General features: G+C 62.2%; 64 protein-coding genes, 5 tRNA genes and 3 pseudogenes (1 of these 72 only partly in view). 37 read left to right on the top strand and 35 right to left on the bottom strand.

The genetic code is table 11. The features are described from left to right. Positions 1-256: 256 nt before the first annotated feature. Together C6A77_RS06210 and C6A77_RS06205 are read left to right on the top strand one after the other, a co-directional pair. Positions 257-1345 carry an asparaginase gene (locus C6A77_RS06210; RefSeq protein WP_114168611.1) on the top strand — a complete coding sequence of 363 codons (1089 nt, stop codon included), beginning with the start codon at positions 257-259 and terminating at the stop codon, positions 1343-1345. An 84-nt stretch (positions 1346-1429) separates the two neighbouring features. Next, positions 1430-1672, top strand: coding sequence for a DUF1654 domain-containing protein (locus tag C6A77_RS06205; RefSeq protein WP_114168609.1), 243 nt, complete (start codon positions 1430-1432; stop codon positions 1670-1672). Between the two features lie 25 nt (positions 1673-1697). Here the strand turns inward: C6A77_RS06205 and C6A77_RS06200 are convergent, their stop codons facing one another. The 4 genes from C6A77_RS06200 to C6A77_RS06185 all read right to left on the bottom strand — a co-directional run bounded on the left by C6A77_RS06200 (position 1698) and on the right by C6A77_RS06185 (position 3236). Then, complete coding sequence (locus tag C6A77_RS06200; RefSeq protein WP_114168551.1) at positions 1698-2123, bottom strand: GTP pyrophosphokinase; 426 nt, start codon at positions 2121-2123, stop codon at positions 1698-1700. Positions 2124-2227: 104 nt separating this feature from the next. Continuing rightward, positions 2228-2797 (bottom strand): SPOR domain-containing protein, encoded by a 570-nt coding sequence (locus tag C6A77_RS06195; RefSeq protein WP_114168549.1) that lies wholly within the window; start codon positions 2795-2797, stop codon positions 2228-2230. A gap of 130 nt (positions 2798-2927) precedes the next feature. Continuing rightward, positions 2928-3004, bottom strand: a tRNA-Val gene (locus C6A77_RS06190). Between the two features lie 155 nt (positions 3005-3159). After that, positions 3160-3236, bottom strand: a tRNA-Val gene (locus C6A77_RS06185). A 203-nt stretch (positions 3237-3439) separates the two neighbouring features. Here C6A77_RS06185 and C6A77_RS06180 point away from each other — a divergent pair. After that, on the top strand, positions 3440-4723 hold the full coding sequence (locus C6A77_RS06180) for an FAD-binding oxidoreductase (protein WP_114168546.1): 1284 nt from the start codon (positions 3440-3442) through the stop codon (positions 4721-4723). A gap of 120 nt (positions 4724-4843) precedes the next feature. Here the strand turns inward: C6A77_RS06180 and C6A77_RS06175 are convergent, their stop codons facing one another. After that, on the bottom strand, positions 4844-5578 hold the full coding sequence (locus C6A77_RS06175) for a peptidase C39 family protein (protein WP_114168544.1): 735 nt from the start codon (positions 5576-5578) through the stop codon (positions 4844-4846). Positions 5579-5744: 166 nt separating this feature from the next. Between C6A77_RS06175 and C6A77_RS25680 the strand changes: the two genes are divergently transcribed. Further along, a complete protein-coding gene (locus C6A77_RS25680; RefSeq protein ID WP_164497654.1) occupies positions 5745-5921 on the top strand; it encodes a hypothetical protein in 177 nt (58 codons plus the stop codon). A 53-nt stretch (positions 5922-5974) separates the two neighbouring features. On the opposite strand, the gene C6A77_RS06170 is transcribed toward C6A77_RS25680, so the two are convergent. Then, positions 5975-6727 carry a TerC family protein gene (locus C6A77_RS06170; protein WP_114168542.1) on the bottom strand — a complete coding sequence of 251 codons (753 nt, stop codon included), beginning with the start codon at positions 6725-6727 and terminating at the stop codon, positions 5975-5977. 29 nt (positions 6728-6756) lie between these two features. Further along, positions 6757-6996 carry a hypothetical protein gene (locus tag C6A77_RS06165; RefSeq protein WP_114168540.1) on the bottom strand — a complete coding sequence of 80 codons (240 nt, stop codon included), beginning with the start codon at positions 6994-6996 and terminating at the stop codon, positions 6757-6759. Between the two features lie 137 nt (positions 6997-7133). Here C6A77_RS06165 and nhaR point away from each other — a divergent pair, with 137 nt between their 5' ends. The 3 genes from nhaR (at position 7134) to C6A77_RS06145 (ending at position 10157) form a co-directional block, all read left to right on the top strand. Next, positions 7134-8027: a transcriptional activator NhaR gene (gene nhaR / locus C6A77_RS06160; protein WP_114168538.1), complete on the top strand. Its 894-nt coding sequence runs from the start codon at positions 7134-7136 to the stop codon at positions 8025-8027. Between the two features lie 165 nt (positions 8028-8192). Further along, positions 8193-9404 (top strand): serine/threonine transporter SstT, encoded by a 1212-nt coding sequence (sstT, locus tag C6A77_RS06150; RefSeq protein ID WP_114168534.1) that lies wholly within the window; start codon positions 8193-8195, stop codon positions 9402-9404. A 105-nt stretch (positions 9405-9509) separates the two neighbouring features. Next, positions 9510-10157 carry a DUF480 domain-containing protein gene (locus C6A77_RS06145; RefSeq protein ID WP_114168532.1) on the top strand — a complete coding sequence of 216 codons (648 nt, stop codon included), beginning with the start codon at positions 9510-9512 and terminating at the stop codon, positions 10155-10157. A gap of 4 nt (positions 10158-10161) precedes the next feature. On the opposite strand, the gene C6A77_RS06140 is transcribed toward C6A77_RS06145, so the two are convergent. The 8 genes from C6A77_RS06140 to C6A77_RS06100 form a co-directional block, all read right to left on the bottom strand. After that, positions 10162-10350, bottom strand: coding sequence for a hypothetical protein (locus tag C6A77_RS06140; protein WP_114168530.1), 189 nt, complete (start codon positions 10348-10350; stop codon positions 10162-10164). Positions 10351-10517: 167 nt separating this feature from the next. Then, entirely contained in the window at positions 10518-12080 is a 1563-nt protein-coding gene (gene ahpF / locus C6A77_RS06135) for an alkyl hydroperoxide reductase subunit F (protein ID WP_114168529.1), read from the bottom strand. A 125-nt stretch (positions 12081-12205) separates the two neighbouring features. Next, complete coding sequence (gene ahpC / locus C6A77_RS06130; RefSeq protein ID WP_054884952.1) at positions 12206-12769, bottom strand: alkyl hydroperoxide reductase subunit C; 564 nt, start codon at positions 12767-12769, stop codon at positions 12206-12208. A gap of 268 nt (positions 12770-13037) precedes the next feature. Beyond that, positions 13038-14393 carry a glutathione-disulfide reductase gene (gene gorA, locus C6A77_RS06125; protein ID WP_114168527.1) on the bottom strand — a complete coding sequence of 452 codons (1356 nt, stop codon included), beginning with the start codon at positions 14391-14393 and terminating at the stop codon, positions 13038-13040. A 188-nt stretch (positions 14394-14581) separates the two neighbouring features. Beyond that, a complete protein-coding gene (gene galU, locus C6A77_RS06115) occupies positions 14582-15421 on the bottom strand; it encodes a UTP--glucose-1-phosphate uridylyltransferase GalU (RefSeq protein ID WP_085590936.1) in 840 nt (279 codons plus the stop codon). A gap of 294 nt (positions 15422-15715) precedes the next feature. Further along, complete coding sequence (locus tag C6A77_RS06110; protein ID WP_114168525.1) at positions 15716-16630, bottom strand: c-type cytochrome; 915 nt, start codon at positions 16628-16630, stop codon at positions 15716-15718. After that, a complete protein-coding gene (locus tag C6A77_RS06105) occupies positions 16627-17277 on the bottom strand; it encodes a c-type cytochrome (RefSeq protein WP_114168523.1) in 651 nt (216 codons plus the stop codon). Before C6A77_RS06105 ends, C6A77_RS06110 begins: the two co-directional genes overlap by 4 nt. A gap of 77 nt (positions 17278-17354) precedes the next feature. Then, positions 17355-17714 carry a hypothetical protein gene (locus C6A77_RS06100; protein ID WP_114168521.1) on the bottom strand — a complete coding sequence of 120 codons (360 nt, stop codon included), beginning with the start codon at positions 17712-17714 and terminating at the stop codon, positions 17355-17357. A 160-nt stretch (positions 17715-17874) separates the two neighbouring features. On the opposite strand from C6A77_RS06100, the gene C6A77_RS06095 reads away from it, so the two are divergent. The 8 genes from C6A77_RS06095 to csrA all read left to right on the top strand — a co-directional run bounded on the left by C6A77_RS06095 (position 17875) and on the right by csrA (position 23743). After that, positions 17875-18177 (top strand): DUF1883 domain-containing protein, encoded by a 303-nt coding sequence (locus C6A77_RS06095; protein ID WP_027916110.1) that lies wholly within the window; start codon positions 17875-17877, stop codon positions 18175-18177. 7 nt (positions 18178-18184) lie between these two features. Beyond that, the gene (locus tag C6A77_RS25675) at positions 18185-18355 is read left to right on the top strand and encodes a hypothetical protein (protein WP_164497653.1); all 171 of its coding nucleotides are present in this window, start codon (positions 18185-18187) and stop codon (positions 18353-18355) included. 48 nt (positions 18356-18403) lie between these two features. After that, positions 18404-19492 carry a nitronate monooxygenase family protein gene (locus C6A77_RS06090; protein WP_114168519.1) on the top strand — a complete coding sequence of 363 codons (1089 nt, stop codon included), beginning with the start codon at positions 18404-18406 and terminating at the stop codon, positions 19490-19492. Positions 19493-19680: 188 nt separating this feature from the next. Further along, a complete protein-coding gene (gene modA / locus C6A77_RS06085; protein ID WP_114168517.1) occupies positions 19681-20439 on the top strand; it encodes a molybdate ABC transporter substrate-binding protein in 759 nt (252 codons plus the stop codon). Next, positions 20439-21119 (top strand): molybdate ABC transporter permease subunit, encoded by a 681-nt coding sequence (gene modB / locus C6A77_RS06080; protein ID WP_114168515.1) that lies wholly within the window; start codon positions 20439-20441, stop codon positions 21117-21119. Before modA ends, modB begins: the two co-directional genes overlap by 1 nt. Position 21120: 1 nt before the next feature. Next, entirely contained in the window at positions 21121-22212 is a 1092-nt protein-coding gene (gene modC, locus C6A77_RS06075) for a molybdenum ABC transporter ATP-binding protein (protein ID WP_114168513.1), read from the top strand. A gap of 57 nt (positions 22213-22269) precedes the next feature. Beyond that, positions 22270-23292 carry a DNA topoisomerase IB gene (locus tag C6A77_RS06070; RefSeq protein ID WP_114168511.1) on the top strand — a complete coding sequence of 341 codons (1023 nt, stop codon included), beginning with the start codon at positions 22270-22272 and terminating at the stop codon, positions 23290-23292. A gap of 253 nt (positions 23293-23545) precedes the next feature. Beyond that, positions 23546-23743, top strand: coding sequence for a carbon storage regulator CsrA (gene csrA, locus C6A77_RS06065; RefSeq protein ID WP_004375914.1), 198 nt, complete (start codon positions 23546-23548; stop codon positions 23741-23743). Positions 23744-23764: 21 nt separating this feature from the next. On the opposite strand, the gene C6A77_RS06060 is transcribed toward csrA, so the two are convergent. The 4 genes and pseudogenes from C6A77_RS06060 to C6A77_RS06045 all read right to left on the bottom strand — a co-directional run bounded on the left by C6A77_RS06060 (position 23765) and on the right by C6A77_RS06045 (position 27103). Continuing rightward, the gene (locus C6A77_RS06060) at positions 23765-24118 is read right to left on the bottom strand and encodes a response regulator (RefSeq protein WP_114168509.1); all 354 of its coding nucleotides are present in this window, start codon (positions 24116-24118) and stop codon (positions 23765-23767) included. 12 nt (positions 24119-24130) lie between these two features. After that, a complete protein-coding gene (locus C6A77_RS06055) occupies positions 24131-25576 on the bottom strand; it encodes an ATPase domain-containing protein (RefSeq protein WP_114168506.1) in 1446 nt (481 codons plus the stop codon). A gap of 6 nt (positions 25577-25582) precedes the next feature. Further along, positions 25583-26743, bottom strand: coding sequence for a PAS domain-containing sensor histidine kinase (locus tag C6A77_RS06050; protein ID WP_114168504.1), 1161 nt, complete (start codon positions 26741-26743; stop codon positions 25583-25585). Positions 26744-26826: 83 nt separating this feature from the next. Next, a pseudogene (locus C6A77_RS06045) lies at positions 26827-27103 on the bottom strand (hypothetical protein). Positions 27104-27296: 193 nt separating this feature from the next. Here C6A77_RS06045 and C6A77_RS06040 point away from each other — a divergent pair. Together C6A77_RS06040 and C6A77_RS06035 are read left to right on the top strand one after the other, a co-directional pair. Then, positions 27297-27381: transfer RNA gene (locus C6A77_RS06040), tRNA-Leu, on the top strand. A 103-nt stretch (positions 27382-27484) separates the two neighbouring features. Beyond that, positions 27485-27898, top strand: a complete 414-nt coding sequence (locus C6A77_RS06035; protein WP_114168502.1) for a DoxX family protein — start codon at positions 27485-27487, stop codon at positions 27896-27898. 1 nt (position 27899) lies between these two features. Here C6A77_RS06035 and C6A77_RS06030 read toward each other — a convergent pair whose 3' ends face one another. Continuing rightward, entirely contained in the window at positions 27900-28097 is a 198-nt protein-coding gene (locus C6A77_RS06030) for a hypothetical protein (RefSeq protein ID WP_114168500.1), read from the bottom strand. Positions 28098-28359: 262 nt separating this feature from the next. On the opposite strand from C6A77_RS06030, the gene C6A77_RS06025 reads away from it, so the two are divergent. From C6A77_RS06025 to C6A77_RS06005, 5 genes and pseudogenes are all read left to right on the top strand, one after another. Then, entirely contained in the window at positions 28360-29034 is a 675-nt protein-coding gene (locus C6A77_RS06025; RefSeq protein ID WP_114168498.1) for a polysaccharide lyase family 7 protein, read from the top strand. Between the two features lie 233 nt (positions 29035-29267). Further along, complete coding sequence (adhP, locus tag C6A77_RS06020) at positions 29268-30278, top strand: alcohol dehydrogenase AdhP (RefSeq protein WP_114168496.1); 1011 nt, start codon at positions 29268-29270, stop codon at positions 30276-30278. Positions 30279-30446: 168 nt separating this feature from the next. Then, positions 30447-30674, top strand: coding sequence for a hypothetical protein (locus C6A77_RS06015; protein ID WP_114168605.1), 228 nt, complete (start codon positions 30447-30449; stop codon positions 30672-30674). Next, positions 30671-30907, top strand: coding sequence for a hypothetical protein (locus C6A77_RS06010; protein ID WP_114168494.1), 237 nt, complete (start codon positions 30671-30673; stop codon positions 30905-30907). The genes C6A77_RS06015 and C6A77_RS06010 overlap by 4 nt, the downstream gene beginning before the upstream one ends. Positions 30908-30931: 24 nt before the next feature. Beyond that, a pseudogene (locus C6A77_RS06005) lies at positions 30932-31075 on the top strand (DUF159 family protein); the annotation flags it as partial. 51 nt (positions 31076-31126) lie between these two features. Here C6A77_RS06005 and C6A77_RS06000 read toward each other — a convergent pair. From C6A77_RS06000 to C6A77_RS25785, 3 genes are all read right to left on the bottom strand, one after another. Then, the gene (locus C6A77_RS06000; protein ID WP_114168492.1) at positions 31127-31819 is read right to left on the bottom strand and encodes a YetF domain-containing protein; all 693 of its coding nucleotides are present in this window, start codon (positions 31817-31819) and stop codon (positions 31127-31129) included. Between the two features lie 98 nt (positions 31820-31917). Continuing rightward, positions 31918-32307 (bottom strand): NUDIX domain-containing protein, encoded by a 390-nt coding sequence (locus tag C6A77_RS05995; RefSeq protein ID WP_114168603.1) that lies wholly within the window; start codon positions 32305-32307, stop codon positions 31918-31920. Between the two features lie 47 nt (positions 32308-32354). Continuing rightward, entirely contained in the window at positions 32355-32597 is a 243-nt protein-coding gene (locus C6A77_RS25785; protein ID WP_178082376.1) for a hypothetical protein, read from the bottom strand. 139 nt (positions 32598-32736) lie between these two features. On the opposite strand from C6A77_RS25785, the pseudogene C6A77_RS25910 reads away from it, so the two are divergent. Then, positions 32737-32965, top strand: a pseudogene (locus C6A77_RS25910) (SOS response-associated peptidase family protein); the annotation flags it as partial. A gap of 107 nt (positions 32966-33072) precedes the next feature. Here the strand turns inward: C6A77_RS25910 and C6A77_RS05980 are convergent. Both C6A77_RS05980 and sohB read right to left on the bottom strand, forming a co-directional pair. After that, positions 33073-33146, bottom strand: a tRNA-Cys gene (locus C6A77_RS05980). Between the two features lie 154 nt (positions 33147-33300). Further along, positions 33301-34326, bottom strand: a complete 1026-nt coding sequence (gene sohB / locus C6A77_RS05975; RefSeq protein ID WP_114168490.1) for a protease SohB — start codon at positions 34324-34326, stop codon at positions 33301-33303. A 197-nt stretch (positions 34327-34523) separates the two neighbouring features. Between sohB and C6A77_RS05970 the strand changes: the two genes are divergently transcribed. The 4 genes from C6A77_RS05970 to C6A77_RS05955 all read left to right on the top strand — a co-directional run bounded on the left by C6A77_RS05970 (position 34524) and on the right by C6A77_RS05955 (position 37683). After that, entirely contained in the window at positions 34524-35234 is a 711-nt protein-coding gene (locus tag C6A77_RS05970) for a histidine phosphatase family protein (protein ID WP_114168488.1), read from the top strand. A gap of 56 nt (positions 35235-35290) precedes the next feature. Further along, entirely contained in the window at positions 35291-35608 is a 318-nt protein-coding gene (locus C6A77_RS05965) for an SCP2 sterol-binding domain-containing protein (RefSeq protein ID WP_003257405.1), read from the top strand. Positions 35609-35811: 203 nt separating this feature from the next. Continuing rightward, positions 35812-36879, top strand: a complete 1068-nt coding sequence (locus C6A77_RS05960; RefSeq protein ID WP_114168486.1) for a phosphotransferase family protein — start codon at positions 35812-35814, stop codon at positions 36877-36879. Positions 36880-36915: 36 nt separating this feature from the next. After that, a complete protein-coding gene (locus C6A77_RS05955; RefSeq protein WP_114168484.1) occupies positions 36916-37683 on the top strand; it encodes an SDR family oxidoreductase in 768 nt (255 codons plus the stop codon). A gap of 83 nt (positions 37684-37766) precedes the next feature. On the opposite strand, the gene C6A77_RS05950 is transcribed toward C6A77_RS05955, so the two are convergent. Continuing rightward, positions 37767-38117 (bottom strand): hypothetical protein, encoded by a 351-nt coding sequence (locus C6A77_RS05950; RefSeq protein ID WP_114168482.1) that lies wholly within the window; start codon positions 38115-38117, stop codon positions 37767-37769. A gap of 115 nt (positions 38118-38232) precedes the next feature. On the opposite strand from C6A77_RS05950, the gene C6A77_RS05945 reads away from it, so the two are divergent. The 5 genes from C6A77_RS05945 (at position 38233) to C6A77_RS05925 (ending at position 42804) form a co-directional block, all read left to right on the top strand. Beyond that, on the top strand, positions 38233-38523 hold the full coding sequence (locus tag C6A77_RS05945; RefSeq protein WP_114168480.1) for an RcnB family protein: 291 nt from the start codon (positions 38233-38235) through the stop codon (positions 38521-38523). Positions 38524-38661: 138 nt separating this feature from the next. Continuing rightward, the gene (locus C6A77_RS05940) at positions 38662-38853 is read left to right on the top strand and encodes a hypothetical protein (RefSeq protein WP_114168478.1); all 192 of its coding nucleotides are present in this window, start codon (positions 38662-38664) and stop codon (positions 38851-38853) included. A 74-nt stretch (positions 38854-38927) separates the two neighbouring features. Then, entirely contained in the window at positions 38928-39311 is a 384-nt protein-coding gene (locus C6A77_RS05935; protein ID WP_114168475.1) for a glycine zipper domain-containing protein, read from the top strand. Positions 39312-39446: 135 nt separating this feature from the next. Next, positions 39447-41276 carry an SLC13 family permease gene (locus tag C6A77_RS05930; protein WP_114168473.1) on the top strand — a complete coding sequence of 610 codons (1830 nt, stop codon included), beginning with the start codon at positions 39447-39449 and terminating at the stop codon, positions 41274-41276. 103 nt (positions 41277-41379) lie between these two features. Further along, a complete protein-coding gene (locus tag C6A77_RS05925; RefSeq protein ID WP_114168601.1) occupies positions 41380-42804 on the top strand; it encodes a GGDEF domain-containing protein in 1425 nt (474 codons plus the stop codon). 1 nt (position 42805) lies between these two features. On the opposite strand, the gene C6A77_RS05920 is transcribed toward C6A77_RS05925, so the two are convergent. Beyond that, positions 42806-43567 carry a TSUP family transporter gene (locus tag C6A77_RS05920; protein WP_114168471.1) on the bottom strand — a complete coding sequence of 254 codons (762 nt, stop codon included), beginning with the start codon at positions 43565-43567 and terminating at the stop codon, positions 42806-42808. Positions 43568-43665: 98 nt separating this feature from the next. Between C6A77_RS05920 and C6A77_RS05915 the strand changes: the two genes are divergently transcribed. Both C6A77_RS05915 and C6A77_RS05910 read left to right on the top strand, forming a co-directional pair. After that, positions 43666-44571, top strand: a complete 906-nt coding sequence (locus C6A77_RS05915) for a LysR family transcriptional regulator (RefSeq protein WP_114168469.1) — start codon at positions 43666-43668, stop codon at positions 44569-44571. A 736-nt stretch (positions 44572-45307) separates the two neighbouring features. Then, entirely contained in the window at positions 45308-45493 is a 186-nt protein-coding gene (locus tag C6A77_RS05910; RefSeq protein ID WP_114168467.1) for a hypothetical protein, read from the top strand. A 185-nt stretch (positions 45494-45678) separates the two neighbouring features. On the opposite strand, the gene C6A77_RS25475 is transcribed toward C6A77_RS05910, so the two are convergent. The 3 genes from C6A77_RS25475 to C6A77_RS05895 all read right to left on the bottom strand — a co-directional run bounded on the left by C6A77_RS25475 (position 45679) and on the right by C6A77_RS05895 (position 46396). Further along, positions 45679-45761: transfer RNA gene (locus C6A77_RS25475), tRNA-Ser, on the bottom strand. A gap of 78 nt (positions 45762-45839) precedes the next feature. Further along, positions 45840-46106, bottom strand: coding sequence for a hypothetical protein (locus tag C6A77_RS05900; protein ID WP_241507393.1), 267 nt, complete (start codon positions 46104-46106; stop codon positions 45840-45842). Next, positions 46103-46396 (bottom strand): hypothetical protein, encoded by a 294-nt coding sequence (locus C6A77_RS05895; protein ID WP_114168599.1) that lies wholly within the window; start codon positions 46394-46396, stop codon positions 46103-46105. Before C6A77_RS05895 ends, C6A77_RS05900 begins: the two co-directional genes overlap by 4 nt. Positions 46397-46503: 107 nt before the next feature. Between C6A77_RS05895 and C6A77_RS05890 the strand changes: the two genes are divergently transcribed. Beyond that, a complete protein-coding gene (locus C6A77_RS05890) occupies positions 46504-47169 on the top strand; it encodes an SOS response-associated peptidase family protein (RefSeq protein ID WP_114168461.1) in 666 nt (221 codons plus the stop codon). Here the strand turns inward: C6A77_RS05890 and C6A77_RS05885 are convergent. Then, a complete protein-coding gene (locus tag C6A77_RS05885) occupies positions 47163-47387 on the bottom strand; it encodes a hypothetical protein (RefSeq protein WP_114168459.1) in 225 nt (74 codons plus the stop codon). The genes C6A77_RS05890 and C6A77_RS05885 overlap by 7 nt on opposite strands. 89 nt (positions 47388-47476) lie before the next feature. Here C6A77_RS05885 and C6A77_RS25270 point away from each other — a divergent pair, with 89 nt between their 5' ends. Continuing rightward, the gene (locus C6A77_RS25270; RefSeq protein WP_133295866.1) at positions 47477-48310 is read left to right on the top strand and encodes a hypothetical protein; all 834 of its coding nucleotides are present in this window, start codon (positions 47477-47479) and stop codon (positions 48308-48310) included. Here the strand turns inward: C6A77_RS25270 and C6A77_RS05875 are convergent. After that, the gene (locus C6A77_RS05875) at positions 48290-48808 is read right to left on the bottom strand and encodes a DUF2514 family protein (protein WP_114168455.1); all 519 of its coding nucleotides are present in this window, start codon (positions 48806-48808) and stop codon (positions 48290-48292) included. The two genes, C6A77_RS25270 and C6A77_RS05875, sit on opposite strands and share 21 nt — an antisense overlap. Continuing rightward, a complete protein-coding gene (locus C6A77_RS05870; RefSeq protein ID WP_114168453.1) occupies positions 48805-49293 on the bottom strand; it encodes a glycoside hydrolase family 104 protein in 489 nt (162 codons plus the stop codon). Before C6A77_RS05870 ends, C6A77_RS05875 begins: the two co-directional genes overlap by 4 nt. A gap of 96 nt (positions 49294-49389) precedes the next feature. Between C6A77_RS05870 and C6A77_RS25495 the strand changes: the two genes are divergently transcribed. Beyond that, the gene (locus C6A77_RS25495) at positions 49390-49563 is read left to right on the top strand and encodes a hypothetical protein (protein WP_161959650.1); all 174 of its coding nucleotides are present in this window, start codon (positions 49390-49392) and stop codon (positions 49561-49563) included. Between the two features lie 39 nt (positions 49564-49602). Here the strand turns inward: C6A77_RS25495 and C6A77_RS05865 are convergent, their stop codons facing one another. Together C6A77_RS05865 and C6A77_RS05860 are read right to left on the bottom strand one after the other, a co-directional pair. Further along, positions 49603-51912 carry a hypothetical protein gene (locus C6A77_RS05865; RefSeq protein WP_114168451.1) on the bottom strand — a complete coding sequence of 770 codons (2310 nt, stop codon included), beginning with the start codon at positions 51910-51912 and terminating at the stop codon, positions 49603-49605. Between the two features lie 37 nt (positions 51913-51949). Continuing rightward, positions 51950-52331 carry the end of a host specificity factor TipJ family phage tail protein gene (locus C6A77_RS05860; RefSeq protein WP_114168449.1) on the bottom strand. The gene runs 2672 nt beyond the window's last position, so only the last 382 of its 3054 coding nucleotides appear in the window; its start codon lies off the right edge, out of view — the gene reads right to left on this strand; its stop codon occupies positions 51950-51952.

Raw genomic sequence — 52331 nt, 5'->3', positions numbered from 1 at the left:
CCGAACACCTTTTCCTACGCTTGTTCGGAATCTCGAATGGAATACTTGCCCCTTGCGGGAACGACCTTGCGCCGTGATGGCGATACGCAGCGGTTTCGGAAGCTGTGCAGGGGCCCGGCCCTGAGGCTGCTGCGCAGCCCTTTCGCGACGCAAGGGCGCTCCTGCAACCGCCGCCCGTGCAAGCTTGGTACGAAACATGCCTGAATGCCTGCGCGACTCGATAACCATCTCACTAGGAAGAGAGAGAACAATAATGATGAACGCCGCACTGAAAACCTTCGCCCCCAGCGCACTCGCCCTGCTGCTGATCCTGCCCACCAGCGTTTCGGCCAAGGAAGCCGAAACCCAGCAGAAACTGGCCAACGTGGTCATTCTTGCCACCGGTGGCACCATTGCCGGTGCTGGCGCCAGCGCCGCCAACAGCGCCACCTACCAGGCCGCCAAAGTGGGGGTCGACAAGCTGATCGCCGGCGTGCCGGAACTGGCCGACCTGGCCAACGTTCGTGGCGAGCAGGTGATGCAGATCGCCTCGGAAAGCATCTCCAACGACGACCTGCTCAAGCTCGGCAAACGCGTTGCCGAACTGGCCGAAAGCAACGACGTCGATGGCATCGTCATCACCCACGGCACCGACACCCTGGAAGAAACCGCCTACTTCCTCAACCTGGTGGAAAAGACCGACAAGCCAATCGTGGTGGTCGGTTCGATGCGCCCGGGCACCGCCATGTCGGCTGACGGCATGCTCAACCTGTACAACGCCGTGGCCGTGGCCAGCGACAAGCAGTCGCGCGGCAAAGGCGTGCTGGTGACCATGAACGACGAAATCCAGTCCGGCCGCGATGTCAGCAAATCGGTCAACATCAAGACCGAAGCGTTCAAGAGCGCCTGGGGCCCGATGGGCATGGTGGTGGAAGGCAAATCTTACTGGTTCCGCCTGCCGGCCAAGCGCCACACGGTCAACTCCGAGTTCGACATCAAGCAGATCAGCAGCCTGCCGCAAGTGGACGTTGCCTATGGTTATGGCAATGTCACCGACACCGCCTACAAGGCCCTGGCCCAGAACGGCGCCAAGGCGCTGATCCATGCCGGTACCGGCAACGGCTCGGTGTCGTCGCGGGTCGTGCCGGCGCTGCAGGAGCTGCGCAAGAACGGCGTACAGATCATCCGCTCGTCGCACGTGAATCAGGGCGGTTTCGTGCTGCGCAACGCCGAACAGCCGGATGACAAGAACGACTGGGTCGTCGCCCACGACCTGAACCCGCAAAAAGCGCGGATTCTGGCAATGGTCGCCATGACCAAGACCCAGGACAGCAAGGAGCTGCAGCGGATCTTCTGGGAATACTGATCGCGCCCGGCTTTTCGGGGTGGTGTTGCGAAAATGCCCACAGTGAAATACTGTATGTGCGTACAGCACAACAAGGAAATCCCTGTGTCCAGCACCGCCTCCGCCACCCCGAGCAGCTATGCCCAACTGGGTATGCGCATCCAGAAGATCATCAACAGCCCTACCGCCCAGCGCAGCCGCGCAGCGCTGATCTTCCGCCTGGACCAGGAAACCCCGGAAGACTGGGAAACCCTGCTCGAGGAAATCGCCGAAAACGACAACGTCACCCTCGCCCACCGCGACGATGGCGGCGTGCAGATTTTCTGGACGGTGCCGAAGGACGACTGACCTTGCACAGGGCCTGCGGCCGAGCTCAGGCCAGTGCCTGCAGGTAAGCGCTGGCTTCGCGGTAGCGCGTCAGCCGCGCGAGGTCGGCAGGGCTTGGGCATGGAATACGGGAAAGGTCGCTGTTGTCGGCCAGATCGGCCAGTTTGACGGTGCGCGCCAGCGGGTCGTCGCCCAGGCGCACCACGAAGTCCTGGTAGGCTTCGCCCTCACGGCGGCTGAGCGCCAGCAAGGCGGCAAGAATCTTCAGCGCGAAGCCCTCGCGTGCCAGGTCGGACAGGGTCAGCGGCGTGTCTTCGATCACATCGTGAAGCACCGCGACAATCCGTTGTTCAGGTGTGGAAACCCGCATCATCACGCGTAGCGGGTGAAGGATATAGGCCGCCCCACCCCTGTCGTATTGCCCTTCATGCGCCCTGGCGGCCACGGCAATGGCCCGCTCCAGTGTAGACATGAGGCCCTCCCCGTTCAGCTTCCTCTTGCCAAGCATAGCCAAAACTGGGCGCACATTGTCTAGCGCAACGTGCTTGCGGGGTCTAGCGCAACGTGCCGGCGGGGTTAGCGAGCCGCGCCGTGCTGGATGACCACCGAATCGGTACCCAGCTTGGCCATGACCTCGGCCTTGCGGGCTTCGGCTTCTTCGCGGGTCGGGAACGGCCCCATCAGCACCACCGGCTTGCCGTCGCGGTACTCCACCGAGGACGGGATGCCCTTTTCGATCAGGCGGGCAGTCATGTCGCTGAGCGCGCCCATGTTGGCGCCCTGGATCACTTCCACATCCCAGCCTTGCGGGGCAGGCTGGCCGGCCAGGGCTTCGGCCCGGCGCTGCAGCTCGGCGCCACCGCACAGTTCGCGGATACGCAGGTTGTTGCCGTTGTCATCGACGATGATTTCGTATTGGCCATCGCGCTTGATCGCCACGTAGCTGCGGTAGGCCTCGTACTGGCCGGCATCGTCCTTGCCGCGGACCTGGCCGCAGAGAGTACCGTGGGTGTCGATCCGCACGTTGCCGAACTTGGCGGTCTTGGGGTTGTGCAGGTGTTCAGCCACCTGCTTGTGCACGCCTTCGACCTCGTTCTCACAGCCCGCCAGGGCGAGCACTGCCATTACCACAGCCAGTTTGCGCACGCGTGTACCTCCAGATTCGAAGGGGCGGATTCTAGCATGCCGGGCCATGCCCGAAGCGCGACCAAACGTTACACGCTGCTTCGCGCGCACAGCAAAAAGGGCGATCATTGCTGATCGCCCTTTTTCGATTTGGTAGGCACAATTGGACTCGAACCAACGACCCCCACCATGTCAAGGTGGTGCTCTAACCAACTGAGCTATGTGCCTGTCGTGTGGTGCGCATATTAGAGATCGAATGCGCGCCTGTAAAGCGTTTTTTCAGAAAAATCAAAAACTTTCAGGCTTTTGCCGCGCAGCCCTCGGGGCGCAGGAAAGCCCAATGAAAAAAGGAGTGACCCTTACGGATCACCCCTTTTTCGATTTGGTAGGCACAATTGGACTCGAACCAACGACCCCCACCATGTCAAGGTGGTGCTCTAACCAACTGAGCTATGTGCCTGTCGTGTGGTGCGCATTCTACGCATTCCAAAAACCCTGTCAACACTTTTTTTCGCGCTAAGCTACTGAATCTAAAACTGTTTATAGAAAGACGAGCGGATAGGGTCCGGGTAAAGGATTTTCAACGGACGACTAGCGGGTGTTTATTATTATTGATAGCATCGGTACATTCGTTAAAAATATAAAACACGAGGTTCCTGCAGCATGGCTAACACCCCCTACCCCCAGTCCTACTACGCCGCCTCGGCCAACCCGGTGCCGCCACGTCCGGCGCTGCAGGGTGAGGTGGAAACCGATGTATGCGTCATCGGTGCCGGCTACACCGGCCTGTCCAGCGCGTTGTTCCTGCTGGAAAACGGCTTCAAGGTGAGCATCGTCGAAGCGGCCAAGGTCGGCTTCGGCGCGTCGGGCCGCAACGGTGGCCAGATCGTCAACAGCTACAGCCGCGACATCGACGTCATCGAACGCACCGTCGGCCCCCAGCAGGCACAACTGCTGGGCCACATGGCCTTCGAAGGCGGGCGCATCATTCGTGAGCGCGTGGCCAAGTACAACATCCAGTGCGACCTGAAGGACGGCGGCGTGTTCGCCGCCCTGACCAGCAAGCAGATGGGCCACCTGGAATCGCAAAAGCGCCTGTGGGAACGCTTTGGCCACAATCAGCTGGAGCTGATGGACCAGAAGCGCATCCGCGAAGTGGTCGCTTGCGACAACTATGTGGGCGGTATGCTGGACATGAGCGGCGGGCACATCCACCCGCTGAACCTGGCCCTGGGCGAAGCCGCTGCGGTCGAGTCGCTGGGCGGCATCATCTATGAGCAGACCCCGGCGGTACGTATCGAGCGTGGCGCCAACCCGGTGGTGCACACCCCGCAGGGCAAGGTCCGCGCCAAGTTCATCATCGTCGCGGGCAACGCCTACCTGGGCAACCTGGTGCCGGAACTGGCCAGCAAGTCCATGCCATGCGGCACCCAGGTGATCACCACCGAGCCACTGGGCGACGAACTGGCGCGCACCCTGCTGCCGCAGGACTACTGCGTCGAAGACTGCAATTACCTGCTCGACTACTACCGCCTGACCAGTGACAAGCGCCTGATCTTCGGTGGTGGCGTGGTGTATGGCGCGCGTGACCCGGCCAACATCGAGGCGATCATCCGCCCGAAGATGCTCAAGGCCTTCCCGCAACTGAAGAACGTGAAGATCGACTACGCCTGGACCGGCAACTTCCTGCTGACCCTGTCGCGCCTGCCGCAGGTTGGCCGTATCGGTGACAACATCTACTACTCCCAGGGCTGCTCGGGTCACGGCGTGACCTACACCCACCTGGCGGGCAAGGTGCTGGCCGAAGCCATGCGTGGCCAGGCCGAGCGTTTCGACGCCTTCGCCGGCCTGCCGCACTACCCGTTCCCGGGTGGGCAAATGCTGCGCGTGCCGTTCAGCGCCCTTGGCGCCTGGTATTACAGCCTGCGTGATCGCCTGGGCTTCTGATGTAGGCAGGCCTGGCCCTTTCGCGGGTAAACCCGCTCCCACAGGGATATCACTGGACCTGAGGGCAGCGGGTTTCCTGTGGGAGCGGGTTTACCCGCGAAAGGGCCGGCACAGGCCAAGTTACTTGTTCAGGCTACTAACAGCCTGCTTCGCCGCAATTTCCTGCCCCGCCTTGGCCAGCTCATCTGCCGCCTGCAACCAGCGCTGTCGGTCCACCTGCGCCGGCAACTGCCGCGGTGGCTGCACCAGCACTGCCCAACTGCCCTGCCCGGCCCACGCCGAGGCAAAGCTGTCGAATGCCATCAACTGCCGCCGGTGCATGCCCGAGCGCAACAGCACCCGCTGCTTGTAACGATCATAGCCAATCAGCACGGCATAGCGGGGCTCGCCCCACCAGGCCGTCCCGTCCTCGTAACGCAGCAGCACCGGGTTGCCCGCCGCCACCTGGGTCAGCAGCGCGTCCAGCTGCTTGTCCAGCGGGTACACCACCATGCCGTAATCGCGTGCCACACGCGGAATAGCCGTGCCCAGCGCGTCAGCCCCCTCAGGCAGGTTCAGCGGCTTGTCCAGCAGCCCCGGCGTGATCGGTGCGCCCTGCTGCGACAACACCGCAGCCAAGGCCATGGCGCCGCTGTGGTTGGCGTTACCACGGTAGAACGGCACGCTGCTGATCTCGACCCGCTGCGGCAGGCCATTGAGGCTGGCGGGCGGCGCACTGGCACAGCCGGCCAGGCTGGCGGCGACCAGGCAGGCGGCCAGCAAACGACGGGGGGCGGTGATTAAGGATGGTTGCGGCATGGACACTCGCTTGTTCCAACGCCAGGCAGGCAGCGCCTGGCTCTGGCCACCGATCATAGGTCCGACAGCGGCGCGGGTATAGTCCGACAGCGGCTTGGAGCGAATCGGCCTTGGCGATAGACCTTTGTTCGATGGAACGTCACAGGCAAAGCGCTAGACTAAAGCAGTGTCTGGAAGGCCAACGCTGACCAATCGAGCGCTGGCCGTAGAGATGGAGGCACAGATGAGCCTTACCCTGGCAATTCTCATGCTGATAAGCATGTGGCTGAGCGTCGCAGCCGCCATGCTATGGGGTGTACTGCGTATCGTGCGGCGCCATTCCCACCACCACCTGCCACCGCAGGCCGCTGCCAAACCCCAGCCCGGGCACCGGGCGCGGCGGCATGCAGGGGTGCACTGAGCGAGATTTTCAGCGAGACCGCGAACGGGGCGCAGAGCGCCCCGCTTTTCCTGTCAGCCTTCAGCCGCCTCACGCTTCAACCGTGCCCGACGGGCCAGGATGTTGAGGATCTCGATCGCCGTCGAGAACGCCATGGCTGCATACACATAACCCTTCGGTACGTGGGCGCCAAAGCCTTCGGCAATCAGGGTCATGCCGATCATGATCAGGAAGCCCAGGGCCAGCATCACCACGGTGGGGTTGTCGTTGATGAAGTTGGCCAGCGGGTCGGCGGCGACCATCATCACGATGACTGCAGTGATCACGGCAATGATCATGATCGGCAGGTGCTCGGTCATGCCCACGGCGGTGATGATGCTGTCGACCGAGAAGACGATGTCCAGCAGCAGGATCTGGAAGATCGCCGCAGCAAAGCCCAGGGTCACGGTAGAAGAAACCTTGGCTTCTTCCTTGGCGCCGTGCGGGTCGACGTTTTCGTGAATTTCCTTGGTCGCCTTCCACAGCAGGAACAGGCCACCGGCAATCAGGATCACATCCTTCCACGAGAAGGCGTTGCCGAACACTTCGAATACCGGGTCGGTCAGCTGGACGATCCAGGCCACCGTGCTGAGCAAGGCCAGGCGCATCACCAGGGCCATGCTGATACCGATACGGCGCGCCTTGGAGCGGTACTCCAGCGGCAGCTTGTTGGTCAGGATGGAGATGAAGATCAGGTTGTCGATGCCCAGTACAACTTCCATGGCCACCAGCGTAGCCAAGGCAACCCAGGCGGTAGGGCTAGCGGCGAGTTCCAGCAAATATTCCATTGTTCAAGTCCTGCAGCGGCGGTTGGGGGTCAGATTTCCTGGGTGTCTTCTTTCTTGGCGGCTTCCTCGGGCTTGCGCCCTTCGCTGCCGATGGCCTCGCTCAACGCCTGCTGGGCGGCCTTGTTGGTGTCGTCGATGGCCTGCTTTGCCGTTTGCGCGGCCTGGTCGAGCATCTGCTGGGCAGATTTTTCAGCCTGCTCGCAACCGGCCAGGGTGAACAGGGCCAGCGCCAGTACCAGCGGCGTGCCGATGGATTTGAGTTGCAGCATGGGTTCCTCGCTTGTCGATATTCCGACGGCGCCTCCGGGCGCCTGATGGAGAGGCATTCTAAAGAGCGTAATACATCAGGAAAATTCGAATTTTCAGCGGTTATACTTCGGTTTTTACGAATCCGGAAAGCGCAGCGATGCTCAACTATCGGCAATTGCACTACTTTTGGGCGGTGGCCAAGACCGGCAGCATCGCCCGCGCCAGCGAACAGCTGAACCTGACCCCGCAAACCATCAGCGGGCAGATCAGCCTGTTCGAGCAGACCTACGGCCTGGAACTGTTCCAGCGCGTGGGGCGGCAACTGGAGCTGACCGAAACCGGGCGCCAGACGCTGATCTACGCCGAGCAGATGTTCCAGCTGGGCGGCGAGCTGGAAGCCATGCTGCGGGCCGGCCCGCAGGAGCAGATCCTGTTCCGTGTGGGCGTGGCCGATGTGGTGCCCAAGTCGATTGTCTATCGCCTGCTGGCACCGACCATGGAGCTGGACGATGTACTGCGCATCAACTGCCGCGAAGACAAGCTAGAACGGCTGCTGGCTGACCTGGCGATTCAGCGCCTGGACCTGGTGATTTCCGACAGCCCCATGCCCAGCCACCTCGACATCAAGGGCTACAGCCAGAAACTGGGCGAGTGCGGGCTGAGCTTTTTCGCTACCCCGGCGCTGGCACAGCGGCATGCCGGCCCCTTCCCGGGCTGCTTGCAGGATGCGCCGTTGCTGATCCCCGGGCAGGAAACCGTGGTCCGCAGCCGCCTGCTGCGCTGGCTCGGTGAACAGCAGGTGCACCCGCGGATCGTCGGCGAGTTCGACGACAGTGCCTTGATGCAGGCGTTCGGGCAGTCGGGCAGCGGCATCTTCGTCGCGCCCAGCGTGATCGCCGAAGAGGTGTGCCGCCAGTATGGTGTGCAGCTGATCGGGCAGACCGAAGCCGTGCATGAATCGTTCTATGCCATTTCGGTGGAGCGCAAGGTCAAGCACCCGGGGATCATGGCGATTACCGAAGGGGCGCGGCGGGAGTTGTTTCATTGGTAGCCGTGGCGGCTCATTCGCGGGTGAACCCGCTCCCACGGGGTTATCACAGGCCCAAGCACTACACCTTACCTGTGGGAGCGGGTTTACCCGCGAAGAGGCCGGAACAGCCCTCCGTGGCACTATGATAAAGTCTCGCCCTTTCCCGATTCCGAGACCCCGCTGCACATGACCCCCGTCCTCCGCTTCCTCAACCGCACCAGCCTGGTGACGCAGATCGTCATCGGCCTGCTCGCCGGCATCGCCCTGGCCCTGCTTGCACCTGCCATCGCCCGCGACATGGCCTTTCTTGGCAAGGTCTTCGTCAGCGCCCTGAAGGCGGTGGCGCCTGTGCTGGTGTTCATCCTGGTCATGGCCTCGATCGCCAACCACCGCCACGGCCAGGAAACCCACATTCGGCCGATCCTCTGGCTGTACCTGCTGGGTACCTTCGGTGCTGCGGTAGTCGCCGTGGTCGCCAGCATGCTGTTCCCGTCGAACCTGGCGCTGAGCACCGGCGAGGCCACGCTGAGCGCCCCGGGCGGCATCACCGAGGTCCTGCAAAACCTGCTGCTGAGCGCGGTCGACAACCCGATCAATGCGCTGCTCAGCGCCAACTTCATCGGTGTGCTGACCTGGGCCATCGGCCTTGGCGTGGCCCTGCGCCATGCCGGCGAAACCACCCGCACCGTGGTCGAGGACCTGTCCAATGGGGTAACCCTGATCGTGCGTGTGGTCATCCGCTTCGCCCCGCTGGGTATCTTCGGCCTGGTCAGCGCCACCCTGGCCCAGTCGGGCCTGGATGCCCTGCTCGGCTACCTGCACCTGCTGGCGGTGCTGATCGGCTGCATGCTGTTCGTGGCGCTGGTGATGAACCCGCTGATCGTGTACTGGAAAACCCGCCGCAACCCCTACCCGCTGACCCTGCTGTGCCTGCGCGAAAGCGGCATTACCGCGTTCTTCACACGCAGCTCGGCGGCCAACATTCCGGTCAACCTGGCCCTGTCGGAGCGCCTCGGCCTGCATGAAGACACCTATTCGGTGTCGATCCCGCTGGGGGCGACCATCAACATGGCCGGTGCCGCCATCACCATCACCGTGCTGACCCTGGCGGCGGTGCATACCTTGGGCATCCCGGTAGACCTGCCGACGGCTGTGCTGCTCAGCGTGGTGGCGGCCATTTGTGCCTGCGGCGCTTCGGGTGTGGCCGGTGGTTCGCTGCTGCTGATTCCGCTGGCGTGCAGCCTGTTTGGCATCCCCAGCGAAATTGCCATGCAGGTGGTGGCGGTGGGCTTCATCATCGGCGTGCTGCAGGACTCGGCCGAGACGGCGCTGAATTCTTCGACCGACGTGCTGTTTACTGCAGCGGCGTGCCTGGCCGAGGAGCGGCGCGGAGCTTGAGGGCGCCGGGGCCGCGCTGCGGCCCCTTCGCCGGCAAGCCAGTGATTGCTTAAGCCTGGCGCTTTACCTAGGCTAGTGTCCTTTTCCCAGCAATGAGACAGGGCCATGTCAGAACACGAAACCGCAGGTGAAGGCCGCTTCAACAGCATCGAGGTGCGCATTCTCGGGGCGTTGATCGAAAAGCAGGCCACCAGCCCGGAAAGCTACCCGCTGACCCTCAATGCCCTGGTCCTGGCCTGCAATCAGAAAACCAGCCGCGAGCCGGTGATGAACCTGACCCAGGGCCAGGTCGGCCAGGCGCTGCGTGCCCTCGAGGGGCAGGACATGGCCCGCTTGCAGATGGGTAGCCGTGCCGACCGCTGGGAGCACCGGGTCGACAAGGCGCTGGAACTGGTGCCGGCGCAGCTGGTGCTGATGGGCCTGATGTTCCTGCGCGGCCCGCAAACCCTCAATGAATTGCTGACCCGCAGCAACCGCCTGCACGACTTCGACGACACCGAACAGATCCAGCACCAGCTGGAGCGCCTGATCTCGCGCGGCCTGGCCTTGCACCTGCCGCGCCAGCCCGGCCAGCGCGAAGACCGCTACACCCATGCCCTGGGCGACCCGGCGGAAATCGAGGCGATCCTGGCGGCACGCCAGCACGAAGGGGGTGCACGCAGCAGCGGCGGCACGGTCTCGGAGGAACGCCTCGAAGCGCTCGAAGCGCGGATCGCGGCACTGGAAGCACGCCTGGCCGAACTGGAAGGCTGAGGCGTCACGGCTCGGGGTCGGGGAAGTTGCGGCAGCTCTTGCGCTCGGCCAGTTCCCGCTCACTGGGGCGCTGGTCGACGAACACGGTGCGGCCGTCGGCGTAGATTTCCAGGTAGCCCCAGTGCAGGTCCTGCTCTGTCTGCCCGGGCGTTGGCGGGAGTAGCCACCAGGGTTCGCGGCTGATCAGGGTCATGGCTGTGATTCCTGAGGGGTGTGCAGTAATCATAGACACCCTCAAGCGCTGCTTTGCTTGCGCCGGCCCTTTCGCGGCTAAAGCCGCTCCCACAGGATTGCACAGCTGTTGAAAACTGTGACTATCTCTGTGGGAGCGGCTTTAGCCGCGAAGAGGCCGGTACGGGCTTACGCCGGGGCCGAAGTCCGGATCAGGTGATCGAAGGCCGCCAGCGAAGCCTTGGCACCCTCACCCACCGCAATCACGATCTGCTTGTACGGCACGGTGGTCACGTCACCCGCTGCAAACACGCCAGGGATGCTGGTCTGGCCCTTGGCATCGACGATGATCTCGCCACGCGGCGACAGCTCGACAGTGCCTTTCAGCCAGTCGGTGTTCGGCAGCAGGCCGATCTGCACGAAGATGCCCTCCAGCGCTACTTCATGCTGCTGGTCGCTGGTGCGGTCCTTGTAACGCAGCCCGGTCACCTTCTCGCCATTGCCCAGCACCTCGGTGGTCAGCGCGCTGGTGATCACCTTCACGTTCGGCAGGCTGTGCAACTTGCGCTGCAATACCGCATCGGCACGCAGTTGGCTGTCGAACTCGATCAGCGTCACCTGGGCGACGATGCCGGCGAGGTCGATGGCCGCTTCCACGCCCGAATTACCGCCGCCAATCACTGCCACGCGCTTGCCCTTGAACAGCGGGCCGTCACAGTGCGGGCAGTAGGCCACGCCACGGGCACGGTATTCCTGCTCGCCCGGCACGTTCATTTCGCGCCACCGGGCACCGGTCGCGAGGATCACGGTCTTGGCCTTGAGCGAGGCGCCGCCGGCCAGACGGACTTCGTGCAGGCCGCCATCGGTGGCCGGGATCAGCGCTTCACCGCGCTGCAGGTTCATGATGTCGACATCGTACTGCTTGACGTGCTCTTCCAGCGCCGTGGCCAGCTTCGGCCCTTCGGTTTCCTGCACCGAGATGAAGTTCTCGATGGCCAGGGTATCGAGCACCTGGCCGCCGAAACGCTCGGCCGCAATGCCGGTTCGGATGCCTTTGCGCGCTGCGTAGATGGCAGCAGCTGCGCCTGCGGGGCCGCCACCGACGACCAGCACATCGAAGGCGTCCTTGGCGTTGATCTTCTCCGCCTGGCGGGCGCCGGCGTTGCTGTCGATCTTGCCGAGGATTTCTTCCAGGCCCATGCGGCCCTGGCCGAACAATTCGCCGTTCAGGTAGATGCTCGGCACCGCCATGATCTTGCGCGACTCGACTTCATCCTGGAACAACGCACCGTCGATGGCCACGTGGCGCACGTTGGGGTTGAGCACCGCCATCAGGTTCAGCGCCTGGACCACGTCCGGGCAGTTCTGGCACGACAGCGAGAAATAGGTTTCGAAGGTGAACTGGCCTTCCAGCGCCTGGATCTGCTCGATCACTTCGGCACTGGCCTTGGACGGGTGGCCGCCGACTTGCAGCAGCGCCAGCACCAGCGAGGTGAATTCGTGGCCCATGGGGATGCCGGCGAAGCGCAGGTTTATGTCGGCTCCCGGGCGGTTCAGCGAGAACGAGGGGCGACGGGCGTCGGCACCGTCCGCGCTGAAGGTAATCAGGTTCGACAGGCCGGCAATTTCCACCAGCAGGTCGTGCAATTCGCGGGACTTCGCGCCGTCGTCGAGGGAGGCAACGATCTCGATCGGCTGGGTGACCCGCTCCAGGTAGGTTTTCAGTTGCGATTTAAGCGTGGCGTCCAACATACGGGCGATTCCTTTTTCAAAACTCGGATACAAAAACGCCCAGGCGAGGTCGCCCGGGCGCTTTTACGGGGCGGTAGGTACTTCAGCTTTGGCGGCTGCTTACCGCCCACGGCTTGCACATCGGCTTAGATCTTGCCGACCAGGTCCAGCGATGGCGCCAGGGTGGCCTCGCCTTCTTTCCACTTGGCCGGGCAGACTTCGCCTGGGTGAGCGGCAACGTACTGGGCAGCTTTGACCTTGCGCAGCAGTTCGGCAGCATCGCGGCCTACACCACCGTCGTTCAGTTCGACGATCTTGATCTGGCCTTCCGGGTTGATCACGAAGGTACCGCGATCGGCCAGGCCGGCTTCTTCGATCAGCACGTCGAAGTTGCGCGAGATGACGTGGGTCGGGTCACCGATCAGCGGGTACTGGATCTTGCCGATGGTTTCCGAAGTGTCGTGCCAGGCTTTGTGGGTGAAGTGGGTGTCGGTGGACACGCCGTAGATTTCCACGCCCAGCTTCTGGAACTCGGCGTAGTTGTCGGCAAGGTCACCCAACTCGGTCGGGCAGACGAAGGTGAAGTCGGCCGGGTAGAAGAACACGACGGACCACTTGCCTTTCAGGTCGGCTTCGCTGACCTGAACGAACTCGCCCTTGTGGTAGGCGGTGGCGTTGAACGGTTTGACCTGGCTGTTGATGATTGGCATGAGAGACGCTCCTTCATGGGGTTGGAATCAGTTGATGGAGAGAATCCTAACCAATCATCCCGCTGAAGGCTCATTGGCAAAGCTCATGCTTATGATTGGTTTTGGCTATAACCGAGGTTTATTAATAGAAGGGAATGGGCTGAGCAAAGGATTGCGGAGTATTCAAGGCCCTCATCGCCGGCAAGCCAGCTCCCACAGGTACGGCACAGGCCTTCAGACTTGTGCAATACCTGCTAGAGCTGGCTTGTCGGCGATGAAGCCAGTTGCATCAGCGGGTAACGGTGCGCATGGTGACGAACTCTTCGGCCGCTGTCGGGTGCACGCCGATGGTTTCGTCGAACTGCTGCTTGGTCGCACCGGCCTTCAAGGCAATACCCAGGCCCTGAATGATTTCGCCAGCGTCGGGCCCGACCATGTGGCAACCCAGCACCTTGTCGCTCTGGGCATCGACCACCAGCTTCATCAGGGTCTTTTCCTGGATGTCGGTCAGGGTCAGCTTCATCGCCCGGAAGCGGCTTTCGAACACCTGCACCTTGTAACCGGCCTCCAACGCCTGCTCTTCAGTCAGGCCGACGGTACCGATGGGCGGCTGGCTGAACACCGCAGTAGGGATGTTCTGGTAATCCACCGGGCGGTATTGCTCGGGCTTGAACAGGCGTCGCGCCACGGCCATGCCTTCGGCCAGGGCCACCGGCGTGAGCTGCACGCGGCCGATCACATCGCCGATGGCGAGGATGGACGGCGCGGTGGTCTGGTACTGCTCGTCAACACGGATGTAACCACGGGCGTCCAGCTCGACGCCGGTGTTCTCCAGGCCCAGGTTGTCCAGCATCGGGCGCCGACCGGTGGCGTAGAACACGCAATCGGCGAGCAGCTCGCGGCCATCCTTGAGGGTGGCCTTGAGGCTGCCGTCCTCGAGCTTGTCGATACGCTGGATGTCGGCATTGAACTGCAGGTCGAGGCCGCGCTTTTCCAGCTCTTCCTTCAGGTGCGTGCGCACCGAACCGTCGAAGCCGCGCAAGAACAGGTCGCCACGGTACAGCAGCGTAGTGGCCGCGCCCAGGCCCTGGAAGATGCCGGCGAACTCGACGGCGATGTAGCCCCCGCCCACCACCAGCACCCGGCGTGGCAGGTTTTTGAGGTAGAACGCTTCGTTGGAGGTGATGGCCAGATCCTTGCCCGGAATGTCCGGCACTTGCGGCCAGCCACCGGTGGCGATGAGGATGTGTTCGGCGCTGTAGCGCTGGCCGTCCACTTCCACTTCGTGGGCGCCGGTGAGGCGTGCGTGGCCTTGCAGCAGGGTGACCCCGCTGTTGACCAGCAGGTTGCGGTAGATGCCGTTGAGGCGCTCGATTTCGCGGTTCTTGTTGGCAATCAGGGTACCCCAGTCGAAATGCCCTTCTTCGAGCGTCCAACCGAAGCCTGCCGCCTGCTCGAGCTCGTCGGCGACATGAGCGCCGTACACCAGCAGCTTTTTCGGCACGCAGCCGACGTTGACACAGGTACCGCCCAGGTAGCGGCTTTCAGCCACTGCCACCTTCGCGCCGAAGCCTGCGGCGAACCGCGCCGCACGCACACCACCGGACCCGGCGCCAATCACGAACAGATCAAAATCGTAGGCCATGTATTCACTCTCCTAGGCAGGCGCCCAGCATAACGCACTGGGGCCGCTTTGCGGCCCTTCGCGGGCTTGCCCGCTCCCACAGAGGTGGCGCAACCTTGAAGGCTTGCACATTACCTGTGGGAGCGGGCAAGCCCGCGAAGGGCTGCAAGGCAGCCCCAGTCAGCAGCTTTGATACAAGTAGCGGCTTATTAGTAAGCCTTGCCAGTCTTGTAGTAGTTCTCGAAGCAGAAGTTGGTCGCGTCGATGTAACCTTCGGCGCCACCGCAGTCGAAACGCTTGCCCTTGAACTTGTAGGCGATCACGCAGCCGTTTTGCGCCTGTTGCATCAGCGCGTCGGTGATCTGGATCTCGCCACCTTTGCCTGGCTCGGTGTTGGCGATGATGTCGAAGATGTCCGGGGTAAGGATATAGCGACCGATGATCGCCAGGTTCGACGGGGCGTCTTCCGGCTTTGGCTTCTCGACCATGTTGGTGACGCGGAAAATGTCGTCGCGGATCATGTCGCCGGCGATCACGCCGTACTTGTTGGTTTCCTGCGGATCGACTTCCTGGATGGCGACGATCGAGCAGCGGAACTGGTTGTACAGCTTGACCATCTGGGTCAGCACGCCGTCACCTTCCGGGTTGACGCACAGGTCGTCCGCCAGCACCACGGCGAACGGCTCGTCGCCGATCAGCGGGCGGCCGGTGAGGATGGCGTGGCCCAGGCCTTTCATTTCGGTCTGGCGGGTGTAGGAGAACGAGCACTCGTCGAGCAGACGACGGATACCGACCAGGTATTTTTCCTTGTCGGTGCCCTTGATCTGGTTTTCCAGCTCGTAGCTGATGTCGAAGTGGTCTTCCAGCGCACGCTTGCCGCGCCCGGTGACGATGGAGATCTCGCTCAGGCCGGCGTCCAGCGCCTCTTCAACGCCATACTGGATCAGTGGCTTGTTGACCACCGGCAGCATTTCCTTGGGCATGGCTTTGGTAGCGGGCAGGAAGCGAGTGCCGTAACCGGCTGCCGGGAACAAGCATTTTTTGATCATATACGTCCTTACAAAAGGCTAGGCCTGTGGAATTCGGCGCAGTCTAATCAGGCGGCAGTCACCTTACAATGCCCCCCCTGCGACCGATCGATGGGAAGATAGAGATAACCCAGTGTAGATAGTTCCAAGGAATGGTGAATATTGCTGTCATACATGACCGCCGGATGACGGCAAGCAGGGGCTGCACCGGCCTCTTCGCGGACTTGCCCGCTCCCACAGGATTGCCACAGGTTTTGAGTACTGTGCATTACTGTGAGCGGACAAGCCCGCGAAGAGGCCGGTACAGGCAATACATCAGCTACCGGTCCCCTGCCCGATCAGTACCCCATCGACCTTCTGTCCATAAAGATTCACCCCGTCATTGGCATGGAATTTAACCCGTGTCTTCTCGATGGACCCTTCCACCAGCCGCGGATCCTGCGGCCGTTCATGGCGGTTGATCCACGCTGCCACGTCCCAGGCCTGCTGGTCACTCAGGCTACCGGGCTTGCCCAGCGGCATGTTGTACTTGATGAACGACGCCGCTGTATTGATGCGGTGCATCCCGGCGCCCCAGTTGTAGGAATCCTTGCCCCACAGCGGCGGCATCACATACTCGCCCGCCACTTTCTGCCCTTCACCGTTGTCGCCGTGGCAAATCGCGCATTGCTCGCGGTAAACCTGCTGGCCGCGCTTGAAATCGTAGCCGCCCTTGGGCTGCGGCACCTCCGGGTAGCCACGCCCGGCAATCTCGACGCCAGTCGGCGCCTTGGTCGACAGCCAGTACGAATACACCGCCAGGGCGGTCATCTGCGGGCTGTCGGCCGCAGGCGGCTTGCCGTTCATGCTGAACTGGAAGCAGCCCTGGATACGCTCGGCGTAGGTGTTGACCTTGTCGTTTTTCTTGCGATAGGCGGGGTACATCGGGTACGCGCCCCACATCGGCGCGGAATGCGCCAGACGGCCCTGGTCGAGGTGGCAATTGCTGCAGTTCATGCCGTTGCCCACCGCTTCGGGCATCAGCCTGCGGGTGTCGACGAACAGCGCGTGGCCCTGACGCACCATCTTGCCGAAGGCATTGTCGGGCAGCTCGCTTTCCGCTGGCGGGGCGAACTGCGGCGCGGCCTGTACCCCCGGCACTTTCAACTGCGACTGGTCTTCCATGGCAATCGGCGCGGCCTGGGCGCTGCCCACGGCCAGCAACAACAGGGCTGGAATCATCGGTTTCATGGCTTGACCTCCTGGCTGGCGGGGCGGGCGAAGAACTCGGCAACAGCCGTGATCTCGTCAGCGGTCATGGCCTTGGCCACGCCGACCATCAGCTGGTTGGGGTCGTTGCTGCGGCTGCCGTCACGCCAGGCGTTGAGCTGCGCCACCAGGTAACTGGCAGGCTGCCCGGCCAACGGCGGGAAGTGTTCGCCCACCCCGCCACCGCCCGGGCCATGGCATTGCACGCAGCCGGGGATCTGCCGGCTCCAGTCGCCGTACAGGGCCATGCGCGTGGTCGGGTCGGTGGCAATCTGCTGACGGCGCAGGTCGCCTGCCGGGTCGGCCGGCAGGCTGGCCAGGTAGCTGCTGACCGCCTGGATTTCCTCCTCGCTCAAGGCCTTGGCCAGCGGCTCCATCACCGGCTGCTTGCGGCTGCCGCTGCGCCAGTCATGCAGTTGCTTGCTGAGGTAGGCGGCCGGGAGCCCGGCCAGGCGTGGGAAGCCGGCAGCGGCAATGCCCTTGCCGTCCGGGCCATGGCAACCCAGGCATGCCATGGCGGCGGGGTTGGCCCCGCCCTGGGTGAAGACCTTGTGGCCATCGGCGCCATGCGCAGCGGGCCAGGCCAGGACCAGCAAACTGCCGATCACGACGCGTCTCAAGGGTGTCATCACGAATCTCCTTTTCTGTTGTTATATGCTTAGGCCTAAAACATATAAGCAAAAGGAGTGCGATCAGTTGCCTTGCGTCAACTCCCGGAGATGCACTGGGTAGCTGCGGTGCGCACATCGCCCAGGCGCAGCGGGAAGTTGTTCAGCCGCTCATGCAGCTTGATGCTGCTGCCGCTGCCACGCTTGTCGATATCCACCAGCGCCGCCGGGCCCACGCCCGAGCTGATCTTCTGTGGCACGATCAGCCGCAGGCCATCGCCGCGCGGCTCTTCCACCAGCGGGTCACGGGTATCGGCCAGCTTCTGCTTGATGCAATCGGCATACGCGCGCGGTGATTTGCCGGAAATCACATCCAGCGTTTCATGCGATTGCTCCAGTTCCGTGACACTCACACAGCCACCTAGCGTCAGCGACAACGCAGCCACCATCCACTTCATTTGCAGCACCTCTGCCTTCAAGAATCCAATTCGACCACGGCCAGGCGGTTTTGCTCCCTGCTTTGGCAGATTTATCCACGCCTGGCGGAACGGCGCGGCAGTGTAACCCGACATCGTGGTATCGTTTGCCTTTGCAGAGCCAATCCTTGCGGAGCATCACATGAAATTCGTACACCAGCGCGAGCACCTGAACGAGGACGACATCGTCGTCATCGAATGCTCTCAGCGCTGCAACATCCGCCTGATGAACGACGCCAACTTCCGCAGCTTCAAGAATGGCGGCCGTCACACCTACCACGGCGGCCATTTCGACAAGTTCCCGGCCAAGATCACCGTGCCCAGCACCGGCTTCTGGAACATCACCATCGATACCGTGACCACTCGCCCGATCTCGGTCACGCGCAAACCCAGCCTGACGCACAAGATCAAGATCATCCGTCGTTCGTCGTCGCAACTAAGATAAGGCCACCATGACCCAGACCACCAAGTACGTCATCAAGTACAAGCTCGACGGCCAGCGCCGCTGGGACTTCGCGCTGATGCCCGATGCTTCCCACGAGCAAGCGCTGCAAGCCCTGCGCAAGATTCACGGCGACGACGCCGAGAAAATCAGCGACATCCAGGTCAGCAAGGCCTTGTAACCGCCCAGCTTCGCCCCCCGCACCGACCGCCCGCGCAAGGAGACCCGCATGAGCCACTGGCCCGACCGCCGCATCCTCGACCTGCTGGGCATCGAGTTGCCCATCCTGCAGGCGCCCATGGCCGGCGCCACGGGTTCGTCGATGGCCATCGCCGTGGGCCTGGCGGGGGGCTTGGGCGCCCTGCCCTGCGCCATGCTCAGCGCCGATCAGGTACGCGCCGAAATCGCCGCCTTCCGCGCCGGCTGCCCGGGTCGCCCGTTGAACCTGAACTTCTTCTGCCACCAGCCGCCAGCGCCCGATGCCGAGCGCGTTGCCCGCTGGAAGCAGGCGCTCGAGCCCTATTACCGGGAAGTGGGTGCCGACTTCACTGCCCCCACGCCGGTGTCCAACCGCGCGCCGTTCGACGAACAGGCCTGCCAGCTGGTCGAGCAGTTGCGCCCGGAGGTGGTGAGCTTTCACTTCGGCCTGCCGCAGGCCGACCTGCTGCAACGGGTAAAGGCCAGCGGCGCCAAGGTGCTGTCCAGCGCCACCACCGTAGAGGAAGCGCTGTGGCTGGAGCGCCACGGCTGCGACGCGATCATTGCCATGGGCTATGAAGCGGGTGGCCATCGCGGCATGTTCCTCAGCGACGACATCACCAGCCAGATCGGCACCTTCGCCTTGGTACCGCAGGTGGCCGATGCGGTCAGCGTGCCGGTGATCGCCGCAGGCGGCATCGGCGACCACCGCGGCCTGGTGGCGGCACTGGCCTTGGGCGCTTCGGCGGTGCAGATCGGCACGGCCTACCTGTTCTGCCCGCAGGCCAAGGTCTCGCCGGCGCATCGCCAGGCGCTGGACAGCGCGCCCGCCAGCGACACGGCGCTGACCAACCTGTTCACCGGCCGCCCGGCGCGCGGCATCAATAACCGCATCATGCGCGAGCTGGGGCCGATGAGCGAACTGGCACCGCGTTTTCCGTTGGCCGGCGGTGCCTTGATGCCGCTGCGGGCGATTACCGATGCGCAGGGTAACAGCGATTTCAGCAACCTGTGGTCGGGGCAGGCGCTGCGGCTGGGCAGGCATATGCCGGCGGATGAATTGACCCGCGAGATTGCCGCAAAAGCGCTGGCCGTGGTTGGCCGGCCGGCATCTGCTTAAGCAGGTCTGGCCTCTTCGCGGGCTTGCCCGCTCCACAAGAACTACACAGCATTCGAATGCGAGGGTGGCCTGTGGGAGCGGGCAAGCCCGCGAATGAGGCCAGACCTGCTATGCACACGACCCCTTCCCGGCCTACGGCCTATCGCTATATAGTTAAGAATATAACGATAACCCAAGGAGCTGTGTTCATGCGTATCCGCCCTTCCTGCCTGGCTGCCACTGCACTGGCCAGCCTGTTCACCTTCAACACAGCCTGGGCCGAAGAAGTCCAGGTCGCGGTCGCAGCGAATTTCACCGCCCCCATCCAGGCCATCGCCAAGGACTTCGAAAAAGACACCGGCCACAAACTGGTCGCCGCCTATGGCGCCACTGGCCAGTTCTACGCACAAATCAGCAATGGCGCGCCGTTCGAGGTGTTCCTCGCCGCCGACGACAGCACCCCGGCCAAGCTCGAGCAGGAAAACGCCATCGTCCCAGGCTCGCGCTTCACCTATGCCATCGGCACCCTGGCCCTGTGGTCGGCCACGCCCGGCTATGTCGATGGCAACGGCGAAGTGTTGAAGCACAACGCCTTCAAGCACCTGTCCATCGCCAACCCGAAAACCGCACCGTATGGCCTGGCCGCCACCCAGGTACTGGCCAAGCTGAAGCTGACCGAAGCCACCCGGCCCAAGCTGGTCGAGGGGCAGAACATTACCCAGGCGTTCCAGTTCGTCTCCACCGGCAATGCCGAACTGGGCTTCGTCGCCCTGTCGCAGATCTACCAGGACGGCAAGGTCACCAGCGGTTCGGCCTGGATCGTTCCGGCATCACTGCACGCGCCCATCCGCCAGGACGCGGTGATCCTCGAAAAAGGCCGGAACAACCCCGCCGCCAAAGCCTTGGTCGACTACCTGAAAGGCCCGAAAGCCGCAGCGGTGATCAAATCCTACGGTTATGAAATCTGATGCCGCTGGACGCCAGTGATCTGGGCGCCATCTGGCTGACCGTGAAACTGGCCAGCCTGACCACCCTGATTCTGCTGATCATCGGCACGCCGATCGCCTGGTGGCTGGCGCGTACGCGCTCGTGGTTGCGCGGGCCGGTGGGCGCGCTGGTGGCCTTGCCGCTGGTGCTGCCACCCACGGTCATCGGCTTTTACCTGCTTATCGCCCTTGGCCCGCACGGCTGGCTGGGCCAGGCGACCCAGGCACTAGGCCTGGGCAGCGTGGTGTTCAGCTTTACAGGCCTGGTGATCGGCTCGGTGATCTACTCCATGCCGTTCGTGGTCCAGCCGCTGCAGAACGCCTTCGCTGCCATCGGCCAACGCCCGCTGGAAGTGGCTGCCACGCTGCGCGCCAGCCCGTGGGACAGCTTCGTCCATGTCGTGCTGCCACTGGCTCGCCCGGGCTTCATCACCGCCAGCATCCTCGGCTTCGCGCATACAGTGGGCGAGTTTGGCGTGGTGCTGATGATTGGCGGCAACATCCCCGACAAGACACGCGTGGTCTCGGTGCAGATCTTCGACCACGTCGAGGCCATGGCCTACACGCAAGCCCACTGGCTGGCCGCGGTGATGCTGGTGTTCTCGTTCCTGGTGCTGCTTCTGCTGTACAGCGGGCGCCGTGGCAAAGCGGGCTGGAGCTGAAATGAACAGATCGATTGTGGCCCGCCTGCAACTGGCGCGTGACGACTTTACCCTGGACGTCGACCTGCACCTGCCCGGGCGCGGCATCAGCGCGCTGTTCGGCCACTCCGGTTCTGGCAAGACCAGCTGCCTGCGTTGCCTGGCCGGGCTGGAACGGGCCACCAGCGCCTACATCGAAGTCAACGGCGAAGTCTGGGAGGACAGCGCCAGCGGCAGCTTTCTCGCGCCACACCTGCGTCCGGTGGGCTACGTATTCCAGGAGCCCAGCCTGTTCGCTCACTTGTCGGTACGCGGCAACCTGGAGTTCGGCTGGCGCCGGGTGGCCGCTGCCCAGCGTAAGGTCAGCCTCGACCAGGCCTGCCAGCTGTTGGGCATCGGCCACCTGCTGGCGCGCCGGCCCGCGACCCTGTCCGGCGGCGAAGCGCAGCGGGTCGGCATCGCCCGCGCCCTGCTCAGCAGCCCGCGCCTGCTGTTGATGGACGAGCCGCTGGCCGCGCTGGACGGGCCGCGCAAGCGCGAGATCCTGCCCTACCTGGAACGCCTGCACGGCGAACTGAACATCCCCGTTGTATATGTCAGCCACGCCCAGGACGAAGTGGCGCGCCTGGCCGACCACCTGGTGTTGCTGGAGCAAGGCCAGGCGATCGCCAGCGGCCCGATCGGCGAAACCCTGGCGCGCCTCGATCTGTCGCTGGCCCAGGGCGAGGATGCCGGTGTGGTGCTGGAGGGCACGGTGGTGGGCCACGACCCGCACTACGAACTGCTCGACCTGCGCCTGCCCGGCAACGATGGGCCGCTGCTGCGCATCGCCCACCCGCCCCAGGCGACGGGCAGCCGCCTGCGGGTCAAGGTGCAGGCCAGGGATGTCAGCCTGGCCCTGACAGCCGACAGCACGTCGAGCATTCTCAACCGCCTGCCTGTGCGTGTGCGCGCCAGCCGCCCGGCCGCCAACCCGGCGCAGGTGCTGGTCAGCCTGGATGCCGGCGGCAATGCCTTGCTCGCGCGCATCACACGGTTCTCGGCAGACCAGCTCGGCCTGCACCCAGGCCAGGTCCTGTTTGCCCAGATCAAGTCGGTGGCCTTGCTCGGCTGAGCATCTGCCGCTTGGCTGCTGTCCATTGATCAGTCCACTGATCGAGGCCTGCCCGCCATGCTCGACTGCCCCCTGCCGCGCACTCTGCACTATGTCGACGACAGCCAGCCGGGCCTGACCCGGCGGCGCTGGCGCGGCCGCTTCATCTATCTGGACACCGACGGCCAGCGTGTGCGCGACAGTGACACCCTGGCACGCATCGCCGCCCTGGTGATCCCCCCGGCCTATACCGATGTGTGGATCTGCGCCGACCCGCAGGGCCACCTGCAAGCGACAGGTCGCGATGCCCGGGGCCGCAAGCAATACCGCTACCATGCGCAGTGGCGCGAAGTACGCGACCAGCACAAGTACGGGCGCATGCTGGCGTTTGCCCAGGCGCTGCCGAAGCTGCGCGCGCAACTGCAAGCCCACCTTGCGCGGCCAGGCCTGGACCGGGAAAAGGTGATGGCGCTGGTGATCAGCCTGCTGGACCACACCTTGATCCGGATCGGCAACCAGCGCTATCTGCGCGACAACCAGTCCTATGGCCTGACCACCCTGCGCAACCGCCATGTCGAGGTGAAGGGCAGCAACATCCGTTTCCAGTTCCGCGGCAAGCGCGGCGTCGAACACCAGGTCAGTCTCAACGACCGGCGCCTGGCCAACCTGCTCAAGCGCTGCATGGAGCTGCCGGGGCAGGCGCTGTTCCAGTACCTGGATGAGAACGGCCAGCGCCACAGCGTCGGCTCCAGCGAGGTCAACCAGTTTCTGCAACAGCTGACCGGCGCCGACTTCACGGCCAAGGACTACCGCACCTGGGCCGGTAGCAGCCTGGCCCTGCACCTGCTCAAGCCGCTGGCCTGGGAGCCCGAGAGCGAAGCCAAACGCCAGGTCGCCGCCATCGTCCGCCAGGTCGCCACACGCCTGGGCAATACCCCGGCAGTGTGCCGGCGCTGTTACATTCACCCGGCAGTACTTGAACACTATGCCCTGGGGCGCCTGGCAAACTTGCCGAAAAGCCGTATACGCAAAGGGCTGGACCGCGAAGAAGTGGCCTTGCTGTTATTTCTTCAGGCACTTGAGGAACAGGACGACCATTGACCCGGTCTATTCAACCCATGATGCGAAGAAATTTCCCATTGGCCACCAAGCCCCCTATTCTTGCCACCGAGCACCTTGGCCGACAAACCGCTGGCGGTTTGCTTCGGCACCTGCAACTGAAGACACGCAACAGAATTTGTCTGTCGGGGAATTACTATCCGCCGAAAGCGTCTTTAATGAGAAGGAAGAGGGACACGCTCCCGCCGCCGTGGCAACTAGCCCGACGGACTTTTACATCACCAAGGAGAACTACATGCTGATACTCACCCGCAAGGTTGGCGAAAGCATCGTCATCAACGATGACATCAAAGTCACCATTCTGGGCGTCAAGGGTATGCAGGTGAGGATCGGTATCGATGCACCGAAAGATGTTCAGGTCCATCGGGAAGAGATCTTCAAGCGTATCCAGGCCGGCAGCCCAGCCCCGGAAAAGCACGACGACTCGCACTGAACAACTTGATCGCCCCGCGCCTCAGGTGCCGAGCAGTTCGCGCACCTTGGCGATCATGCAGTCCATGTCAAACGGTTTGTCGAACACGGCGGCGAACAGTTCCGGGCATCCCTGGTTGGCCTGCGCGCCACTCATGAGGATGACCGGCAACCCGCTCAAGGCCGGGTCTTCACGCATCGAGCGCACCAGCTCCTCACCGTTGAGCAACGGCATCATGTAGTCGGTGATGACCAGCTGAACACGCTTTTCCTTCAGCGCCTCCAGCGCCTTGCAACCGTTGCTCGCCTTTTCCACCAGAAACCCTTCGTCCTCCAGGGCAAACCCGAGGATGTCGGCGATCAGGTACTCGTCATCGACGATCAGGATGGTGTTCATCGGCCCGCCCCGTTACCCGCTCGCCTGCGGCACCGGCGTCCCCGAAAGCACGCCGCTGGCGCCTTCGAACGCCTTGCGCAGGGTAATGCCGTGCGGCCGGATCAGCAGCTCGTGCAAGGCAGGGTCATGGTGGCTGTCACGCACCTTGAGGATCGACAGCATGCGCCGCAGCTGTGAATCCAGCTCGACGAAGCGCATCAGCATCAGGTTGTCGACGATGCTCGACAGGTCCGGGGCCGGGGCGGTGATTTCGGCGCCGAAGATGTCGCGCATTTCCCAGGTCAGCATCACGCTGACGTCGCGCGCACGCAGTTCGCCGGCCAGGGCGCGGAAAAACGCGTTGAGCCGTGCCGGGTCGATGGCCAGGCGGCTGAATGCCCCCAGGCTGTCGATCAGCACGCGCTTGCTGCCCTGCGCCTCGACCCGTTCGAGCAGGCGCGCCCCCACCTGGTCCAGCAGGCCCTCGGTGGTCGGCTGCCAGCACAGCTGCAAGCTGCCGCGCTGTTCCATCGCGGCAAAATCGTGCCCCAGCGAGGCGGCCTTGATGCGCAGGCGTTCCGGCGTTTCGTAGAAGCCGAAATGCAGCCCCGGCGCCTGCGGGCTGCTGGCAGCGAGAAACGCCAGGCCCAACGACGTCTTGCCAATACCCGAGGGCCCGATCAGCAGGCTGACCGAACCCACGGGCAGGCCACCACCGAGCATTTCGTCCAGGTTCGCCACCCCGCTGCTGACCCGTTCCAGGGTGGCGCTACCGGCCTGGCTGGGGTGGCTGAACAGCGATTCCAGGCGTGGGTAGACATGCATGCCGCTTCCATCGATGAGGCATTCATGGCGCCCGGTCAATGCCGCACTACCGCGCGTCTTGCGTAGCTGGATATGGCGTACGGCACGGCTGCCGTACAGTTGCTCGCCCAGTTCGATCACGCCGTCGACCATGGTGTGCTCGGGGCTGCCTTCTTCCAGCCGGGCGCTGGTCAGCAGCAGCACGGTGCAGCCGGCGAAGGCCGCGTGGCCCTGCAGCTCGGAGACGAATTTCTTGGTATCCAGCGCTGTTTCCGCACGCACCCGGGCATTGAGCACGCCATCGACGATCAGCAGGCTGGCCTGCTGGCGGACGATTTCCTGGCGCAGCAGGCGCACCACGGCGTCCAGGCCTTCCTGCTCGAGGGCGTCGAAGGCGCTGACGAACTGGATGGCGTCGCCGACCAGCGTCGGGTCGAAGAACTCCAGGGTCGCCAGGTACTGGAACAGCCGCTCGTGCGACTCGCTGAGCAAGGTCGCCACCAGCACGCGACCGCCGCCGCGCACATGGCTGCAGGCCAGCTGGTTGGCGAGGATGGTCTTGCCGGCCCCCGGCGGCCCCTGAATGATGTAGGACGCGCCGGCCACCAGGCCACCCTGGAGCAACGCATCAAGCCCTTCGATCCCCGTCACCAGCCGCCTTAGTTGCTGTGCCATGGTGTTCTACCTGTCGAGTTGGCTTTCCGTTCGGGCCTGATAGATGGGCAAGTAAAGTTGCATGCAGGTTCCCCGACCCACTTCACTTTCCACGTGAATGGCACCGCCGCTCTGCCTGGCAAAGCCATACACCTGACTCAGGCCCAGGCCGGTACCCTTGCCGAACGGTTTGGTGGTGAAGAACGGCTCGAAGATGCGCGGCAGTATCGCTGCGGCAATACCCTCGCCGCTGTCCTCCACCTCGAAACGCACGAATCCGCCGTGCAACCCTTCTACCTCGCCGGCCAGCTCCACCCCATCGACTGTCAGGCTGATCCGGCCCGGCCCGGCGATGGCATCGCGGGCATTGAACAGCAGGTTGAGCAGCACCATCTGCAGTTGCCCGGCATCCACCTCGATCAACGGCAGGTCCGGTTGCAGCAGCACCTGGAGGTCGATCGAATCCGGCAGGGCATGCTCCAGCAGACCATGGGTGGCGGCAACCACGTTCGCCGGGGCGATACAGGCCACATCGAGCTTGCGGTGGCGGGCAAAACTCAGCAACTGCTGGGTCAGCTCGGTGCCGCGCTGCCCGGCGTCGAGAATGTGCTGCAGCATGCGCTGGGCACGTGCCGGGTCCTGGGTGGTCAGCGCCAGGCGCGCCGAGCTGATGATGATGGTCAGCATGTTGTTGAAGTCATGCGCCAGGCCCCCGGTCAACTGGCCGAGGGCTTCGAGCTTCTGCGCCTGGAACAGCTGGGCGCGCATCGCGTCCAGTTGCAACGCCGACTCGCGCCGGTCGGTGATGTCCCGGGTCACCTTGGCCAGGCCGACGATCCGGCCCTGTTCATCGCGGATCACATCCAGTGCGGCCAAGGCCCAGAACTGGGTACCGTCCTTGCGAACGCGCCAGCCTTCATGCTGCGCCACGCCCTGCTCCAGCGCCTGGCGCAGCAAGCGTTCCGGCAGGCCTTCGATGCAATCCTGCGGGGTGAAGAACAACGAGAAATGCTGGCCGATCACTTCATCGGCACGGTAGCCCTTGATCCGTTGCGCCCCGGAATTCCATGACACTACATGGCCAGACGGGTCGAGCATGTAGATGGCGTAATCCACCACCGACTGAACCAGCTGCTCATAGCGCAGGGCCGACATGACCGGGTGGTCGGGGCTATCAGTTGAAACCATGCGAACTCCACCGCTACGGCAAGGAAAAATGCACTCCGCCGAGCGTGCGCACGGGCGAGCACCCAGTCGGGTGGCTGGCGAGGTCAACGCTCAGGCTCAACCACCCGCGGGGCTTATGCGCCGCGGCATCGCCAACTTCAGCAGCCACAGGCTGGCCAACAGGATCAGCGCGCCACCGGCCAGGGCCATCAGGCGCTGCGGCTGAGCGTGTTCGGCATCGAACCCCAGCAGCAGCAGGTAACCGCCCAGGCTGATCAGGCTGAAGTAGAGGAAGCCAACCAGTATGACCATCTGTACGAACAACAGTTGCCAGAACAGTCGCAAGTAGATGCCGTGCGCGCAAGCAGAGGATAGAGTCATCGCCATACACTCATCCGGGGGGCAACAGTGGCGTAATGACAGCAAGGTGTCAATTGCCCATTGGATCGACCCTTCATTCTGTTGATGATAGGTGCTGCGGTTGACTCAACTATAACGATGGGTTATAAAGCGCGCTTGATTGCGAAGCCCTTCTGCTTAGAAGCGAGCCGGTCTTAGCGACCCCTTCAAGCGTGCGAGTGTGGTGGAATTGGTATACACAGCAGACTTAAAATCTGTCGGCGTGAGCCTTGCGGGTTCGAGTCCCGCCACTCGCACCAAACTTCCCGAAAAGGCGCCCTTGCGGCGCCTTTTTGCTGCCCGTCAGCAATCCCTGATGCAGCTGCTAGAGTGGAGCATGTACCCGCCCACTGGAGCGCCGCCATGCGCTATTCCCTGTTCGAAGGTCAACGCGACATCATTCTGCTGATTGCCCGCGTGCTGCTGGTGATCCTGTTCGTCCTGTCTGGCTGGGGCAAGCTTACCGGGTTCGAGGGCACGGTCGGCTACATGACCTCGCTCGGCGCCCCTGCGCCGATGCTGGCAGCAGCCGTTGCGGTGCTCATGGAGCTGGTCGTCGGCATCCTGCTGATCCTCGGCTTCTACACCCGGCCACTGGCCTTCCTGCTGGCCTTGTTCGTGCTCGGCACGGCGCTGCTGGGCCACCCGTTCTGGAACATGGTCGACCCTGAGCGCAGCGCCAACATGACCCAGTTTCTGAAAAACCTCAGCATCATGGGCGGCATGCTGGCGCTGGCCGTGAGTGGCCCCGGGCGTTTTTCGCTGGACGGGCGCTGACTCAGTCGTCGTCGCAGTCGTCGAACCAGGCTGGGTGATCGCGCTCCTCGTCATCGAGGTCATCCAGCGTTTCTTCGTCTTCCTCTACCTCGTCCTCGGCGCCCTGGGCATCCGCTTCGGGCTGCACATCGTCGTAGAGGAATTCATGGTCAAGCAGGTGATCGTGCTCGGGTTCGTGCAGGTCGTCTTCGTCTTGCATGCTGGCTCCTGGGCGGGTGGCAGGCCTGTATAGGCCGATCGGCTGCGCAGGTCAATGCGTCAGCGCTCGTTAATGCCGGGTTAACCGGCCGAGGGCAGCCTGCAGGCTCTCCCTTCAAACGTTGCTTGCCCGCCTTCATGGCGGGCTTTTTTATGCGCGCCATTCGCCCTCGGTCCATTGCGGTGAAATTTCACTGAACCACGCCCATGCTGGCCACCCTCGCAAATGATGCAGGACCTGTCGTTTTTCAAGGAGAACATCCATGACTGTAAACATCGACAACCTCATCATCACCACCCCCGTTGCAAAATCCGCGACCAACCCGCTAGCCCTGGAGCTGACCGGCGCCCAGGCACTGGCCACACTGCCCGAAGTGGTTACCCGCCTGAGTGATGGCTCGGTGCGCCTGAGCGCACCGACCAAGGGCGCCGCCAGCAAAAGTACCCACCGCACCCGCTGCGAATGGAAAGAGCCTGCCTATTGGGCACTGAACAGCGCCGCGCGGCACCGCAACCACCAGACAATGACGCTGCAGAAGGTCAACCTGGCGCAGAAAGTGGTGATTGCCCAGCTGCACGTCAAAGACGATGACAGCCCTCCGATCAAGGTGTTCTGGAACAAGGCCAGAATCACCGTCGGTTTCCGTACCGAATTCAACCAGCTCAGCACTTCCAGCAGTACGGTACTGACCGACGTCCCGCTGGGTGCTCGCTTCGACGTCATCATCGAGGTGACCGGGGCCGGCGCGTGCACGGTCAGCGCCAGCTGCAACGGCCGCACGGGCACGACTTCGGGACTTCAGCTCAGCCCCAGCTGGGCCACGCGTACACTGAAGTTCCATGGTGGGGTGTACAACCAGGTGGACTTTACCGATGACACACCCGCCACGGACGGCTCGGTGTGCGTCATCAGCCAGCTGGCGCTAAGCCACTCATGACACCCTCATGACCTGAGCTTCACGAAATGATGACATCCGGGTGGGCACACTGGCCCTGCTCCGTATGTTCTTGCAGCCCGCCGCATTCTTGCCGCGGGCTTTTCTTTTTGTGCCAAGCGCCTGGTAAGCGCCCTGCCCCGCACCATGACCTGAAGCAGTTTTGCCCCAGCACACAGGGGCTATGCTAACCCGGCGATAACTCAAGCTCATTCGCTCAGGACATGGAGGCTCGTATGAAAGCTGCTGTTGTTGCACCAGGCCGTCGCGTGGCTGTGGTGGAGAAAACCCTGCGCCCGCTCGAGCACGGTGAAGCGCTGCTGAAGATGCAATGCTGCGGTGTGTGCCACACCGACCTGCACGTGAAAAATGGGGACTTCGGTGACAAGACCGGAGTCGTGCTAGGCCATGAAGGCATTGGCGTGGTTCAGCAAGTAGGGCCAGGCGTCACCTCGCTCAAGCCCGGCGACCGTGCCAGCGTGGCCTGGTTCTACCAGGGCTGCGGGCATTGCGAGTATTGCACCAGCGGCAACGAAACCCTGTGCCGCGAGGTCAAGAACGCCGGCTACAGCGTGGATGGCGGCATGGCCGAGGCCTGCATCGTCAAGGCCGACTACTCGGTGAAAGTGCCTGACGGGCTCGACTCCGCTGCCGCCAGCAGCATTACCTGCGCCGGCGTGACCACCTACAAGGCGGTGAAGATCGCCAACATCCGCCCCGGCCAGTGGATCGCCATCTATGGCCTTGGCGGCCTCGGCAACCTGGCCCTGCAATATGCCAGGAACGTGTTCAACGCCAAGGTCATCGCCATCGACGTCAACGAAGAGCAGCTGCGCTTCGCCAGCGAGATGGGCGCCGACCTGGTGATCAACCCGAGCACCGAGGACGCCGCGAAGGTTATCCAGGCCAAGACCGGTGGTGCCCATGCCGCCGTGGTTACCGCCGTCGCAAAGGCTGCGTTCAACTCGGCTGTCGATGCCTTGCGCGCCGGCGGGCGGCTGGTTGCTGTCGGGCTGCCCTCGGAAGCCATGAACCTGAATATTCCCCGCCTGGTGCTGGACGGTATCGAAGTGATCGGCTCGCTGGTCGGCACCCGGCAGGACCTGCAGGAGGCGTTCCAGTTTGCCGCAGAAGGGAAAGTGGTGCCGAAGGTCACCCTGCGGCCTATCGAAGATATCAACCAGATCTTCGAAGAAATGCTCGAGGGCAAGATCAAAGGGCGGATGGTGATCCAGTTCGAAAGTTGATGGCGCGAGTACGCTGCCGACAAGCGCAGAGGTCAAAAATGCTTTTCACTTCCTGATAAAACGAACCAACGGGCGCGCGCTGTGCTCTAGTAGTGGTAAGCGCCCCAGCTCATGCTCGGCGAGCAGCCTGGCATGAGTTGGCACCCGGTTTGAATGGGAGTGGACAACATGACGGAAGAAGAAGCAAAAGATGTTCTTGAGCGCATCGAGTACGAACTTGGCCTTCATCAACCGCACAGCGCGACGCGCATCGTCATCCACGACCTCGGTTTATGGGCTCGCCTGGAAACAGCCAGCGGCGGCGCAACCGGCTTGATCAATGGCGGCACATTGTTCGGCTGGCCGGTATTGCTGGAGCCGAAATGCGATGCTTCCTACACGGTGTTGTCCATATGAGCATTCGCAGCCTGGCGAAGAACCTGCCGGCCGATCCGGATAAGGCCGGCTGGGTGCTCGGTTGGGGCGTCCTTAGAGACCGCTACCCGTGGCACTTCGTCGATGTCTTTGCCGACCAGACCACCGCCAGGGCCGAAGCGCAGCGCCGCGGTGCGGGTTACGTTGTGGAATTCGGCTCGCACCGTTTGGGGTCGGATGAGTTCGTGTGCGGGGTGACCCCGCCTGAAGGCTAGCGCTCTGGGGCTGGAGGGCAAGGCATGTGTGGAAGGTTGAGCCAGTACCGCGGCATCCATGACTTCGTCGCAACCTTGAGCCTGCCCGACGCCTGGAGACACAACATCGGCGAGCAGCCATTGGGGCAATACAACATCGCGCCGACTATCCCTGTGTGCGTGCTTCAGTAACAAGCAGATCATAAGGTGAACACGAACAAACCTTTGCAGGGCGCTGGATCAACGATTACGCAGGGTATCTAGAGCTGGAGACCAAATGTTGTGCCCACATCGAGTGCAAGAGACTGAATCCTGCGCCGCGTGGTAAGTCGGGAATCCGCAGTTCACGCAGCAGTAGAGGCCCGCAGTCGGTGGTGATGCAAACTCTGACCGATGTTCTTCAGGCAGTACCGACAGGCCAGGCCGAGTGTCTTCAGCATCGTAAAAGTAAACGCTGAGATCCCCATCGGTTTCCAACAGGCCAAGACGGACCTGGCCCAAGTGCTCCACACCTTGCTGACGAAGCTCCATGAACAGCTCATTAGAGGAAATGTTCAGGTTCCGCAGAGAATGAACTTCGTACATCCCATCCTTCACCACCGTGATGGGCAGGCCATCGATCCAGGCCTCGCAGGTTTTGCTTCGCCTCATGACATAGATGGTGCCGCGATAGAGCAGCAGTAGAGTGAGGAAAACGAGCGCGACCGGGAGCAGGGGCACATCTTCGTAAAAGGTCACATCGCCGGCTGCAGAACCTAGGGTCAGGATGACTACGAGCTCGAAGCGGGAGAGCTGTTTGATTCCACGTCGCCCACTGAACTTCAAAAAAAAGAAAACGGCAAGGAATGCGGCAGAAACTCGTAGGGCAACCTCGAGAAGGAAGGTCAGGGGAAATTCGCCTATCAGCATCCGTTGCAAATCAAATGTGACCATTTTCCATTCCATTTTTCCGTTATTGATAGCGCGGCGGGAAGGCTGCTTCCCAGAAGGCCTTCCTGGTTCATTGTAGGAACCCGTGAGAACAAAAGAGATCAATTCCGGTCGCGATCGGCCACGAAGCCTTCCCGCCTGAGCAGCTCTAGATGGGTCGATTTAACGGATAGCTGCGTCAGATCATCAACGCTGAACCAACGGCACTCGACGATTTCATGAGAAGGGCTGGGCGCCGCTGACTGGCTAACAACCATTCGGTAGAGCCAATGCTCTTCTTCGTTGAGAATGTGGTGACCCAGGAACTGGGCGTCGGTGAGTTGCAGGCAGGTCTCTTCGTGCAGTTCGCGGCTCGCAGCCTCGAACTGGGTTTCCCCTGTATCAATTTTCCCACCTGGTAATGACCACTCAGCTGCCTCTTTTCGTACAAGGAGGATCTTGCTCTCCTGTAGGCAAATGACTGTAGCGTGTAGTTCTCGTGCTTGGTTCATCATGGCTCCTCCTCCATGCATGGAAGGCCTTGCCAGCGCGCCAAAGTTCATGCGAGGCGTTGAACGGTTTTGGCATTTTGCTGCCCTTTACGAACGGCTGCTTTCGACCCGTTGCTGCCGGTGAGCCGAACAGCGATCTTTGTGGGAGCGGGCGCGCCCGCGAAGAATTCAACGCGGAGCCTGGCACCGGCTGCGCCGGTGTTCGCGGGCGCGCCCGCTCCCACAGAGTACGCGTCGCGCACACGAAACCAGTTATTTTCCAGCGTCTGCAATGGATCGGAAGCAGCCATTCACGACCAGCAACTAACGCCCCTGGCCGCCGTGCGCATCGAGCGGCTCAAGCTGCCTCTTTATCCTCAATCAGCGCCCACAACCTAACCGCCTCGGCAAAATTCAGCATGCCGGCCAATTGGCCCGCATCACAGCTGATCGATTCGCGTCGAGATCATTCGCCCAGTAGGCGATGGGTTGAGCGTCGATCGAGTCAAATGGGATGGTCGCCTTCGGCGGAGAACGGGTAGCGCCCCGTTCCGATCTATGCTCGGGCCGAGCCTGCAAATGGTTGGTTTGAATGGTCCCTGACCCATCAGACCCGAAACGAAAGCAGCCCTACTACATCGCCAGCGCTGACGAGGGCGCACTTTTCTTCGCTGCGCTACCGTGGGCTGATGCGGAAACGATGCCCGATTACGCGGAAATTATCGGTGCTTCTGGAACCATAAAGAAAAAGCCCCGCAGACGTTAATCTGCGGGGCTTTCGAATGGTGGAGGCCGAGGTCGGAATCGAACCGGCGTAGACGGATTTGCAATCCGGAGCATAACCACTTTGCTACTCGGCCTCAAAATTCGGATCTAGCAGCTTGCGCTTCGCTATCTCCTTGAAACGCTGAACCTTTTTCAAAGTTTGCTGCGTTTCGATGGGCGCCATTATGTCTTCATTCGTTTAACCTTGCAACCCCCTGAACGAAAAAAAATTTCAACGGGTTCAAGGTGTTAGCGCAGGCGGCCGAGTTTACTCCACAAGCCCACCACGGTGTTCTCGACCGCGCCGCTGGCCGCCACGCCGATTCGCTCCTGCAGGCTCTTGCGTTCGGCATAGTGCAAGTGGAACAGGTTGGCATTGCGCGCGCGTTCGCTCAGGTACTCGTCGCTGGTCTGCAACTCGTCCACCAGCTGGCGGTTGAGTGCCGCGACACCCAGCCAGACTTCGCCGGTGGCCACTTCATCGATATGCAGCTGCGGGCGATAGCGGGCGACGAAATCCTTGAACAGCTGGTGGGTGATGTCCAGGTCTTCCTGGAACTTCTCCCGGCCCTTCTCGGTGTTCTCGCCGAACACGGTCAGGGTGCGCTTGTACTCGCCGGCGGTCAGCACCTCGAAATCGATATCGTGCTTTTTCAGCAGGCGGTTGACGTTGGGCAACTGCGCCACCACGCCGATGGAGCCCAGCACGGCGAAGGGTGCGCTGACGATCCTGTCACCGATACAGGCCATCATGTAACCGCCGCTGGCGGCCACCTTGTCGATGCACACGGTCAACGGGATGCCGGCCTGGCGAATGCGCGCCAGTTGCGATGCGGCCAGGCCGTAGCTGTGTACCAGGCCGCCGCCGCTTTCAAGGCGCAGCACCACCTCGTCACGCGGGGTGGCGAGGGTCAGCAGCGCGGTGATTTCGTTGCGCAGGCTTTCGGTGGCAGACGCCTTGATGTCGCCATCGAAGTCCAGCACGAACACCCGGCCCTTGTCCTCGGTCTTGCCCTTGCCTTTCTTCTGCTGTTTATCCGCCTTGGCCTGCTGCTTGCGCAAGGCCTTGAGCTGGGCCTTGTCGAGCAGGCCGGACTCCAGCCGCTCACGCAGGTCCTTGTAGAACTCGTTCAGGCGGGTGACCTGCAATTGCCCACCCGATTTGCGCCGCCCTTTGCCGCGCAGCCCGGCGATGGCCGACAGCACCACCAGAATGGCGATGACCAGGGTGGCGGTTTTGGCGAGAAAGCTTGCGTATTCAGCAAGAAACTCCACGTTGACTCCTTAAAGACCTGCGCCACTACGGCGCGTAACTGAAGCAAGCATACCGTTGCGCCCAACGTGCTGCCAGCCGTGGTAAACGCTGGCAACACCTTTCAAACAACCTTTTCAAACGCTTGTATGTTTTTTCGTTGACAGCCTGTGTGGCGCATCCTAACCTCGCAGCAACCTCCAACAGGCCGGAACCTTTCGTGGGCAACCTCTACCTGATCCGACATGGCCAAGCCTCCTTCGGCGCCGATGACTACGACGTCCTCTCGCCTGTGGGCGAACGCCAGAGCCAGGCCCTGGGTGAGCATCTGGCACAACTGGGGGTACGGCTGGACCGCTGCGTGGCAGGCGACCTGCGCCGCCAGCAGGATACCGCGCGCCTGGCGCTGCACGTACTGCAGGCCAATGGCTGCGCGGTGCCGGCAATTGAGACCGACGCAGCGTTCAACGAGTTCGATGCCGACGGTGTGATCCGTGCCCTGTTGCCCGGCTTGCTGCCGCAAGAGCCCGACGCCCTGCACATCCTGCGCAATGGCGCGCAGCACCGCAGCGAGTTTCAGCGCCTGTTCGCGCTGATGGTGCAGCGCTGGCACGACGGCGAACATGCCGACGATGGCCTGGAGACCTGGCAAGCGTTCACCGCTCGCGTGCAAGGCGGCCTGCAGCGGGTACTCGATGCTGCCGGTAGCGGTGACAATATCGCCATCTTCACCTCGGGTGGCACCATTGCCGCCCTGCTCCACCTGGTTACCCGTATTACCCCCAGCCAGGCGTTTACGCTGAACTGGCAGATCATCAACACGTCGCTCAGCCAGCTGAAGTTTCGCGGTCGCGACGTGGCACTGGCCTCCTTCAACAGCCAGGCCCATGTGCAGCTGTTGAAGGCGCCGGAGCTTGTCACCTATCGATGAGCCCGGCTTGTTGTGTCCCTGCGGGGACGTGTAAATCACTCTATAAGGAATGCGCCATGACCTCCGTAGCTGATGCCGTCAAAAAGATGCAAGAGAAGTTCAACCCATCCGCTGCCGCCGGCCTGGACCTGGTGTTCGGCTTCAACATCACTGACGAAGACAAGCACTATGCGCTGATCGTCAAGGACGGCACCTGCGACCTGCAGGAAGGCGAAAACCCGGATGCCAACTGCACCCTGGTAATGGACAGCGAAACCCTGAAAGGCATCGTCAGCGGTGAAACCGACGGCATGCAGGCATTCATGGGCGGCAAGCTGCGCGTCGAAGGCGACATGATGCTGTCGATGAAGCTCAGCGAGCTGTTCCCGTCCTGAGGGCCGGGCATACCGGATGATCGAAAGACCGAAGCCTGACCGGCTTCGGTTTTTTTTTGCTCGCGCGAAAGCCGCCAGGCGCTATCAGAGCGGTTGATCGGGCAGCAACACCCTCACCTATTAGGCACCTGGCACGCTTGTTCCAGCCTCGGCTGGCCATTAGATTAGCCAATAGTCCTTGCGATCGAGAATAAGGAATACGCATGACGCTCACCGACCAGTCCACCCAGGTACGCCCCGGCGAAGAACTCGACGCGGCCGTCATCGACCCTTACCTCAAGGCCCATATCCCTGGCCTGAATGGCCTGCCGAGCATCAGCCAGTTCCCCGGCGGCGCCTCTAACCTCACCTACCTGGTCAGCTACCCGGGCCGCGATTTCGTGCTGCGCCGCCCACCGTTCGGCCAGAAGGCCAAGTCGGCCCACGACATGGGCCGCGAGTTTCGCATCCTCAACCAGCTGAACAGCGGCTTCCCCTACTGCCCCAAAGCCTACGTGCACTGCACCGACAGCAGCCTGATCGGCGGCGAGTTCTACGTGATGGAACGAGTCAAGGGCATCATTCTGCGTTCGGACATACCCGCCGAACTGGACCTTGACGCCAGCCGTACCGAGGCCCTGTGCAAAAGCTTCATCGACCGCCTGGTCGAGCTGCACCAGGTGGACTACACCGCCTGCGGCCTGGCCGACCTGGGCAAACCGGAAGGTTACGTGCAGCGCCAGATCGAGGGCTGGACCAGCCGCTACGAAAAGGCCCTGACGCCGGACGCCCCACGCTGGCAGCAGGTAACCGCCTGGCTGCACGAGAAAATGCCTGCCGACCACCCGCGACCCGCCATCGTGCACAACGACTACCGGTTCGACAACGTGATCCTCGATGCCGACAACCCCATGCGCATCATCGGCGTACTGGATTGGGAAATGACCACCCTCGGCGACCCGCTGATGGACCTGGGCAACAGCCTGGCCTACTGGATCGAGGCCGACGACCCGGCACCGGTGCAACTGATGCGGCGCCAGCCAAGCAATGCGCCGGGCATGCTGACCCGCCGCCAGTTCGTCGACTACTACGCCGAACGCGCCGGCATCCGCCTGGACAACTTCGATTACTACTATTGCTATGGCCTGTTCCGCCTGGCCGGCATCGTCCAGCAGATCTACTACCGCTATTACCACGGCCAGACCCAGGACAAGCGCTTCGCCCAGTTCATCCACATGAACCGCTTGCTGGAGCAGATGACCCTGCAGGTCATTGCCAAGTCCAGCCTCTGAGCACCGACCTCGACGACGGATAACAAGGAAAACAGCATGTCCAAGACCCACCTGTTCGACCTCGACGGCAAAATCGCCTTCGTTTCCGGCGCCAGCCGTGGCATCGGCGAAGCCATCGCCCACCTGCTGGCCCAGCAAGGTGCCCATGTGATCGTGTCCAGCCGCAAGCTCGACGGTTGCCAGCAGGTAGCCGAGGCCATCATCGCCGCCGGCGGCAAGGCCACGGCGGTGGCCTGTCATATCGGCGAACTGGAGCAGATCCAGCAGGTGTTCGCCGGCATCCGCGAGCAGTTCGGGCGCCTGGACATTCTGGTCAACAACGCCGCCACCAACCCGCAGTTCTGCAACGTGCTGGACACCGACCCGGGCGCGTTCCAGAAAACCGTGGATGTGAACATCCGTGGCTACTTCTTCATGTCGGTAGAGGCCGGCAAGCTGATGCGCGAACAGGGTGGCGGCAGCATCATCAACGTGGCGTCGATCAACGGGGTTTCGCCCGGGCTGTTCCAGGGCATCTATTCGGTGACCAAGGCCGCGGTCATCAACATGACCAAGGTCTTCGCCAAGGAATGCGCGCAATTCGGAATCCGCTGCAACGCCCTGCTGCCCGGCCTGACCGACACCAAGTTCGCCTCGGCCCTGGTGAAGAACGACGCCATTCTCAACGCCGCGCTGCAGCAGATCCCGCTCAAGCGCGTGGCTGACCCCAAGGAAATGGCCGGTGCCGTGTTGTACCTGGCCAGCGATGCTTCCAGCTACACCACCGGGACCGCGCTGAATGTCGACGGCGGCTATCTGTCCTGATCAGAACTGCTTGGCTTGCGACTGTTGTGGAGCGGGTTAACCGGCCTCCCACAAGGCAAAGAGGCTGACCTGCTATCCGCTGATTACAGGCAGGTCGCCGCCGCCGCCCGGCGCTGCAGCGCCACGCCGTCGTGCTTCTGCGCGTAGTAATCCACCCGCGTGCCGCCCGCCTGCGGATAAACGTCCACGAACGCTTCGGCTTCACGGGTATACACGGTCAACCCACCCTGCTTGCGCGGCTCCAGGTAGCCACTGGCGTCGTCGCCGAACACCTTTTCTTCCTGCCAGCTGAACTGGATGCACTGGGCCACCAGTTCCGGCGCCTTGTGCGAGTCCAGCTGTGCCGTCGGCTTGCCGCCGCGGGCCGTTTCCATGGTCGCAGAAGCACAACCGACCAGCATCAACGCCGCAGCCATCGGCAGAATCGCACGCATGTTCCATCCTCAGGGTAAAAAAGAACGCGACTCTAGCATTGGCAAGCATCGCGAGTGAATTGTCGTGCGCGGCTGGCTGTCGCAGATAAGGCATGCCGCTACCAAGGAGATCGACATGAAACTGCACTACCTGCTGTTCGCCGCGCTTGCCAGCCTGCCTCTGGCAGCCACCGCCGCACCGTCCAGCGAAGAAAGCATCACCGCACCCGAAACCCACAACCGCGAACTCAAGGTCGGCGACAAGGCGCCGGACCAGTACAAGCGCGATGACGAGGCGCTCAAGGACTGGAAAGCCCAAGGCCTGCCGGCACCGGAAAAGGAAAGCCACTGGGTGCGCATGGGCGACCACTACGTGCTGGTGCAGATCACCAACGGAGTAGTGCTGGCGATCCAGCCAGCGCACTGATCAACCGCTCACCCGCTTCAGCTCCCTGCCGCTCATCGCTGGCACGACAAATTTTTGCCGGCCAGCGAAACCTAATGGATCCTTTCCAGTCTCAGAAGGTGTGCCGTAAACCTTTGCGGATCAAGGACCTATATCGTGATGACCCGTCTTGCAAGCCTTTCGCTGATCGCCGTTGTCCTGCTGACTGCAGGCTGCCATAGCCATCGCTACCATGACGACGACGATGGCTGGCGCGACCGTGACCGCGAGCACCGTCACCACCATCGGCATGACCGCGACGACGATGATGATGACAATCGTCAGTACCGTGGTGACCGCTATTACCGCTGAAGCGTCTTTTTCCACCCTGACCTGCCGCCCGTTGCGCGGCACCTTAACCTGATGATTCCTTTGAGGTTCGTATCATGCGTCTGACTCTGCCTTCCCTTGCCCTCGGCCTGCTGCTGTGCCAGGGCGCTTTCGCCGGTGACGGTACCGCCGCCATTGGCGGTGGCCTGGGTGGTGTTCTGGGTAACGTTGTCGGTCAGCAGATCGGCGGCAAAACGGGGGCGGCGATCGGCGCCGGCCTCGGCGGCGCAGCCGGCAGTGCAGTGGGTGCACGCGAGGGCAACCGGACCGAAGCCGCTATCGGCGGTGGCCTGGGCTCGGCAGGCGGTTCGCTGTTGGGTGGCGCAGTGGGCGGCCGCACCGGCTCTACCGTCGGTGCCGGCCTGGGTGGCGCGGCCGGTGGTGCCATCGGCAACCACATGGGCGACAACGACGGCAAGCATCGCCGTCACCGTCACTGATGAGTGACCAAGGGGCCGCAATGCGGCCCCTTTTGTTTGGCAAACCCTGCAGTACATCAAAACCCCTTCAGCACAAACCGGCACACTGGCTGCTACTGTCTATCGTGCCCCTGTGTGAAGGAACACTCCCTCCCCATGAACCAAGAGCTGCTCTGGGTCCTCGGCCTGCTGGCCATCGTCATTGTCCTGTTCGTCATCAACCGCCCACGCATGGACGTGGTCGCGCTGCTGGTGATACTCGCCCTGCCGCTGTCGGGCATCCTCACCGTGGAGCAGGCCCTGGCCGGCTTCAGCGACCCCAACGTGGTACTGATCGCCGCGCTGTTCGTGATCGGCGAAGGCCTGGTGCGCACCGGCATTGCCTACCGCATCGGTGAATGGATGAGCGAACGGGCCGGCAACAGCGAGGCCCGCCTGCTGGTGCTGCTGATGGTGGCGGTGGCCGGGCTGGGTTCGATGATGAGCTCTACCGGCGTGGTGGCGATTTTCATTCCGGTGGTGCTGAGCATCGCCGCACGCCTGCAGCTCTCGCCCAGCCGGCTGATGATGCCGCTTGCGTTCGCCGGCCTGATCAGCGGCATGCTCAGCCTGGTGGCCACCCCGCCCAACGTGGTGGTGCACAGCGAGCTGGTGCGCCATGGCGAAGCGGGGTTCAGCTTTTTCAGCTTCACCCCGTTCGGCCTGGTGGTGCTGGTGCTGGGCATCGGCTACATGCTGCTGACCCGGCACTGGCTGAACGGTGAGATACGCAAGGACGGGCGGGTGGAAAGCCGTCGCACCTTGCTCGACCTGGTGCTGGACTACAAGCTCAACGGCCGTGAACGGCGCCTGCGCATCCGCCCCCACTCGCCGCTGATCGGCCACACCTTGGGCGAGCTGGAGCTGCGCACCCGGTATGGCGCCAACGTGATCGGCATCGAACGCCAGCACAAATTCACCACCCGAGTGATCGCCGCCGACTCCAGCACCGTGCTGCACCAGGGCGATGTGCTGCTGCTCGACCTGTTCGCCAACCGCGACGACCTGCGCAGCCTGTGCCAGACCATGCAGCTGGAACCGCTGCACTTCAAGGCCGCTTATTTCATCGACCAGTCCCAGGAGCTGGGCATGGCCGAGGTCTCGCTGCCACCCGGCTCGAAACTGATCGGCAAGAGCATCCTCGAACTGGCCTTCCGCACCCGCTTCGACCTCAACGTGGTCGGCTTGCGCCGCGAGCAGACGGCGATCGAAGAACAACTGGTGGAAGAAAAACTGCGCCTGGGCGACACCCTGTTGGTGGTCGGCCCGTGGAAAGCCGTGCGCCAGTTGCAAAGCAAACCCAAGGACTTCCTGGTATTGAGCCTGCCTGCGGAAATCGACCTGGTCGCGCCCGCCCGCACCCGCGCGCCTCAGGCGCTGCTGAGCCTGGCGGTGATGGTCGGCCTGATGGTCAGCGGCGCCGTGCCCAACGTCATCGCCGCGCTGATCGGCTGCCTGCTGATGGGCGCTGGCCGCTGCATCGACATGAACAGTGCCTACCGCGCCATTCATTGGCAGAGCCTGGTGCTGATCGTCGGCATGCTGCCCTTTGCCCAGGCATTGCAGAAAACCGGCGGTATCGACCTGGCGGTGGGCGGGCTGGTCAGCGTGCTGGGCGGTGCCGGCCCCAGCGCCATCCTTGCCTGCCTGTTCGCGGTCACGGCGGTGATCGGCCTGTTCATTTCCAACACCGCCACCGCAGTGCTGATGGCGCCGGTGGCGGTCAGCACCGCCGCGCAGCTGGGCATGTCGCCCTACCCGTTCGCCATGACCGTGGCACTGGCCGCCTCGGCAGCGTTCATGACCCCGGTGTCGTCACCGGTCAACACCCTGGTGCTGGGGCCGGGGCAATACCGGTTCGCCGACTTCGTCAAAGTCGGCGTGCCGTTCACCGTACTGGTGATGCTGGTGACCGTACTGATGGTGCCGTGGTTCTTCGGGTTATGAGGCGGCCGGCTGCGGCAGATTGACATCAAGTCCTCCGACGAAACACACTGGTGCCCAATTGCTCCAGGTGCTGCAAGCCGTTGTCCTGGATTTCGTTTCCGCTCTGCCGGTCGAGCCCATGGTTTTCCCCGCCCAAACGCGCTTGTTGCACTACCTCGTCCTGCTTGGCCTGACCTTTGCCCTGACCCTGGGCGGTATCCTGGCCCGCCCGATCGAATCGCTGTCGCTGTTCTGGCCGGTCAATGCGGTGCTGGCCGGCGTACTGCTGCGTTACCCTCGCCAGGCCACGCTGCCAGGCTTTGCGCTGGTCTGGCTGGCCATGGTCGCGGCCGACCTGCTGTGCGGCAGCGCCTGGCTACCGGCGCTATGGTTCAACCTGTGCAACCTGGGTGTGGTGGTCACCGTCTGGCTGCTGCTCTCGCGCTTGCCGCGCCTGCACCGGCGCATGCGTACCCCCCACGGTGTGCTCAGCCTGTTCGGCGCCTGTGCCGCCGGGGCGCTGGTAGCGGCCAGCATGGCGACGGCGATGGCCGCGCCGTGGTTCGAACAGTCGTTGCGCGCCACCTGGCTGGCCTGGTTCAGTGAACAGTTCTCGACCAGCGTGTTGGTACTGCCGGTGCTGCTGACCGCGCCCTCGGTAGCAGCGCTGGTCCGCGGTGGCGCCCAGGCCATCCGCCTGGCGCCGCTACTGGTGCTGCTGGCCTCGCTGGCGTTCAGCATTGCCTTCGGCGGCCCTGGGGCGATTGCCTTCCCGATTGCCGCACTGCTGTGGTGTGCCTGGACCTACTCGCCCTTCCTGGTCTCGCTGCTGACCCTTACTGCCGGCAGTACGCTGATCGTGGCCGTGGCACAAAACCTCATGCACTTCAGCTTGCCGCAAAGCGAGCCAGGGGTGACCACCCTGATGTCGGCGCGCCTGGGCATCGCCATGCTGGTGCTCGGGCCGCTGGTGGTGGCCTGCGTCAGCCAGGCCAACCGCAGCCTGATGGCTCGCCTGGCGCATCAGGCCAGTATCGACCACCTCACCGGCGTGCTCACCCGCAGCGCCTTCACGCGCCGCGCCAATGCGCTGCTGGATAGCCGCCAGCAACATGCCCAGGCGCTGCCGTTGACCTTGATGATGCTCGACATCGACCACTTCAAGTCGATCAACGACGCCCACGGCCATGCGGTCGGTGACCAGGTACTGCGCCAGTTCGCCGGCACCCTGCAGGACCAGCTGCACGATGGCGAGCTGCTCGCCCGCCTGGGCGGCGAAGAATTCGTCGTGGTGCTCCCTGGCCTGGCGCCAGACCAGGCCAAGTTCATCGCCGAACGCCTGCGCCGCGCCGTGCAGGAGCTGCATGTGCTGCATGCCGGCCAGCAGCTGCAGATTACCGTGAGTATCGGCCTGGCCGGCTGCGCCGCCGACACCCCGGCGCCTACCCTGGACGAACTGCTGGCGCAGGCCGACAGCGCGCTGTATCGGGCCAAGGCCCATGGCCGCAACCGCGTCGAGCAAGCCGAGGCACAGCGCCAGGTGCTGTGACCTAGCCGGCCAGCAAGTCCCACGACAATTTGCCGATCAGTACGCACAACAGCAGCAGAAACAACCCACGCACAAATCCCGCGCCCTTACGCACGGCCAGCCAGGTGCCGGTCAAGGCGCCGAGGATGTTGCATGCGGCCATGGGCAAGGCAATGGCGTACAACACGTTGCCCGACGGCACGAAGAACACCAGCGCTGCCAGGTTGGTGGCGATGTTCACCACCTTGGCCGATGCCGAGGCGTGCAGGAAGTCCAGGGCGAAGAAGCGGATGAACAGGAAGATCAGAAAGCTGCCGGTGCCCGGGCCGAACAAACCATCGTAAAAACCGATCGCACCACCGATCAGCACCGCCAGGCACTGCTCCTTGCGGCCGATCCGTGCCGGTTTGTGCAAGGTGCCGAAGTCCTTCTTGCAGAAGGTGTAAATGGCCATCAGCACGATCAGCACCAGCACCGCCGGGCGCATCACGCTGGGCGGCACCAGCGACACCGTGGCAGCGCCGGCAAACGACATGACGAAGGCACTGAGCGCCGCCGGCACGATCAGCCCCCAGTCCAGGCTGACCCTGCGGATGAACGAACGCGCCGCGAAGGCCGTGCCACACACCGACGCCAGCTTATTGCTACCGAGCAATGCCGCCGGTTGCGCGGTGGGCAGCACGTTGAACAAGGCCGGGATCTGGATCAGCCCGCCACCGCCCACGGCGGCGTCGATCAGCCCGGCGGCGAAGGCGAAGATGCAAAGCACGGCGATATCCATCATGACGCGGTTCCAGGCAGTGAAATCGCCTGCAAGACTAATCAAAGTGCCGCGCTTGTGTTGAAATGCCACATTGCGAAAACTGCAACAAGGAACCGCCAATGGCACTCGACATGCTGCGCGAAATCCAGGCGTTCGTCAGCGTCGCGCACAAGCGCAGCTTCGTCGCCGCCGCCCGCGCCCTGGGGCGCTCGCCCAGCGCGGTAACGCGGGCGATCCAAACCCTGGAAGACAACGCCGGAAGCAAGTTGCTGAACCGCAACGCCAACACCGTGACCCTGACCGAAGCCGGCGAACGCCTGTTGCCACATGCCGAACGCTTGCTGGATGTGCAACGTGATGCGGCTGACGAGCTGGCCGCACTCAGCGGCAGCGCACAGGGCTGGATCCGCTTCGGCGTGCCGCAGCTGCTGGGTGAACGGGTGCTGCCGCAGGTGCTGGCGGCGTTCTCCCGCCGCCATCCGCAGGTCACGCTGGATGTGCAGTACAGCGACGGCCCGCTCGACCCACTGCAAGGTAAGTTCGATTTCGTGGTGCGTGGTGCCTTTCCGCAATCGAGCGAGCTGATCGGCTACCCGCTGTGGCAGTACCAGCGCCACCTGTATGCGAGCCCAGCGTACCTGGCACTGGCCGGCACGCCACAACGCCCCGAAGAGCTCGCCGGCCACGCATTGATCCTGCACACCGCCCCGCGCATTCTCAAAGCCTGGCATTTCTGCCGCGACGGCCAGATTACCAGCGTGCACACCCGGCCCACGCTGCGCCTGGACTCCGGCCACGCGGTGTACCACAGCACCCTGGCTGGCGCCGGCATCGCCCGCCTCGCCGCCTGGGCCGGCGAAGCGCAGGTCAAGGCCGGGCGACTGGTGCGGGTGTGCCCGCTTTACCGCCTGACTTCCAGCACCGGCCAGGATCCGCAGATGCATGCCGTTTACCCCGCCGGCGAGCTGCCGGCACGGGTTCGGGACTTGCTCGCAGCCATGCGCCACGCCGGCCTGGTCTTTTGAAACAGCAAGCTGAAATGGCTGCTCAAATTCTGCTCAATTTAACAGGGCCCGCAACAGGCCTGGCTTGCAGAATGTTATCCACAGACCTACCCACGTTTTTTGTGGACAGATTTCCCAACACAAAGAACGACTTATCGTACAAAACGGTAGGGTGAATCGGCCAAAAACGCAGCACAGCAGGCCCGCCCGAGAAGGGGCAGGCCGCGTGGGATCGTGTCGGGTGAATGTCAGCTTGGCGGAATGGTGCCAAGAATACCAATCAGAATGGTCAGCAGCAGAAAACCACCCAGGAACAGCGCGAGCTTGCCCATCGGAACCTCTACAAGTGTGATGCGGGAATGGGCTTATTGTCGGGCTTGCGCTGATACGGTTACAGATTCAGCTTTGTGGAAAAAAAGCGGATCAGATGGACGCGGCGTTCGTTTAGCGCCGGCCTGGAGCGCTGGCTGCTGGGGCAATTGCTACTTAACGTTTCGAACGACCAACAAGCCGTGGCCGACGCAGGTTGGCGAGCCCGCCTTGTCGAAAACCGATTGCGCCCAGCTGCCACGCGGTGTCGAGTTGTGTTTAAAGGACACGCTTTGAAACGCGTTTTGTAGGATCTTTTACCGAGCGCTGTGGGATTACTCGAGCCTGCGGGATTTGCCTGTATGAAACATCAGTTTCTCCAGTAAATTCCAGCTGCTACGGTCCGGTTTTCCTACAACGGCACGGAGGCCTACAGCATGAGAAAAGCATGGACCCGTTCAATGCCTCGGCCCTGAAACTGCAGAAAACCTTGCTTAACCTGCGCCTTGAGCGCGACCGTCTGCGAAGGGAGGGTAAAGACAAGGAAGCGGACGAACTCGCAGCACCGATCGCGCGGATGGAGGCAGCGCTACAAAGGCTGCCGGATGGCATGAAGCCGGTGACGCTGCAATGATCCAGTGGGAGCGGGCAAGCCCGCGAAGAATGCGACGCGGTGTATGGCACCGGCTACGCCGGTGTTCGCGGGCGCGCCCGCTCCCACAGCGACCGGTTACAGAGACCTGAACCAGGTGTGTGCCACAACCCGTAGAAATACGCCGCGCACAAAAAAGCCCCAATCAAGGGGCTTTATTGAAAATATGGCGGAAGCGTAGAGATTCGAACTCTAGGATAGTTGCCCATCGACGGTTTTCAAGACCGTGGAACAAACGCCCTATTCATCCCGCCCGCAAAGCAAAATCGATTCCAAAACAAAGACGAAACGGCACGGCTACAGGCCGCATATTGCAAGGGTCGCCATTTCAGTTTTGGAATCGATTTTCACTCTCCTCCGGCGTTCTGCCGACCTCATTCCATTCCATCTCGGATTCAAACTCATCAAGCGCCCATAGCCTGGCCGCCTCCGCAATTTCTAGCATGTCGACCAGGTCGCTTTCATCAACTTCTAGTCGGCGGCGAGCGGCATAGGCCATCTCATTGAGCACAGCTGCGCGCCCGTCAGGATCCGCAACCAGGGCAACCTGATCGTTCAATTCGGCCAACCAGGCCTTCGGTAGCCCAGCCATCATTCGTTCCTGCACCACCATGACTGCGCATACAACACGCCTTCGATTTCCTCGACACCGGTGATGTTTATCCCGAGCTGAGCCATGCCATTGACCTTGGCGTCGTGCAACCGGGGGATGATGTCTGGCCCGGGAGACGGGTTGAACACCCACGCTTGGGTCGAAACCCTGCCCAGCGGCTCACTGTGGTGGTCACCAATGTGGATGTCCGCCCGCATCGGCTGGACCTTCCTCAGCTGATCGGAAGGTATGGCTACGCCATTCACGCGGCGACGAATGAGGAGGAAGTACATACTGCACCAACACTGTATATGGATACAGTATTTCAGCATCAGGAAACACGAACGCGCCAGTACCGCTCGGCGGACTATTCTTGTTTGCTCAGGCAGGAGGGCCGCGCATGTGTGGAAGGTTGAGCCAGTACCGGGGCATACACGACTTCGTTGAGACCTTGAGCCTGCCAGAGTCCTGGCGGAACAACGTAGGCGATCAGCCGCTCGGCCGGTACAACGTTGCGCCGACCACGCCGGTGGCAGTGCTGCGGATGGATGAGGCAGGCCCTCGAGCGGACCTGGTGAGGTGGGGATGGCGGCCGCACTGGGCGTCCGACCGTGCTGCACCAATCAACGCCCGGGTGGAGAAAGTGGCACACGGCCCATTCTTCCGGTCGATTTGGCCAAACCGGGCCATCACGCCTATCGACGGCTGGTATGAATGGGTGAACGAAGGGGGGCCAAAGAAACAGCCGTACTACATCCGACGCCGGGATGGGCGCCCTGCCCTATGCGCCAGCATCGGCCAATTCACCGGCGGGGAGCATGACGGATTCGTCATCATCACCGCCGATGCCCAGGGCGGCATGGTCGATGTTCACGACCGCCGGCCTGTCGTGCTGTCACCAGAACTGGCCTACGAGTGGATTGGAGCAGAAATGCCGAGCGAGCATGCCGAGCAACTGGTGCTTAACCTGGGCGAGCCGGCCGACGCCTTCGAGTGGTACCGGGTCAACACTGCCGTTGGCAATGTGCGCAACCAAGGCGCCGAGCTAATCGAGCCGGCTCAGTGAAGGGGTGGAAGTTCCTTTCCCCGCGCCTTGGCAACTGCGCGCAACTGGTAATCGGAGACCGCTTGAAAGAGCGACTCAGCCAGTAAGCGCAAGCGCTCGATTTCTGTAGGCGGATCGCCACGATCCTGGGCCTGGTGGTACTCCCGCATGGCATCAATGGCCTGTTGTATCAGCGGCTCTCCAGCATCAATCATTCCAATAAAAGTGCGCTTGTCCATTGCCTTTTCCGAAAAATCGCTATGTTCATCATAGATCAGCCAGCCGATTTCCTCACTTCATCTGTCCATTCGCTGCGAGTGATGTCACCATGACACCTCCGACACCTACCTTGCGAGACGAAGAAATGCTTTTAACTAAAAGCTGTCATGCGAAGGACAATACAGCCAGAAGAAAGACATTGAAGCTTGCAACACTTGAGCACTACAGAAGAACAGAAATCGAACAAATTGCAGATGAAAATGAGGGTCGCCTATTTTTCGAAATCGATATCAGATCACCTATTAAGGTTGAGAAAAGATGGTTCAACACACTTTTCGAAGGCCTGATGAGAGTTGGCGGCGAAAGATATGAAGCAGTTCGTTTTCCTGGCGGATTCCATGCTCAGGTACGTAACTGGAATGTAGATGATAGGCACCCAGCTTACGCGATAATTGAGCGAGCTGACATATCTATCACCAGGCAGACTGTTGAAAGTCTAGTGTTCTGTATGTCACAAACCAACAAGCCCGGCGATATGAAAGGCGTGTTCCCGAAGTATGACGACGAGTGGAGCATAGACAAGTCGAATGTAGAATTGTTCTTAGATGCGCTTGGAGAAGCGTTGGGGAACAGGCTCCTTGATACAAGCAAACAATCAATTATCTCACCAGATATCGATCCAAAAGAGGTTGAGATTCATGTAGATCACATGCCTGTTTTCTACGCAGATAGGAACATAACAGTCACTAGAGATCGCAGATTCGATATAGACGCACTAATGAAACACATGGCACATACGGCATTCATAAAGCCTACAAGCTACGAAAGGGAGCGAGAGTATCGCTTCAACTTCGTTCTAGTCCATAAAGGTAAGCCTCTAGACCTACTATTAGATGAAGTCATCATTGATGCCACTGACGAACTACTGGGCTTCATTATCTAGTTCTGATGCAACAGCCTCGCAGGCAAGTCCAGCTATTCGGCTTCGCTCAAGAGCCTCTGCGAGGCTTCCCGCCATTCGGTCAGCTTCTTCAAGCAGTCCCCCAAGCACCACGACGGCAGAGGTTCCTGCCTGGCGCTGCTGGGCAGCAATGGCACCGCAGGTGGCTCGGTGCCCCTCCCGCAGTCTGGCGATTTCCCCGCGCAGCCCACCAGCAGCAGACTCAGCAGCATCGGCCCGGCCTTGGGCCAGCTCCAGTTGTTGTCGTGCACTCTCCCCCTCCTTGTCCGCCACGGCCTGGCGGCGCTGTTCTTCAGTTCTGGCCTGGGCCGCGGCGCGCCGGTCACGCTCAGCCACCTGCAGGCGGTAGTCAGCCAACTCGATCCGGGCGGTGCCGGTTTCGCCCTGGGCAACCACCACCCGGTGCTGCTGGCCACCGGCGACAAGCACCAGGGCGATCAGCCACCAGCACCAGGCCGGTACCGCGCCGAGCCAGTTCACGCCAGCACCCCGCCAAGCTCGACCCAGCGTCCGAGCAGCTTGTCCAGGCGGTGCGGGCTCTGCCCGTAGGTGTTGCCCGGGAAACTGGCCCAGATGTTCGAGCACTTGGCGATCGCCTGCTGAATGCGCCCGGCTTTGATGTCATCCAGAGCACGGCGTTCACGGATCTGCTGCAGCGCAATTCGATCCTGGTTCTCCGGCGTGAAACCGCCCGCCAGGCGAAGGCTGACCCGGTACGCATCCCAGTACCGCTCAAGCAACTGGTACCGGCCAGCAGCCGTGCTGGTTACGGGCCTGCCGTTGATAGGAAATGTCAGCTTGCGCCGAGGGTGATCGGCATAGCCCTGGAACAGGCCGCCGCCGTACAGCACGTTGTACCCGTCGTCACTTGCCCTGACGGTTGAGGTTCCCTCAGAGAATGCAATCAGGTCCAGAAACCGGAGCACGTTCGCGCCACCGGCCTGGTGTTCGGTGAGTCTGGCCATGTTTTCTCCAGGCACAAAAAAGACCCACGCTCTGTTGGGCCTTTCGGAAATGATGTAGAATTGCCACTAGTAAGCCGGCGGCGGGGAGGCCACCAGATGGATAAATTTGCAGATCAAGATTCGAACGATCAGCACTTTCGGGACATGTTCAACATTCCGGACGCAGAAACCGAAGGAAGCTTCGGCCTACTGCGATACTCCGTCGTCTTGGCTTTAGTGCTGACCGTGCCCATGGCTATCCTTGCCATGATCGACCACCTCGTCGGTTGAGGTTCGATTCAAAAAACCCCTCCATCGAGGGGTTTTCTTTTATGGGCTGGATTCGATTTCGGCCAATCTTGCTTCAATTGCCTTGAGCCGCTTCCCTTCCGTGTCGGCATCTGGCGACACCGTTCGGGACGCGGTGATGGCATCGACCCGACGCACTCGACCATCAAGCATGTAATCCATCGAGGCCACAAATGGTGACTTGGGCGCTACCGGTTGCCAGGAGTAACCGCCACGCCACTTGTAGGACTTCCCGGACGCAAGTGGGAGATAGTTGGGGTTCACCAGGTCTCGATCGAGTCGACGGTGGTATGCCGTAGGGTACTGCTTACGCGATGTACTGCCCGCTCCGCTGCCCGTCATCAGGTCAAAATCATCGCTGGTATTTTCTGCTCCTGCGATCCCGTAGTTGCGATCAATCCAGGCCCCGAGCTGACCATCGGCCCCGGTACACAACACGGCCCACGCATCTGGATACTCGGACGGCTTTCCAGATCCAAGGCCGGTCACGTACGGTACCGGCGCTGCGAACTGGCCGCCAATGAAGAACACCGTCTGCTCCAGGTTGATGTGGACCAGCTGCGGGCCGTAGTCGATGTACAGCTGCAGGTCTTCCATGGCAGTGAACTCGGCTTCCACCTGCGCGCCGCCAGGGAAGAACGACACGACAAAGGCCTGAAGCCCGACATACCGCTCCGACTCGACGGTGTTGCACGCCATCAGACGGTTGTAGATCCGGCAAACGAGATTCGTAGCCCTCCCCGACTCTCCCGCTCCTACGAGGCGTCCGTCTGCCAGGATGTCGAAACCGACGTTCACCGCGGTTTGCTTGCCGTTGATCGTGTGGTTGCCACCGGTGAAGTCCAGGGGCGGGCTTACATCGCCGTTTTGCGCAGCATCGACAACCATGGGCGGCAGCATGTCGGTGCCGAACTGGTGGATGATTCTATTTCCCTTGCGAAGGTTGAAGAAGTTGGGAAGGTTGTTCGCACCGTTGATACCGAACGTGTAACCACGGTCAACTCCATCAGGATCTCTCCAGGTGACCTGCAACCGCCCAGCCATGTCGATGATGTACGACAGCGCACCGCCCTTGTCGCTCTTAAGTACATAGAGCGCCGGGTCAATGACATGCGAGAAGCCGGACAGGCCCGGCGACGACATGCCGACCGGTGTTCCATAGGCCGGAAGCTTCGAAGGGTCGATGGTCAGGAGGATGCGCACATCCGTTTTTGTCGCCAGCGTGACGGTCTGGACGCCAATGGTTCTGTCCAAGACTGGCTGCTTCACCTCCTGAAGGGTAGCAATCTGGTTGACACTCTCGATAACCGTGCTGGAGCCGTAACTGGAGATCGGCGCCTCTTCGATAATCCAGTTGTCCCCCTCTGGCGCGGCTGAAGTGCTCCCGTTCTGGAAGTACTTCAGGCCGTAATACATGCCAGCCTTTGCGTTCAGCACGCGCGCGTCGAGAATCGCGTTCAGCATGGTGGTGTTCGTGGGCGACAGGTAGCCGCCGCGCGACACTTGCTTGAACGGCGCCACCTTGCCGGCGTTGATGGTCAGCGAGTCGCGCGGGTCCAGCTCCAGGTAGACGCTCGGGTCAATGTAGTACGAATAGCCCTGGTTAAACGAGGCATTCGCAGCAATCGGCGTGCCGCGAGCTGGTCGTTTGCTCCCATCCACCGTCAGTACGAACTTCACCTCAGGGAAGCTAGCCGACTTCAGGGTGATGGTTTGCAGGCCGGCGGTGATTACTGGGGCCACATCGGTGTAGCGGATGATCTGCGTAATCGGATTATCGGCAGTTGCGTAGTTGGCCTTGGCGATTCGCTCAATAATCCAGCCGTCTGGGTCAGCGCCAGCCAGGCCGGTATACCCGTTTACGTAGTACCCGATGCGATAGTAGTAATCAGGCTCAGCACCAATAACAGTAGCCCCAAGGACAAATTGGTTCAGGGCAGTGTTTTGGGCGCTCGTTACGCCATTTCGCGTTGCCACTCGGCACGGAAACACCTTCCCACGGTTGATGGTGAGACCGTCCGCTAGCCACGACAGCAAGGATGAAATCTCCACCGCTACCCCGGCATCGTTGCGATAGCGAGTCTCAAACAGTTCTCCGGTGGCAGGCACCGAAAAGAATCGGTTGTTGGTGCCGGTGCCGCTTGTAGCTGCCAGACCGGCCGCGATCGACGGGTATGTACCCATACTGGCGAGAAAGTCGGCGTAGATCTTCTTCAGGGTCGGCTTGGTAATGCCATTGATGACGACGGTGTCGTCATTGGACAGGAACAGCGAGTTTGCGTTGGCAACAAGCTGCTCAAACAGCTGCAGAGATTCTGCGCCGGAGGCCATAGTCTTTCCTCTTCATACCCACAGGGGCTGGTGTAAATCAGGCGGGTGGCGACTGGTCGTCGTAGGTGTAAACGCGGGCGTCGTAGGGCATGCCCTTCATGGCGACGTTGCCGTTTGCGGGGTCAGAGCTGGTGATCAGGGTTGGGTATGCCCATCGAGCGGCTGGGCCGAACAGGATGTGCGGCGGCTCGAGTGGGCCGTCGACCACGGGCGTGAAATCGAGCGCATCCACCCGAACCGTGTACTGGTCCACCTGCGTGGCGGTCCACGGCCCAGAAAGCGTGCCATCCTGCTTGCGCACACCGATCAGATGCTCGCCACCGGCGCTGAAGTCCAGCGGCTCGGACGAGGTCAGCAGAGTTCCCGCCCCGGCCACCTCGAAGGCCAGAAGGATCGCGCTCTGGCACCCTTTCGGCCTG

It is taken from the genome of Pseudomonas sp. AFG_SD02_1510_Pfu_092, from assembly GCF_003331055.1.
Taxonomy (GTDB): Bacteria; Pseudomonadota; Gammaproteobacteria; order Pseudomonadales; family Pseudomonadaceae; genus Aquipseudomonas.
The sequence above is the reverse complement of the archived record's forward strand: the minus strand, read 5'-3'. Positions and strand labels throughout refer to the sequence as shown.

Excerpts from the sequence above, each read along its gene's own strand:
- C6A77_RS05995 (WP_114168603.1), bottom strand. The coding sequence starts at position 32,307 with ATGAACCAAGCACGAGAACTACACGCTACAGTCATTTGCCTACAGGAG.
- galU (WP_085590936.1), bottom strand. The coding sequence starts at position 15,421 with ATGATCAAAAAATGCTTGTTCCCGGCAGCCGGTTACGGCACTCGCTTC.
- C6A77_RS06010 (WP_114168494.1), top strand. The coding sequence starts at position 30,671 with ATGAGCATTCGCAGCCTGGCGAAGAACCTGCCGGCCGATCCGGATAAG.
- C6A77_RS25270 (WP_133295866.1), top strand. The coding sequence starts at position 47,477 with ATGACACCTCCGACACCTACCTTGCGAGACGAAGAAATGCTTTTAACT.
- modA (WP_114168517.1), top strand. The coding sequence starts at position 19,681 with ATGCGTATCCGCCCTTCCTGCCTGGCTGCCACTGCACTGGCCAGCCTG.
- C6A77_RS06170 (WP_114168542.1), bottom strand. The coding sequence starts at position 6,727 with ATGGAATATTTGCTGGAACTCGCCGCTAGCCCTACCGCCTGGGTTGCC.
- C6A77_RS25785 (WP_178082376.1), bottom strand. The coding sequence starts at position 32,597 with ATGGCTGCTTCCGATCCATTGCAGACGCTGGAAAATAACTGGTTTCGT.
- C6A77_RS06145 (WP_114168532.1), top strand. The coding sequence starts at position 9,510 with ATGTCAGAACACGAAACCGCAGGTGAAGGCCGCTTCAACAGCATCGAG.
- C6A77_RS06180 (WP_114168546.1), top strand. The coding sequence starts at position 3,440 with ATGGCTAACACCCCCTACCCCCAGTCCTACTACGCCGCCTCGGCCAAC.
- C6A77_RS06050 (WP_114168504.1), bottom strand. The coding sequence starts at position 26,743 with ATGGTTTCAACTGATAGCCCCGACCACCCGGTCATGTCGGCCCTGCGC.
- C6A77_RS06175 (WP_114168544.1), bottom strand. The coding sequence starts at position 5,578 with ATGATCGGTGGCCAGAGCCAGGCGCTGCCTGCCTGGCGTTGGAACAAG.
- C6A77_RS05960 (WP_114168486.1), top strand. The coding sequence starts at position 35,812 with ATGACGCTCACCGACCAGTCCACCCAGGTACGCCCCGGCGAAGAACTC.
- C6A77_RS05955 (WP_114168484.1), top strand. The coding sequence starts at position 36,916 with ATGTCCAAGACCCACCTGTTCGACCTCGACGGCAAAATCGCCTTCGTT.
- C6A77_RS06070 (WP_114168511.1), top strand. The coding sequence starts at position 22,270 with ATGCTCGACTGCCCCCTGCCGCGCACTCTGCACTATGTCGACGACAGC.
- nhaR (WP_114168538.1), top strand. The coding sequence starts at position 7,134 with ATGCTCAACTATCGGCAATTGCACTACTTTTGGGCGGTGGCCAAGACC.
- C6A77_RS06095 (WP_027916110.1), top strand. The coding sequence starts at position 17,875 with ATGAAATTCGTACACCAGCGCGAGCACCTGAACGAGGACGACATCGTC.
- C6A77_RS06110 (WP_114168525.1), bottom strand. The coding sequence starts at position 16,630 with ATGAAACCGATGATTCCAGCCCTGTTGTTGCTGGCCGTGGGCAGCGCC.
- C6A77_RS05900 (WP_241507393.1), bottom strand. The coding sequence starts at position 46,106 with ATGATGGCTGGGCTACCGAAGGCCTGGTTGGCCGAATTGAACGATCAG.
- modB (WP_114168515.1), top strand. The coding sequence starts at position 20,439 with ATGCCGCTGGACGCCAGTGATCTGGGCGCCATCTGGCTGACCGTGAAA.
- C6A77_RS05930 (WP_114168473.1), top strand. The coding sequence starts at position 39,447 with ATGAACCAAGAGCTGCTCTGGGTCCTCGGCCTGCTGGCCATCGTCATT.
- modC (WP_114168513.1), top strand. The coding sequence starts at position 21,121 with ATGAACAGATCGATTGTGGCCCGCCTGCAACTGGCGCGTGACGACTTT.
- C6A77_RS06060 (WP_114168509.1), bottom strand. The coding sequence starts at position 24,118 with ATGAACACCATCCTGATCGTCGATGACGAGTACCTGATCGCCGACATC.
- C6A77_RS06090 (WP_114168519.1), top strand. The coding sequence starts at position 18,404 with ATGAGCCACTGGCCCGACCGCCGCATCCTCGACCTGCTGGGCATCGAG.
- C6A77_RS06035 (WP_114168502.1), top strand. The coding sequence starts at position 27,485 with ATGCGCTATTCCCTGTTCGAAGGTCAACGCGACATCATTCTGCTGATT.
- C6A77_RS05945 (WP_114168480.1), top strand. The coding sequence starts at position 38,233 with ATGAAACTGCACTACCTGCTGTTCGCCGCGCTTGCCAGCCTGCCTCTG.
- C6A77_RS06165 (WP_114168540.1), bottom strand. The coding sequence starts at position 6,996 with ATGCTGCAACTCAAATCCATCGGCACGCCGCTGGTACTGGCGCTGGCC.
- C6A77_RS25680 (WP_164497654.1), top strand. The coding sequence starts at position 5,745 with ATGAGCCTTACCCTGGCAATTCTCATGCTGATAAGCATGTGGCTGAGC.
- C6A77_RS05950 (WP_114168482.1), bottom strand. The coding sequence starts at position 38,117 with ATGCGTGCGATTCTGCCGATGGCTGCGGCGTTGATGCTGGTCGGTTGT.
- C6A77_RS06030 (WP_114168500.1), bottom strand. The coding sequence starts at position 28,097 with ATGCAAGACGAAGACGACCTGCACGAACCCGAGCACGATCACCTGCTT.
- C6A77_RS06015 (WP_114168605.1), top strand. The coding sequence starts at position 30,447 with ATGACGGAAGAAGAAGCAAAAGATGTTCTTGAGCGCATCGAGTACGAA.
- C6A77_RS05865 (WP_114168451.1), bottom strand. The coding sequence starts at position 51,912 with ATGGCCTCCGGCGCAGAATCTCTGCAGCTGTTTGAGCAGCTTGTTGCC.
- C6A77_RS05920 (WP_114168471.1), bottom strand. The coding sequence starts at position 43,567 with ATGATGGATATCGCCGTGCTTTGCATCTTCGCCTTCGCCGCCGGGCTG.
- C6A77_RS06140 (WP_114168530.1), bottom strand. The coding sequence starts at position 10,350 with ATGACCCTGATCAGCCGCGAACCCTGGTGGCTACTCCCGCCAACGCCC.
- C6A77_RS06100 (WP_114168521.1), bottom strand. The coding sequence starts at position 17,714 with ATGAAGTGGATGGTGGCTGCGTTGTCGCTGACGCTAGGTGGCTGTGTG.
- gorA (WP_114168527.1), bottom strand. The coding sequence starts at position 14,393 with ATGGCCTACGATTTTGATCTGTTCGTGATTGGCGCCGGGTCCGGTGGT.
- C6A77_RS06055 (WP_114168506.1), bottom strand. The coding sequence starts at position 25,576 with ATGGCACAGCAACTAAGGCGGCTGGTGACGGGGATCGAAGGGCTTGAT.
- C6A77_RS06200 (WP_114168551.1), bottom strand. The coding sequence starts at position 2,123 with ATGTCTACACTGGAGCGGGCCATTGCCGTGGCCGCCAGGGCGCATGAA.
- C6A77_RS05935 (WP_114168475.1), top strand. The coding sequence starts at position 38,928 with ATGCGTCTGACTCTGCCTTCCCTTGCCCTCGGCCTGCTGCTGTGCCAG.
- C6A77_RS06105 (WP_114168523.1), bottom strand. The coding sequence starts at position 17,277 with ATGACACCCTTGAGACGCGTCGTGATCGGCAGTTTGCTGGTCCTGGCC.
- sstT (WP_114168534.1), top strand. The coding sequence starts at position 8,193 with ATGACCCCCGTCCTCCGCTTCCTCAACCGCACCAGCCTGGTGACGCAG.
- C6A77_RS05915 (WP_114168469.1), top strand. The coding sequence starts at position 43,666 with ATGGCACTCGACATGCTGCGCGAAATCCAGGCGTTCGTCAGCGTCGCG.
- C6A77_RS25675 (WP_164497653.1), top strand. The coding sequence starts at position 18,185 with ATGACCCAGACCACCAAGTACGTCATCAAGTACAAGCTCGACGGCCAG.
- C6A77_RS05965 (WP_003257405.1), top strand. The coding sequence starts at position 35,291 with ATGACCTCCGTAGCTGATGCCGTCAAAAAGATGCAAGAGAAGTTCAAC.
- C6A77_RS25495 (WP_161959650.1), top strand. The coding sequence starts at position 49,390 with ATGGATAAATTTGCAGATCAAGATTCGAACGATCAGCACTTTCGGGAC.
- adhP (WP_114168496.1), top strand. The coding sequence starts at position 29,268 with ATGAAAGCTGCTGTTGTTGCACCAGGCCGTCGCGTGGCTGTGGTGGAG.
- C6A77_RS05870 (WP_114168453.1), bottom strand. The coding sequence starts at position 49,293 with ATGGCCAGACTCACCGAACACCAGGCCGGTGGCGCGAACGTGCTCCGG.
- csrA (WP_004375914.1), top strand. The coding sequence starts at position 23,546 with ATGCTGATACTCACCCGCAAGGTTGGCGAAAGCATCGTCATCAACGAT.
- C6A77_RS05910 (WP_114168467.1), top strand. The coding sequence starts at position 45,308 with ATGGACCCGTTCAATGCCTCGGCCCTGAAACTGCAGAAAACCTTGCTT.
- ahpF (WP_114168529.1), bottom strand. The coding sequence starts at position 12,080 with ATGTTGGACGCCACGCTTAAATCGCAACTGAAAACCTACCTGGAGCGG.
- C6A77_RS05885 (WP_114168459.1), bottom strand. The coding sequence starts at position 47,387 with ATGGACAAGCGCACTTTTATTGGAATGATTGATGCTGGAGAGCCGCTG.
- C6A77_RS06210 (WP_114168611.1), top strand. The coding sequence starts at position 257 with ATGAACGCCGCACTGAAAACCTTCGCCCCCAGCGCACTCGCCCTGCTG.
- C6A77_RS06025 (WP_114168498.1), top strand. The coding sequence starts at position 28,360 with ATGACTGTAAACATCGACAACCTCATCATCACCACCCCCGTTGCAAAA.
- C6A77_RS05895 (WP_114168599.1), bottom strand. The coding sequence starts at position 46,396 with ATGTACTTCCTCCTCATTCGTCGCCGCGTGAATGGCGTAGCCATACCT.
- C6A77_RS05890 (WP_114168461.1), top strand. The coding sequence starts at position 46,504 with ATGTGTGGAAGGTTGAGCCAGTACCGGGGCATACACGACTTCGTTGAG.
- C6A77_RS05940 (WP_114168478.1), top strand. The coding sequence starts at position 38,662 with ATGACCCGTCTTGCAAGCCTTTCGCTGATCGCCGTTGTCCTGCTGACT.
- C6A77_RS06000 (WP_114168492.1), bottom strand. The coding sequence starts at position 31,819 with ATGGTCACATTTGATTTGCAACGGATGCTGATAGGCGAATTTCCCCTG.
- ahpC (WP_054884952.1), bottom strand. The coding sequence starts at position 12,769 with ATGCCAATCATCAACAGCCAGGTCAAACCGTTCAACGCCACCGCCTAC.